The following is a 57,671-nucleotide window of genomic DNA, read 5'->3' as shown; positions in this document are numbered from 1 at the left end:
AGTAATGAGAAATCCTTTTGAATTTTATAGAATGAATCTAATAAAATATGATAAAAACTATAAATTTCCCACTTTAAATTCGCTTAATCCTTATAATAGGTATATATGTTATTTTATTTCTGTTTTTTCATCTCTTCCATTTCTTCTTGCCATGTAGCACCAAAACCACCTGATGGCGTATTCCAACGGTCTTCTTGTCGTTTAATGCGTTCCATGTCTGCATCACTCGGCTTAAATTCTTCTACTTCCTTACGTTGCTGTTCCTTATTATGATGTTGTTCAACTTCTTTATTATTAGGTTTATGATTGGTAGTAGCTTCTTCGGACTTATTATCTGCCTCTACACCTGCTGTACTAGATGCGGGTTTATCGTTGGCTTCAACATTCTTGCCTTCGTTCCTTTGAGACGTGTGGTTGTTTGACTTACTCTCACTAGATCGCACGCCTACGTTTTTTTCTTCCTCCCAACGATTATTTTTTACATCCCATCCAACAGGAATGACTGAATACATTTCCTTATCTTGACCAACATATTCCGCACCAAATAAATTACCATCCTTAAATTGAACTTGTATCACCGCTTCTGGCGCCTCATAAGTATATTCAATTAATTCAGTATCAAATTTCTTAGTTTTAATTGCACTTGTCGCATTACGGTGTAACACCTTAGCTACTTCTTCATATGGCATACCATGTTCAAGTGCTTCAAAGTAATCGACAGGCATCGTAGAACTACTTTCATCTGATGGAAGCTGATACTGCACAAAATCAACTTTATCTTCTCTATTTTTCGTATCAAGCGCTTTGTTTTCGTTATCCTTTGGCACGTTATCATCCAACTTTTCCGTGTCCTTTAATTCATCATGCTTTGTTTCATCTACCTTCTTATCGGCTTGCGCGTCCTTCTTCACTTCCTGCTCACTCTTAGGCGTGTCTTTCTTGGTAGAGGCGTTCTCCTGACCACACCCCACTAATAAACTTGACAACAATAATCCTGCTACTAGATACTTTTTCATGTTCATTCTCCCTGTTTGCGCTATATTTATACAATAACAATAGCGTATTTACCTTATATTACCTTATTTCCTTTCGTAATACTATAACAATATATTAAAATATACAACGATTTAATTCTCTATTATGCTATCTATTACGAGACATCTTACGAATTTAATTCTCTCAATCACGCTACGGCTTTCTAACACTTCTTTTGCACACTTTCTTCTTCCCCCAAGATGCACCTCTAATGGAAACAAATGAACAAAATTTCGATAACCTGGTATGTATAGGTACTTATATAAATCAATAATTGATACGTTCACTGTATCGATCAGTCTGGCATTCCAATTAACCTCAATATTCACCCTAACATGCGTTTCTCATTGTAAATAAAAAAACAGCGAATCCTCCATGTAAGAGAATCCGCCATCATAAGTAACTAATTATTTCATATCTATTCTTTCTTTTACTTTCGCTGTGAGCTCGTCTCTCTTCACTTCCTCCCAACCAAACTTTCCTAAGTAATATACACGCAGGGGTGCTTCTTTACGAAAATTCAAGTTGTACCGCTTGTATCATTTCACTGTTTACAAAATACAGTTAGGAACAAAATGCTTCCACTTGAACAACCATTTTGTTCCATGTCGGTTACAATCCTTTGTAGAGTATCAGTATCGGTATGTTCAAGTTTAATATTTTTTTTACCAGAACCCACAATTATATTTGGTTCAACCGTTCCCATCACTACCATATCTTTATCAGTGATTATCTTCACCGTTTGATTTTAAATTATAATTTTTTCATAATATATGCAGAAGAAATATAACCTACTAGTTTTTGATCTGCAGTTTTAACTGGATACCATACAAACTGATTGCTACTATCTACAGATTCATCATATGCAGCGTTTCCTTGAATAATCAAGTTGGTATTTTTACTTAACGGTTTCCCACTTGAAGCGGAAGTAGGTTTAGATCTTAAATTTACGCCATCTCTTGTTACAAGTACTTGATCACCTGTTTTTAGGTGATAGATAGAAGAATGTAGATTTGTTAGTGTGTACTCCTTCTTTTTAAATATAATATTTGTGCTCGTGTTAGGATCATATTCGAAATCAGCTGTACTGAAAGGAAACTGACTCAATTTTGTATCATTTAAAAAACTGTATTGTTCTAGAATAGAAAATACTTTTTCCTGATAAGCGTTTAAATTTTTTTGACCAGTAGCTTTATACAAAGGACTGTTTGCAGGTTTTGTTCCATTATAAGCCATAACGGAAAAGTACCAGTTTTCGATTACTTCTGGTCCAGCAGCTTTTACCTTAGGAAGATCTGTTCGCTGATACATACTATGAAGAACTTTAACACCTGCTTCAATATTATAATTAATATCATATTTTAACTTTTGTTGATCGAACTGAGGTTGATTGGTAATTTGCATAATCCCAATTCCACCGTCTTGCGCTATGATTGGCTGGCCGTTTCCATCAAATTGTTTCCATCCACTTTCTTGTGTAGCTACTGCTTTTATAACTTCAGGAGGAACATTTTCTTTTAATGCTGCGTTCGTTAGTAGGCAATTTATGTGCTGACGAGAGGGATTTTGGTTTGGCTTAATTTCACCATATGGCTCACACGTAGATGCAGCAGAGACATCTTCATAGGACCAACAAAATATCATGAAGCAAGCCAATATCCCTACTCTTAGTAATTGTACTTTCATTCTAGTATTCTCCAATCTATTTAATAATATATACTTATACACATTTTACCATAATATATTTCTAATATTCTATATTTTAAGAATGCATAAGGGTAATCACGATAGTGGTAATGGGACACCATGGTCTTGCATGTCAGCCATAGCAGAAATGGACTTCGCCTTTGGTAACAAGAATCCTACTAATGTTAGTCAACTTGCCTCTTTAGAGATAGGAGCTTCAATTTAAATAATGCGTTCTAAAACACTACTCTTCTTCTAAAATAGCGTAATAATATTCATCCCACCATTCATTCCCATGTGGTATACACTTCCTGAAATAGCCTTCCCTTCTCATTCCAATCTTCTCCATCACTCGATATGATGGTATATTCTGTGGCTGACATGTAGCTATAATTCTATGTAACTTCAATTCCTTAAACCCATATTCCAATGTAGCTTGTGCTGCTTCAGAAGCATATCCTTTATTGAAATATTTAGGATTGAACACCCAACCAATCTCATATGTATGCTCACCAAAATATTTATGAAAAACAATATGACCAATTAGGATATTTTCATCTATTAATACCACAGGAAAGTTCTTAGCGCTTTTACCAATGTTTTCATTCACAAAGTTCCTTGTATCTTCTTCAGTAAAAACCCCTTCAGGTATGTATTTCATAACATTGATATCTGATGTATACTCATGAACAACTTGCCAATCTTTGAACTCAAATTTTCGTATTAATAATCTTTCTGTTTTTATAAACATTTACTTTTCCCCCTCAAAAAATTGCAACTATATTTAAAATCCACTTTTAACCCTTAAAACAAAAAGAACTTGTAGGAATCTCCACAAGTTCTTTTTGTTTTAAGGTGAATATACGGGCCAAACAAACTATCTTACAGCTTGACTGTAGAAGCTTTAGGGGTAATACTTTGATAAATATATTATATAACAAATATTAACATCTATGGGATTTATTTTTGAAAATTATGTGAATTAAGAAAGGAAGTAGTTTTTTCTTAGATATTATTGTTAATAACTGAGTATCACTATATTTCATTCTGCAACTTATTTAGAAGAGCTATGTACATTTCGAAGAAGTTCTTCAATAAGTTTTGTTTTTTCATTTACCTTTGTGGCATATGTGAAATCACCATAACAATATGGATACCTAAAATTATTTTTATTTCCACCACAAGTATACATCGCTGGATTTTGATCAACTTTTATCTTAGAAAACTTTTTGGCTGAATCCTCCGAGTGTTGTTTAACTTCTTGACTAGCAACAAAATCAATATACCCTGGCCCCATATTATAGCTTTGAATAATTGTATCCATGCTAACATCCTTGTCCTTTCCATATTTGTACATTTTAGCAAAGTGTTTTACCCCTTGTTCAATGCTCAAGCTTGTCTCTTGAATTTCATTTGGCTTTAATCCAAGCGATTCGGATGACTGCATAGGATCGTTTCCCTCACCTCTACTCTCTTGGTACATAATTCCTAATAAAACTGCTGTTTTCTCTCCTAAATTATATTTTTCTAATTCTTTTTTCAAGGTAGATTCATATTGCAATACACGTTTTTCGGTGGCTAGCGCTTTATTTTGTTGAATATTGGTTTTATGATTAAAATATAGCATTGCAAGTATAATTCCTAAGCCCAAAATACTAATAAGGAACACTTTTATAATTTGTTTTTTACTTGTATCCTTCATATATTCCTCCTCGTATAAAAAATTCAATTTTTCAAAGGTAATTGGTTATTTACAAACTATGTAATGGACATCTATCTCCCGCCCTTTTTAGACTCAAACATCAATACTTTAAGGTTTTAAGTTTAATATAAAAGTTTAAAGATAGGGTAAAGATAAGATAAAGATAAGATAAAGGGCATTTTTTATACGTACTTTAAAAGATATTGGTACAACGCGATATGTGGGACAAATCGTTGATATAAATGGATTTAGTAATAACGGAAAGGTTAACGTACAAATTATTAATTATGGAGATCTCATTCCGGAAGATTTACCTTATTTTTTCAATATGCTTTATATAAAAAACTACAACATAACATATAATAAAAAAACGGCGAACCCTCCACGTAGGAGAATCCACCATCACAAATAAATGATTATTTCACACCTAGTTTTTCTTTTGCTTTCTTAGGAAGCTCGTCTTCCTGCACTTCCTCCCAAGCTGTTACACCTTTTTTCTCTGAGTGATATACACGTAGGAATGCTTCTTTACGAAGATTCTTTTGTGCCATAAATTCTAACTCTTTTTCTTTACCTTCCTTATCAAAACCCGATAATGTATATTCATACTCCTTTCCCATCACTTTCCCATCCATAGATTTTGAAACTCCCTCTTTTCCATCTATTGTAATTTGAACGTAATATTCATCTTTACCCATACGATTGATATCACACCCAACTAGCAGACTTGCAAATACAACTAAAAGGCTAAAAAGTGCCATATATTTTTTCATATTGTTCACCTCATTGATTTTCTATACTACTGTAATCTTAATCTGTTTTCGTTTGAAGAGAAATTCAAAAACATTACGTCAACATTACATTTTCGAAAGATAATAAAATTACCTATACCAATATTTATAAATGTGATATTTACTTAACCATTAAAATTATTTAAACGATTACTTTCTTCATTTTTTTACTATTTCATAACTTGTTTCAAATTGACTCTTCGCATTTATTGCCCTCTAACGATCATCACACATGACTTAATACATTATTGAAAGGAAAAAAGCTCTGCACTATGCAGGCTTTCTTTATGATTTCACTACTAAATTATGCATAAAACTCTCTATAGAATTTGCCTGGAATATACGGAAATAAGGAGATTGAACGTCGTAATATTTGTCGGTAATGATAAGAATTGAAGGAAAGAATTTAGAAGTCTTCGGTTGCCAAGATTCATTATGCCATTCTTGGCTATGGAAGTATAACTCATATCTATTTATCTTATCTTGCATTATTTTTTTACTGTACACTGACTTTTGAAGTTCAATAAAGAATGGCGACCTACGCCATATAGTAAAAGCATCCGGCTCCATATATTCCTTCCCATACTTTGGTTCCACTTTAAATAACTTAGGATTTTCATAATGAACAAGTTGTTTGTATACGTCCACAATACCAAGGAAATGAGGGATTTTTTGACTGGTTTTTCTGATAGAACTGGGTTGCGGAAAATAAATATATGGGTGCTGCAATACGTTAGCATCAACATGACCGTCTCTTCTTAATCGTTTCATAACCGTATTACAGCAGGTTATCGCATTCTTTAAACCTTGAAAATGCAAGTCAATAATATCGTCTCGGGACATGCATCTAAATTGCTTCAAATCATTCAGAATTCCTTTATCTCTACTCTTCATCATCTAACACCCCAAATAACGGAATTTCTTCTTGCGATGAATTCTTGAGTATCTTCTCCTCTTTAGACATGCGATACGGTTCAACAATTTGTTTCGCCTTACTTAATTCCAAATAAGGAGCTTGCACTTTCTTTAATCCATTTCGTTTAAAAATCATTTGTCCAGATTGCTCTAAATACTCTGAACCAGGAGTACCCATAATATTACTATTAATCACACTATCACATTTAAAGCCCATTCTTACAGTCATATTAAGTTTTAACTTACCATCTAACACCTTGGCATCTGGCCTCTGCATACTAAGCAAAAGAAAAACCCCAAGTGATCGCCCAACTGCTGAAATCTTTTCAATTGTAGCCATACACTCTTTTTCATCTTTAAGCATAGCCACCTCATCGATAGCAAGTAGGATATATGGCTTTTGATGATCTGGATTTAATTTGTTGTACGCATCAATATGATCAACTTCATATTCTTCCATAAGTTTTCTTCGTTCCCTGATTTCCCTCCATAACTTTTGAAGCATTATTTTCATTTCGATTTCTTCCATACAAACTTCTTTTACATGCTTCACTCTACGTAAAAAATGAAATTCAGAGTTTTTTAAATCACCAAGATACAAATGCAACGTATTAGGAGACATATATTGAATGAGTGTGGATAGTACAACACGTACCATACTACTTTTCCCACTTCCCGTTTCTCCTGCGATTAATAAGTGCGGTGAATTGGAACCAATCATGTCGTACGCAACCATTTTTCCGTATTGGTCCCTGCCTACCACAACAGGTAAACCGTAACCTTTTAATTGTGGCTGCCATTCTCTATAACAATAAGTATACGGCTTTAGCCCAGCATTCGAATGAAATACATGTAGGACAAACTTTTTCACATCCCCTTCAATCGTAATATTCCGTCCTAATATTTGCTGAAAACAAAACCACTTCTTTTCAATCTTCTGTGGATCTAATCCGTTTGGTATGGTAAATACATATCTCACGCTTTCCGCTGAAAAAGATATATTATATATCTTTGGATAAATAGGCACTTTCCCCCCGCGTGTTTGATGTTCCGTATATAGACCTGCTTTTCCAAATACCTCTATAAGTTGATTCCTTAACCTTTTTGTATGAAGCCAATTCTTTATCATTCTCATATACTTCCCCCTAAAACATGATTAGGATGCGAATAAATACATATCCAATCAAACAACCCCCGCCTATTCGCATGCCGTAATAAATACCTTCACTTATAAATTTAGCTGCCGATATATGGTCATGTCGCACCAAATATTTTTCTAATATGACTGCCCCTATTAAAATCGTTCCCATTACTCCTAATGCAATGTAAGTATGTAGTACCTGATCCGACATATGAAGGAATGCGAAAGGACTAACTGAATTGTATTTACGTATTTTCTTTTCTTTCTCTTCGTAAGATCGATTCATACACTCACGAAAAGAAATTGTTTCCTTCCTACCACGCATTTAATTGCCCTCCTCTATAAACAAAATGAACAAACTAGATAAAATATAGGGTTTATGTGCCTATTACCTTGATAACATTATCTTGACTGTTAACTTGGTAGATACCTTGCTAGTACATAGGCTGGTTGATTTGGTATCTAATTTGGTAATAAGTTTGCTAAATACCAGAGTGGCTACCTTGATACATCATATTGCGTGGGGCTTGTACATTATTAACACTTTTGTTTAAAAAAATCATGCTTTGGTAAAGATGTGATTAATAGAGGATTTAAGAATAGGAGTGTTCACAATGTTTGGATTGGGGAAACCATCATCAAAGTTTGGTAAATTTTTAAGAAGAAATAATATTACTCAAACCGAATTAAAGGAATGGAGTGGAGTAAATCAAAATACAATTAGTCGTATTTCTCGTTCAAATACATACAAACCTTCATTAGGGAATGGCCAAAAATTAATTAGGGCCTTAAAAAGAAAAGGTTACAGCGTAGACTTTGAGGATTTTTGGATGTAATAATCAGCTCGTTAATCCGAGCTGATTATTTTTTGAAAAATTCATCATTCTTTTTGATTTTTGTGCCGCGTTAGCTTATATAAAAGTGCTAAAATTCCAAAGAACGTGTATAAAAAGTGACAAACAAAAGATATATTGTCAATAGCAATAATATTAATACACAAGTAAAATACACGATAGAAATACGCTTTCTATTCTCTTTCCAATTACGTATACTGGAAATTATAAAACTTACTATCACCATGCAACAAATCCCTACCAAAAACACCAATACATACTCGTGAATAATAGCACCACAAATTAAAAATATAACTGCTAATATTGCTAATAGTGAATGAACTACACGCAAAAATAACCTCTCCTTATCTCATTGGAAACCTATTAATGTACGATTATTTTATTTAGCAAACAGATGGTTTCCAATTTGTGCAACGGTTTGACGTGTTGTAATCCATTTATCAGTCGAGGTTTTTGGATTGTAGAAATAAAGCCAATCAGAATTTGTTCCTTTTGAAGTGAGAGCCTCTTCTACTGCCATTCTTGCTTCCTGTGTAGCAGGCTGATTAATTCTACCGTCTGTAACAGGAGTAAATGCATAACCATTTTTAATGGGTTCATAAATTACACCTGTAATTGTATTTGGAAAACCATTTGCGTTAGCACGATTTAATACTACCTTTGCAACTGCAACCTTTCCTGCATGCGGTTCTCCTCCTGCTTCTGCATTTACTAAACGAGCCATTAAATCCACTTCTTGTAATGAAATACCAGTATTAATCTTTAAGTGCTGACCGACAAAAATATGATTTTCGTCTACGTTATTGTTTTGTTTTATGGACTGTATTGAAACCTTATATTGTTGTGATATAGAACTTAATGTATCCCCAATTTTCACTTGGTAAATTGCTTGATATGTATTAGTTGAAACTGGTGAATTATTTTTCTGAACATATTTGTTTGCAGTTGACGATACCGGAATTGTTAAACGTTCTCCAATATTAATTTGATCATTTTCTTTATTGTTTTCTTGTTTAAGTGATTGTACGGACACCTCATATTGTTTACTTATTGCTTCTAGGGTATCATTCTTTTGAACCGTATAAACCGTTGAAGCCGCAGTCCCCACTGGATTTGATACGACTGTAATCATTGCAGCAGATAATGGTAACCAGGTTTTCGCCTTACATAAATTCATTCAAAAAAGCCTCCTAAAAATTATTAAGTACTCTTAATATATTTAAGTTAAAAACAAATCAAGCTATTTATAGCGTAACAAAACATTGAATTCCAGTCATTGAATTTGTATTTCTATATAATAATTGGGTTGCTTATGATATTGAAATTGAATTATTATAGTTATGTTTCAAAAGAATCGGACAATCTAATTCTTAAACTAAATATGGTGAAAGTAGAGGCTTATTTCAATTGCCTAATAGTTTCTTTACTAAGAACTGTTACTATATGCTATACTGACTCCTAATTAATTGTAGAAGGAATGATAAAAATGAGTGATAGATCCTCAAGACGATGGAAAATGCAACAAAAGTTACGGGCACTGAAAACAAAAAATAGCAATGATACAAACCCTTTGTTTAATGAATGTATTGAATCTCTCGGAGAGGAAACTCTCATTTTCTCTCAAAATAAAAGCCAACAAATTGCAAATACTTTAATAAATTCATTTCCTATAACTGTCTCTGGAAGAATAGATTGGGAACAGATAGACAATCAATTAATAGCTTTAAATAAAGAACAACTAATTTCCCTTATTAAAGAAAACAAACCAGGTTTTGATGAACAAATTTTTATACTATGGGATAACTATGAAATCCCTGTAATAAGCACAAATCTTGATAAAGTATTCCAATCACTAGTTGATATTGATGCAGTCAGTTTTTATTTCTGGTTATTGGATAAAGAATATAAATTTATAATTGAAATAAAAAATGAAGAAATGATTATGGTTGGATTTCGCTAATAATCCAATCCACTTTCCTCATTCTTTTTTTCTATAAATGAGCTTTTTCCACCGAAGCTATGTCGCCTTTAGCAATACGAGTACCTCTTTCAATTTCATGATCTTGCATAATTTTCCTCTTTAGGAACTTCATTGTTAACAACCAACACTCCGACTTCTCCGTGGCAACTACTGTCCACCGTTCCAAGAACATAGTGTTCCGCGTTATACCGATACGGGGATGTACCTGCAATTCATATCCTGGTAGAGCCTTAAAAACTTATATTTTTGGGACACTAGCATGTTTCTTTTTTCATTTATAAGTTTAATATTTCTTATACGGCATTTGGATTTTGCGATGTAATTTCAATCGAGAATGGGAATTCCCTCTCACTACTTGTCTATTGTCTTGTTATTCGCTTTTTCCTAGTGGGTTATAGCAAACGACAAGACTATTATTTTTTCTCCTAATCCCGTACTTATATTCTTTGATTTTGTTATTTTTCCTTAACAACAAACAAGACGCCAACCAGATCACGGAAGCGCCTACAATACTTGCTATAAACTTAACTAAACTTATTTACCTTCACGTCATTTACTTCTTTGTTTCCATACCCCATTCTCTTTACGATAAGTATTCTTTCCATTCATGAATCCCGCTGTATTACCAGGAATGCTATATTTTTTATTCTTAGCTTTCTTCTTCATCCTCTTTTCTTCTTGAACAGCTTGCAGATCCACCTTCCATTGTTTTAACAAATCCTCTTTACGTCGCATCGAATTTGTACCCCTTATATTGAAAAAAAATTTAATAATCATATTATATACATTTAAATATATTATTCAATAAAAAGAGAGCACCCCCGCTACCGGTGCTCTCAATGTGAATCGGGGTTATCCTGAGCATTGAATAGGACACGAAGAACTCGTCCTATTACATAATATGCTTGTCCTTATAATAATGTGAATTAAAAAAGCACCCTCGCACAGGTTCCAAATAATACATATACTTTGAATTAACTAACATGTTCGAAAAGACCTTTCCATATCATTGTATGATTATCAATTATCTTTATACTTAAATGACTCCTTAAGTATGTTTAATGTATAATTTCTATATAACTAAAAAAAAGCACCTGCATCATATAACTTTCTATCTTTCTTAACTATTCGCTTTATGTTTGGTGGTTGGGAGAAAACCAAGAATCTTCTCATTTATACTCCGTAGGTCCAGTCAGTACTTCTGTTGTCCCCTCACCTTCGCTCACCAATTATGGTTACGCAACATGATACCTACTAACACACAAATCTATATATACAGTTGTAAAAATAAATGGTTAAGTGTTAAAATTGCATAGGTACTCTTTAAGGAGTCCTCATATAAATTAACAAGAGTTTAAAAATTCTCGAATCTTAGCCCCTTGGAGCGCCCTCCAAGGGGCTGAACTAATTAAAATATAAATTATATGCACCTTTATTATTTTCATTGACTCCATATATTGCATATACGTAATATTTTTGTGAAACATCACGGGTTTCAAATACAACATTTTTTAAAGAACTCTTATCTTTCCATTTTCATATTTTAAGTCTTTAACAAAGACACGGTCTATGTCATGCGAGTTCCTTTTTCTTCCCATTTTGATCATCCTTTTCGTTCCTATTAATAATTTTTTCTACTTATATTAAGCTAATTATTTTCTATGAAAATATTGGAATATCCCTATTTTTATCATACAGGATAAAGAACGATTACACTAATTATTACCATATGTTTCTAGAGTTTTTGAAATGGCGTTATTACTTTTAACAAGTTTATTATTCGCGTACAACAAGTGTACATGTAAAGTGATAATACAGTTATTTAATTTAGATATAAAAAATATAAGAGCCTTGCTACATTGTATTGTAGTAAAGCTCTTTAAAGTTGTTTACTTCTTATTGAACTAACGGTGCAGGATGGTTTAATAAGGAATGCTATAATTTATTAAAAGGAAATTGTTATTAAAGTACATGTTTTATAAAAAGAGCGAAAAGATTTTCAAGGAGGCTATTATGAAGTACTTTGAAGAAGCTAAAAACATTTGGAAAAACCAAGTTCCAAAGAATGGTCAATCAGACACTATCGAAGGTGAACTAATAAGAGCAGTAGAAAAGCTTCGATATGAAGCACAAAACAATGGGAATGGTAATTGGGATGAGGGCCTAGAGCGTTTTTGCGAATACATTTGGGATATTTTAAATGACAGTAAAACCTTCGAAAGCCATTATTTAGAAGAAATTAAATTTGATATTAAAACATTACTCGATTATGAAAATCCTTATCTTGAAGACGATTTATATGACAGAATTACTGACCGAGTTGTTGAATGGAGTATTGCTCATAATGGTCCAATTAGAAGAGAAAAAGATCCAAAACAGTATAGGTAAGTTATTGAACTAACGGGTGCTTTAGTTGAACAAGAGTTAAACAACTTTATTATTGATTTTTGAGTGCAAACACATTTAAATGGATAGAAATTAAAACAACTTTATTATCTCTTAACAGTACCATGATATTTATTTTTCCATTATTGAAACTGTAAAATGAGAATAAAGTTATTTGATTTTAAAAGTTCAAACAAGCATAACCACGTTCTGAATTTAGAACGTGGTTATGCTTGTTTAATCTTGATGTAAGGTACTTCACTACACTAAAAAATATAACAATAAAGTCGTTTAAAAGTCTAAGTTATATTCAACAATAGTGCCCTTTAATGGAATAACTAGAATATGGACTCAGACCTAAATGTTAATAAACCCTCCTAATCGCCATTGGTTCCACTGATTATTTTTTTCTGCTCTACCTGGTACAACGCAATAATCCGATATTTCTGTATTCATACCTTCAAAAAGTATAGGTAATTGTTTATGTTGAGTATGTACATAATTAGCAACCCAGCTTCTAGCCTCCTGTATCCCCTTTAAGTTGCTATGTAGGATTTCTTTCTTTCCGTTCATCATGATTTCAACCGTATAAACTTTCAATTTTTTACTACCGGTTATGATGAAATGGCATTCGTCTTCTTTATTGATATTACTTATAATCTGACTAGGCATACCCGATGACCGTCGTTTCGATTTAAAGTTATCTGTAACGTAGAGAAATTCATTTAGTAAGTAGTAGCTTATAGAGTCTTTGGGTGTGTGAATTTTTTTTAGTGCAGATATAACATCAGTCCATGTTAATCTAATTATTTTGACATTCTCTCCTAATAGTTTTTGGTGCGCTGCTATTTGGGCTTCATCAAGTACACCTCTAATCTTAAATTCAAATAAGAGATTAAAATTATTACCACATATCCATGCATCTGGAATAGAACCCGAGTTATCTTCATATTTATTTCGGGTATCGATAGCTTTTTTGTACGGAGCAATACCTATGATATACTCGTATTCTTTTTCCTCTTGAGGACAGTATTTCACACGAGTATTTATCTTTAATTGTTTAAAGGTAAATTTTTGTGCAGGTTCTGGTATAAGACTTTTTAAGAAATCATCGACTAAACTACAATCATTCCTTGCTAAGATATTCATTAAGATATTTGTATAATGATCCTCTTCTTGTCCTTGATATTGAAAAATCCTCATCACTCATCTCCTTAATCGTCAACACAATAAATAAAGACATCATTAAAATATCATACATATAAATCCCCCGATACGAACACATCATAACATAAATACTCATTTTTTTATTCCGGAAAATGGCCCGATTGTTGAATACAATGATTGGTATTTTTTAAACAACTTTATTATTTTTTAAATGACTTTATTGCCACTTAACAGAAACAGAGTAAGATAGTAACTAGTTCATCTTAAAACGAGTTTTTTAATTCAAATTACAGCCCTTCCCGAACGAGAAAGCCCCTCGCGTTTAGGCAGGGGATGAAAGTGAGGTTGGATAAGGAGTGCTACTAAAAGCCGCAAGGTTTGTGGCACTCTAAGTATCCAAAATGTTGGTATCTTTTATTTTTTTATCTTTCGTGTTGCAGTTTTATAATCCAACTGATACAATGCAAACATGATGAATGATTATAGAAGAACCAAAACAACCGTGTCATTAATTAACTATCATTTTGTGTTTTGCCCACGATACAGAAGAAAGATTTTTCTTAATACAAAAGTAGAAGAACGTTTCAAAGAGTTGGTTCAAGAAATAGGCGGAGAATTGGATGTTTCTATTGTTGCAATGGAATGCGACAAAGACCACGTTCACTTGTTCTTAAATACACCACCAACACTTAGTCCTGCTGATACAATGGCAAAAATTAAAGGAGTGACATCAAAACGTTTGAGAGAAGAGTTTCCTCATCTTCAACACTTGCCGAGCCTATGGACGCGTTCTTATTTTGTTTCTACTGCTGGAAATGTATCAAGTGAGACAATAAAACATTATGTTGAAAATCAAAAAACGAGGGGGTGAAACTTGTGCCACAAACCATCACAGTTAAAGTTAAATTGCTTCCAACAAAACAACAAATCATGCTATTGGAACAAAGTAGCCACGAGTATATAAAAGTCATTAATGCCCTTGTATCTGAAATGGTTGAATCAAAGAAAAGCACGAAGAAGAGTACAAAGGATATTGAAGCCAATATCCCAAGTGCGGTGAAAAATCAAGCAATTAAAGATGCGAAAAGTGTGTTTTCTACAAAGGTGAAAAAGAGTAAATACAAAATCGTTCCGATTCTAAAAAGACCTGTTTGTGTATGGAATAACCAAAACTATTCATTTGACTTCACACACATTTCAATTCCGTTTATGGTAAACGGAAAGTCAACTCGTTTAAAGGTTCGCGCTTTATTAATCGACAAATATAATCGCAATTTCGAATTGTTGAAGCACAAGTTAGGTACACTTCGTATCACGAAGAAATCTGCTAAATGGATTGCTCAAATATCTGTCACGATTCCTACAAACGAAAAAACGGGAACAAAGATTTTAGGAGTAGACTTAGGTCTCAAAGTTCCTGCGGTAGCCATCACAGATGATGATAAAGTTCGTTTCTTCGGGAACGGTAGGCAAAACAAATTTATGAAACGTAAGTTTCGCAGTGTTCGCAAGAAATTAGGAGAAGCTAAGAAACTGAATGCCCTTCGTCAACTTGATGATAAAGAACAAAGATGGATGCAAGACCAAGACCACAAAGTAAGTCGTGTAATCGTTGATTTTGCAACGGATAATAATATTTCTGTCATTCGATTAGAGCAACTAACGAACATTAGACAGACGGCACGAACAAGCCGTAAAAACGAAAAAAATCTACACACTTGGTCATTCCATCGTTTAGCACAATTCATCGAGTACAAAGCGACATTAGTTGGCATAAAGGTCGAATATGTGGACCCTTCTTATACAAGTCAAACATGTCCGAAATGTTCTGAAAAGAACAAGGCGCAAGACAGAAAATACAAGTGCCAATGTGGATTTGAGAAACATCGTGATATCGTTGGGGCGATGAATATTCGCTACGCAACTGTGGTTGGCGGTAATAGTCAATCAGCCTAAGAACCTATATGGTCTGTCTTAGGAGGGGTGATGGCACACCCTCATCTTGAAGGCTGTTCAAAACAGAAATGGACTGCGAATGCTTAGTCATTCAAGAATCCCATCCGTTACACCGTAAGGTGTAGGACTTGCGGCTTTAGCCGTGGGAGTGTCAAAAAAAGCTATCATCATTAAACATGATGATAGCTCTTATATTAATCAAAACTTATATCTTCTTTATTTTTTTCTAAATCCCCACCAACTAACACTAGTTGTAGTTGTTCATAAATTTCCTGTGTATCCGGTGTAGTTTCTGCTTGTTTACGTTCACGCTTAACTGCAGAATCACTTTTAACTAGTGATTCCTCTTTAGTTTCTGCGACCATTTCTATGTGCTCCAGTACCGCTACACGCTCTAATCCTTCTATTTCATCTAAATCCTCTACATCATCTGCATCGTCAATTATTTCTGGTTCTTCTGTTTGTATAATTTCTTTCTGTTCTTTTTTCAATTCAATTACTGGTTGCTCTTGTACTATGTTCTCTCTTTCAATATTAACTTCAGCAGCTTCAATTACCTCTAAAGGTTTGTTTTTAGTATTTGTTATTTTATTTGCTTTTGCTATAGCAATTTTCACTTTCATCGCTCTTAAAGAAGACGATATATGATTTAGTATTCTGCTTAACCCATAGAAACGAATTGCCTCAACTATAACACCCATTACAATTCCAAAAATCCATGAATTAGAAAAGTATCCAACTAAACCAAATATTATAACTCCTGGTAAATATAAACTAGCATAGGCTATTAAATTAGGTAAAGCTTTTTCTACTGTTAATTTAAAGCTATATCTAACTATTAAATATATGGCGCTCAACCCCACTATTAAACCAGCCAGACTTAACAATAAATTTTTAAAAGTTTCACCTATCATTACAATTTCCTCCCTTAATGTTTTAATTTTAATTTTTTTATTAAATTCCTCTTTACTTTTCAATTTTTTCAAAAATCAAATAAATCCATCGCTAATTGTCCTTCTGCAATTTTCCATTTCAAATATATACAACTACTTTCATCCTTTCTTTTTAGAAATATCTATATAAATGGCATAACCCTAATTGTTTTCAAACACAAAAAACCCTTTCGGGTATATGAATTTTTGCAAGCAACACTGCTTTACAAAGTCATTTCCCCGAAAGGGTTGTAGTATTTATGGATTATAAAAAGAAAAAAGAAAGTCTTACATACATTATATAAATTACTAGCATCATATTCAATTTATTTTTCACAGAAGATTCAGACCTTTGTTTGTATTTATGTTTTATTTTTTGTTATAATATGGATATATTTAAAAGGGTTAAGCTATAGCTCCTTATTACTATTGATATGTATGTAGCAAAAAAAGTCAAGATTCCAATTATTGGCTTTTTCGCTATAATTAGATTGATATATATGCAGACTAATTGTTTGCTATAGTCCCTTATCACTTCTTGATATTATATGATATGTCACCATTGAAGACCTCTAAAATACCATTTTTTAGAGGTCTCCATTTATGGATAAAAGCACTATTTTATATACTTAAAATATAACATGTGTAACTTTTGAGTATGTTTGATAATTCATCTTTAACTATTATTTCTATTTTAGGGGTGGATTCTATGGAAGGAAAAACATTGATAAAGTATATTTTTTACTTTTTTTCTTATTTACTTGTTTACATACCCTCACTCCCAGTTATAGTTGTTCTTGGTATGGCTGGCGCTTCTCCTGATGTAGAACATACTATACTAGAATGGATAATTACGATTTTTGAGTTAACTGTTACAATTTTAGGTGCTTGGTTTTTTAATTTTCTTTTCAAAAACATAATAGGAATTAAGAAAAATACAAAATTCACTTGGACTATCTGTATTCTTCATTTAATTCTTATTCCCTTGACCTGGAGACTTCTTCTTTATTATTAGATTATAAATCTTTTTGAATAAAACTATATTTCAAATCCCGATTATTCAATCGTGTACTTGCATACTAAAAAAATAAATACCTTTGTCTGTCTTAAACAAATATTCTTCATAACAGCATGCATAATAACCTCCTGGATCTAATTTAATCCAATAAACCTCATCTGGTTCTTGCTTGAATACATTTAATAACTGCCCTATTATAAATTCCTTGGGAGTCAATCCATTTAAATCATATCCGTACGGTATTTTTCCAAACCAAGTAGACTCTCCATTGGGATATTGGCAAATTAGGAATTTCTTTTTCCATTCTTTCAAGCAGATGAGTTCTAATATATCATTACTAGTAGCGTATGTCGCTTTTTTAGCAAGTTCAAAAATATTGTCCTTTTTATTTTCTGACATAATACTAAGCTCATAATAATTACTTACATATTCGTCTGTATTTATATCGGCAAAATCGCTTAAGATTTTATTAATTGTATGCATTTTTTACTCCTTTTAACTTTAAATTATAAGAGAACGGCAATTATGTAAAAAGTACACCTCCAATTGTCTTTCGTGTCTAACAATTGGGGTGCACATCAGATGGACGGTTTTTTGTATTTTTGGGAGAACATAGTTTTTTCCGAAATGCTGACGATACTCCTTATAGTCTTGCGAAATATTATTTTAAATAATGCGTCTTCTGCTTCATTATGATTATATAAATGTATATAAATTGTAAGTCATATGTCCAATTTTTTCTGTACTTATTTCGTTTTAGCTTCCATACTTTATGTATGTAGTGCATTCTTATCAATTTTCCCCATTACTTTAACTCGTAGGGGCATTAACTTTAGAACTCTACTAATGGATAAGCAAGTTAATAATTGTACTTGAAAATGGAGTGATACGATGAATAAGACGTATGATGTCATTATTACCGGTGCTAGATGTGCCGGCTCTACCCTGGCAATTTATCTTGCTAAGGCAGGTTTCCATGTGTTGTTAGTGGACCGAGCGAATTTTCCAAGGGACACATTATCAACCCATACCTTTTTCAATAATACTGCCGCTCTTCTTCGAGAAATCGGTGTCCTGGACAAGTTATTGGAAACAAAAGTAACGCCGGTACGGGATATTAAATTTCAATTTGAGGATACCGTGATAGAAGGTCTCATCCCTGAGGTTTACGGAGAGGAAAGTTGTTATTGTATTAAAAGAACTTATCTCGATCATATTCTACTTGAACAAGCCAAATCCCAAATGAATGTAACTGTTTTAGAAGGGTTTCGTGTGACGGATGTCATCCGTGATGACGAAACAGTGATAGGCGTGAAAGGTTTAGACGGCGACAACGAGAAACAAGAATTTTTAGCTCGCCTGGTAGTCGGGGCAGACGGCCGATCCTCTATTATTCGCAAGCTGGTAAAAAGTGAACTCAAAATAAGTATTCCGGCAACAGTCGGCATCTATTTTGGGTATTTCTCTGGATTTCGCCACGATAATGTCCCTAAATTTGAAGTATACAAGATAAAAGATAACACAGCCATTCTCTTTCCGACGAATGATGATTTATATGTAATTGTCGGCATTTTCCCATTAGAAAATAAGGAATTGATAGAACGGTTGAAATTAAATCCGGAAAGCTGTCTACGCAATTTCTTTACAGATAACTTTCCGAATACAACAATTGGGGTGCGCTTGAAAAATACAGAACTAGTAGAACCGGTCAAAGGCATTCTCGGATATGATAATTACTGGTATAAAGGAATGGGAAAAGGATGGGCGTTGGTTGGAGATGCAGTTTGTTTTAAAGATCCTGGCATGGCGCAGGGTATCCATGATGCTATATATGGAGCACGTATATTATCCAATATTCTATCAAAATATAAGGCACAATCCGATCAATCAAATCAAATGTCTGAAGAATATCAAAAGGCACTAGAAGATGAGTTTATGGTTCGGTTTCACATGGGATGCCAAATTTCGAAGAATGAACGCATATCTGAACAACAGGATGCTGTCAATAAGCTAATCAGTTCCCATCCAGAGGCTATAGAGAAGTTTTTAGGGATTTACAATTATGCAAACGAGCCCGCTGCTTTAGAAAAAGAACTCGCACGAATTATGCAATCGATCTAACAATGTGTTCAGTGACAATAAAGTTGTTTAATTTTAAGTCTAAGAAATGTAATAACCACCTACTAAATTAACTTGTAGGTGGTTTTAAAGTTATTTAAAATTAAATTTAATTGTTGTAGCCTGTAATTTATAAAAATAATAAAGTTGGTTAATTCTTCTTCAACTAATGCCTCTTATTGAAAAAAGTAGCTTGCTCCATTTACTAAATTTTCATCCTATTTTACATATCTTAATCTGCCTCAACATCTTTTCCACCTAAATTTTGAACAAATCTTAATAGATAACCATCAGGGTCCATAATTAAAAATTCTTTTTGCCCCTTTAATTTAGTATCAGCTCTATCTAATTCAATAAATTCCTTTCTTTTAGCACCTTCTACATCATCTGCACCAAGCATTTCAAAATCATAAGGTAGATTTAAATAAATAAGCTGAAAAGCATTTCGCTGTACTACCATTGTCTCAATAGCTGCATTACTGCAGTAATCCAGTAATTCCATAGCAACTTTGCTTCGAGCCTTATCTACCTCAACTCCGTATGTTTTTATTTGATTTTCATCATTATCTAAATGCTTCGCTATTTGCTTTAATATTCGCCCTTCGCCACAAGTTGGATCAAAAATATTTATTGAACCTTTTGGTTTATTAAATAGTTCAACTAGATATTTTCCTTGTTGCTCCGGCGTCGCGAAAAAGCCACTTCTTAACTTGTTACCGATATTACTCATAAATACATCTCCCTTTAATATTTTTACTTTTTAATACCACAAAAAAGCGGTCCTCGGATAAAGATTTAAGCACTTTAAGCTTAAATCTCAGTCCGAAAGACCGCTGATATTTGTGGATATAAAAAAAACTAAAAAGTATACTTTTATTTTAACTATAAATCTAAAATTATTCAATTTGATTTAGTATAAATCAAATTTTAATTCAAGTGTAATCTAGCATATTACGAACCACTGCAGGCAAAAACAACTGTTACAAATGAAGCAGCAAGTTGGGCTATTATATCCGTCTACTGCACCTATAATAGAAATTCTATCAGTAAAAATTATGATGTTTCTTTACCCTAATAGTACTATCATATTAGTAGGAGGGGAATTATGCTTACTGTAGAGAATATGTTAGCAAGTTACGGCTTAGATTTAACTAAAAACATTAAAATCGTTCGACATAAAGATGAGGGGAGAATTGATGTTGTTGATTTATATGAAAAAGGACAATTAGAGTTATACCAGAAACATCAAAAAGACGATGTGTTTGGAGAATGTGAATATGTGGTTAGCTTCCTAGACTTTGAAGAAGGTAAAAAAGCTGTATTTATAGGTGTTTACAAAGTGTTAAGCAAATGCACCCCCAAAAAATTCATTACTGATAAACTTTATGATTGGATGAAACCTGAGTATAAAAAGGGTAATGAATATTATTATGAAATGGAAAAAGCCAAAGGCTTTGAGGAACTCGAGGATAGAATAATCATTAATTGGTCTGAGCGAACATTTCATATGTGGTTTGCACCAAAAAAAAAGGTAAATACATCCAGAAAGAGAAAACAATTTGATATCATAGAAATAATTCAAAAAGGAGCAATTCGTAAGTTTCCAGGCTTTTTGGATTTTACACTTACATACAACGATTTAAAAAAATTATACGATAACCCTGATGTTAACTCCACTTGGTGTAAAATGCTTTCCTCAGTAGCAGGAATCTATTCAATTTTAGATAGAGAAACAGGGAAATTATATGTAGGTAAAGCAAATGCATATGGTGGAATAGGAAAAGGCGGTATATGGGGAAGATGGGAATCTTACGCTAAAACTGGACATGGTGGTAATAAGCAATTAATTGAGCTATTAGAAAATAATCCAGAACGTAAACAAGATTTTCTTTTTTCGATATTACGTACTTTACCCAAAACAATTACTATTGATGAAATACTAGATATTGAAAATATTTATAAGGAAAAGTTGGGTACACGTGAATACGGGTATAATGCGAATTAGTAACTTTTAATATAAAATGAATAATAGAATATTATTTGTATTTAAAATTCACATAAAAACCACCTATTTTTTAATAGGTGGTTTTTATAATTTAAGATACTATAAAATTATTTTTCACCTATTAAATTCAGCAATTATTGGCATATGATCACTAAAATCAATCCACTCCTCATAAGAACCTATTTCAATAGATTCTAATTCGTTAAGGAATATTTTAGAAGCAAATAGACAATCAATATGAAATGGTCTGGCTTTTTCTTTTCTAAAATAATGGGTCGCTTTCAACTCTTCACCTTGTTCTTTCTTAGAAAGATGATGATATGCACTCTTAATTCCAAATCCTTCAAGAAATTCAACAACCTCAGAATGTGTCTTAACTCTTTTTATATGATCAAATACCTTATTACTATTCCAGTCACCTACAATAATACATGGATCCTTTAGCAAAGAAGCATATTTCTCTAAAGCTAAATATATTTGACCTATGTAACTACTATAACGGTTTTCACCCTTTTGTGACCAAACTGCAAACATAATAAATTCCTGTTCACCAGTGACTTTTAATGGAATGATATAGCGGAATGATTTATCATAATCAGGATGAATTTCAATTTGATACCTTTCATCAAAAGTAATTATTCCAATACCCTTGTTTGGATTATCCCCTTCCCATAAAAAATCATCAATACCTTTTTCATCTATAATCTGTCCCCATTTTTCCGGCTTTTCACACTCTGAAATTACTAATATGTTTGCCTTAAGCGGTAATATTTTTTCGATTTTCTTCCTAAATGCCATGCCTGCATTCCATGCAACTATTTTCATTTACCCAGCTCCTATATGTAATTACATAATATTATACAACCCATCAATAACTCTAATGTTTGTTTACATCTGAGGTAATTGATTCATACATACTCTAGTAAAAAGGGCATTACAATTAATAGCCTTTCCCTTTCACGTATTACGACATGATCTAACTATTCCGGTCTGTTTTTTGGTAAATTAAAAGCTTTAAAAACTTCTAAATGTACTCCAGTAATTTCCCTCTCTACAAAATCGATAAATTTGTTAATCTCCATATCAGGTGTCTTTGAATTTAGATTGAAATCATAGGATACAATACCTTTAGCATCATCAATGTCATAGTATGTTAAATTAAATTTTGGATGATTTTCTACTCCTTTGACTAATTCATCAAAAAAGTCTTTAATTAAAAAACCATACACCTTTGGTCCTTCTCTCTCTTCAATGACTTCTACTTTAAGTTTCATATCTTCAATTTTAGTAATATTTATTTGAACCTTCTGCATAAGAGCAGTTTTTAGCTCACCATAATTTATAAGTGCATACGTAGTATTTAATTCAAGTTGTCTTAAATCCATGTTCATCGCTGCATCTCTGGATAAAAATACTCTCATAATTACATCCCCCTTCTAAAATATTTCACCAAATCAACACCGGTTATATTAGCCAGTTAGACATTGCTTCCAAATAGGTTCTTATCATTTTAGCCAAGAAGGCTCTTTCCTCAAAGAATGTGAAGTGGTTAAATGGGAAATGAATTTCGGTTTGGCATAGCCAAAACATTTGATAGACTAGCTATATGAAGTTCTTTGATAACTTGATATATGCGGTTGCAAGAAGTAAACAGGGTGCGAAAACCAATCCATGCGGTTCATATCAACCATACCAAGGGAGCGTCAAAGCGTTGGGCATCTAGGGTGGCCCCACAAGTAAAGCTTAGGGAGATGAAAGATTACTTTCTTTGTGGAACTGAGAGGCTCCCACATCATACTTTGCTAAGTGGCGAGTAGTTCACGGCTCCAATAGGTCCTTTATTTTTTCGCTAACGTCGCGATAGCTTACTCCATAATCTCAACGGGAAAAATTATTAAACAAACATTGAATTGCTGAAGAATTCTGTCCTCAACATTACATCAGATTTGTATCAAAAATGTAAATCCTCATTTTCCAGGTATTGTCCTTTATTAAGTTTTTGTCTTATAAATAATTCTGCAATAATTAAATTTGGTACCCATGCTAACCAAGCAATAATAGTGTAACTAACTTCAAACTGCTCTAATCCAAATAGTAATACAAACAAAGGTAGCCAAATTCTTAATGTAACTGCCGCAAAGGTTAAGGAATAATTTCTAATTATCCAATTTCGATGGTCTTGAATTTTCTTATTCTTAACTTTATTTAATGCTTGATATGCTGATGTTAGCCAAAATACGGATAACAAACCAAAACCAAGCTTTGCTACCAATCCCCCCATAGCGTAAAAGGATAAGTACAGTCCTGAAACGCCGCCTAATAATATACCAATCATATAGATTCTCCCAACTATTCGATGACGGTTGATATTCTTTCCTCTAAATTTTGTGGATAATGTAAACGGACCGATTACTAACGCTACTATACTATTCGTAATATGTATAAATAACATAATGTACCAAAAAATACTTAATTTTGATACAAACATAAGCTTCATTTTGACAAGCCCTGTTTGAAATCCATCCATAATAAAATATTGGACAACAACATAACTAGCTACTAAAATAGCCAAAAAAGTAAATATAAACCAAATTCTCCTGTTCAAATTTTACTTCCTCCTTGCTACATTTAGGGACAGTAGATTATACATTACTGTTCATTCTAGGAAAGAGTAGAAAAGCCTTCTTTAATTATCTATTCAACACATTGTTTTTCCATTAAAACAACTCTAATTGAAATCTATAAAAAATAAAATTAGATATATCTCAAAAAAAGTTGAGTTGTGCATATCGATTCATCGTTAGAACAACAAAAAGCTGCTTCAGCATATTTACCTGAAGCAGCTCTTGTTATCTCAAAAATGGTAATGGTGCTTGCTGAATTCCGTTTTGAGTTGAAATATAAAAAGATTTTGCGAATCCCCCACTGTGAATGCATTCGTCTATTAAAAGCATTATTGGAATCTTTCGTAAGTCTAACATTAGCTCCTTTCTAACATGTTCTGCTAAAGCAAGATTAGATATTGATAATATAAAAATTCCTGGTAAACTCTTCGTGTTTTCGAAATTCAATAAATTATTTGGTCCATTTTGAATTTGCTCTTCCCAAATTTTCAATCGCGATTTTAAATGTTTTGCATACCGCTGACCTTGTTGTACCCTTTCAAATATGAAGTTTTGATTTCCAATTGGAGTTTTAATTTCTCCAACAGCAATTGGATTATAACCAGTACCAGTACCTTGTAACTTAGGATACCAGCACCAGTTTTTTAATAATTGTTGGCCTATTGCAAACTCATATTTTATTTGATTCATAGTGACAAATCTTTGTACCCCCGCTACTCCAAGTTTTAACCACTGTTCTGGCTTCAAAGAATAGTTTGTGTTGCGATTATGGTAAGCCCACATCATTAAATGACCAGCAGTATTTAATGTGATTGGAGCAGAGGTTTTGGGCTGATCCGGAAATAGCCCCGATTTTATCTCCCATCTACTAACAAATCCATACAGTACTAGTTTTTTCAGCGATTCTGAAACCTGTGACCTACTAATTTTAGATTCCACAAAATTTTTAATTTGAGCTTCAGTAATCGCTAATGAATCCCAAATAAGCTTTAGTATTAAATTGTCTTTTTCATTTATAAAACCTGAATTAATTCTGTCATATATACTACGTAAATCTGTGAGTGGTTTAAATTTATCTGGAAGAATTGGTCCCCCCTGTAAAGAGGGATCATCCCAAAGTGATAACGATTCGTCCCTATTAAGCCAATATTGAACCGCCTTTCCATTCTCTTGTACGGAAACCTGCGGCGCGCTCATTAGTTATATAAAAACGCCGTTGGATCGTTAACTTTTTTGCGTCCAAATGGAAACTTAAAGATAACCCCCGACCCTCTCTCTTTTTCTACATCCATACTTACAATTCTCATACTTACTACGTCATCCAATACTGGCTGTTCGATTGTTTTAGGGACAATTCCTTTAATTGTGCAGCCTTGGTCCAATTCAACAAAAACTCCAAAACGCGGGTCAACATTTACAACCCTTCCTACAATTGTATCCCCTTCAGCTAATTCAGCTAATAACTGATAAGGATTTTCCACTGCCACTTTCCTAGAAACATGAATTAGTCGTTGCTCCGGATTAAATTGTAGAACCTTAACCGGGATGCGTTCACCAATAGGCGCATAGCGATCCACAGCGTTTTTATACACTCTTCCATAATTTAGTTCATGTAATTTCATGAAACATTCTGCACCATTAATGCGTAAAAATATAGTTGGAACCTGAGCATTCATATTGTATCCAGTTACTTCTGCTTCGTAGGTTGGCTCTTGCAGTCTTTCATCTTGCTCCAATTCTATTAATTCTCGAATTAACGCATCTGCAGATCTCCTGCTTGCTTCTTTTACTGAAACCTGAACTTTATTTACATCCAGTTCATCAGATATTTGAGTAATTACTACGTTAAAAATATTACCTGTGAAGTGTGTAATACTCCTAAAAGAGTAATCAGAGAAGTCTTCTTTTTTACAAACCCCTATAATCTTACCGTTTTCAAGGGCAAACTCAGCATATTCAGTATCTGGGTCGTCTTTATCGTGTCTTTTAACCGTTCTCAATACTGCTTGAATTGGCTCTTTATATCTATGTAGTCCCTGTAGCTTTTCATAAGTTTTTGAATCCATTAAAATATCTCCTCTCCCTCGTTCAATATTTATAAAGTTCAAAAATAATACTCCTACTTGAATTATTGTTACTTTTAGCTAAGAAACTAAGCTTTTTAGAAATATTTTCTGTAATTTATAATTGTGCTATTTTTCATATTTATAATCTCTATTATTTTTTCATTATTTTCAAAAGGTGAAACTCAGCAAGAAGCAATAGAAGTTGTAAACGACATTGTTACTGGTCCTAATAGGAAGACACTATTAATCGTTGCTGTGGTATTTGTAATTGGAGGAATATTTAGTGTTGGTAGTATTGTAAATAATGGCTATAAACCACCTTCAAATCCAAGTATGCGAAACAATCGTACACCTTTGAATTGTGCTCATTATGGTGGCGAATGGGACACTGGTGGTCTTTTTGAAGAAGCAAAATGTATTTATACTAAATAGTTGATAAAGGCCTTATCTTTTCTATAGGAAGATGAGGCTTTTTTATGCATAAAGAAAAGACACCCTAAGGTGCCTTCCTCCGACTTGAACCACTTTAATTTTAATAATATAGTTCTAAGTTTAAAAACTATAGGGATTTGTAAGTAGTTTTTACGAAATTATGAGTGTTTTTTATTTTGTATTTCAATAAGTTCATCTGGTATCACTTTTGTATAATATTCTTTTTCGGTTAGTTCGAATATAAATAATGCCTTTTTCCAGTTATAAACAACATCTTCTACATTGTGTTGTTTAATCTTTAATAAACACTGACCTTTTAAATAGAATAGTTCACCTAATAGGTATAAAGTATTTAGATTAATTGCTAATTTGATGCCCTTATCAATGTATTTTATTGCCTCTTCATGTTGATATGTGGAGGTCAAAGTTTTTGCTAAATTGAAAATGATTTTTAATTTAATTTCTTTATCTCTAGGAAAATCTAACTTATTAAAATTAGTTAAACATCTTTTTGATATAGTAATACTTTTTTCATATTCTTTATTTTCCCCATAAAATATAACCATTGTCTGCATAATATCTATTTCTCTTTCTGATAAAAAATCAACATTGGTTAAAGTTAGTTTTAATGCATTATTTAAAAGATTTAAAGCAGTTTTTATGGATCTGTTCACCTCAAATACAGCAATTGCTTCATGCCATAGGAGAAATTGTTTATCTTCTTTTGACTGGAAATTTTTTTCATCTTTCTCTTTTTTCACAATTTCATAAAGTTCTTTATATTGTTTTTGCTTTAAGCAATCTTTTATTACGAATTTTACATTCTCTATATATTTTAATTTTTTGTTTTGAGTTAATGCAAATATATTATTTGGATCAACACCAAGTCTTTCTGATAATTGATATAGCAATATGCTAGATGGATAAATTACACCTTTTTCGATTTTGCTAATTTGACTTTGTGAACATATTCCATGACATAATTCGGATTGAGATATATTTTTTTTAATTCTAAGTTCTTTAATGGTAATACCCAAATCATTAAATTCCATTTTCGACACCTACTATTTAGCACTTTATTAGTATAATAATATTCCCTAACCTTAATGTGAAGTAAAATTTATATAGTTTCAAGTATTGTTTGTTGAAAGGTCTTACCGTGTTATAAGATAGCAAGGCTTTTTAGTATATACAAAAAGAAAAAACACCCTAAGGTGCCTTCCTCTACTCAATCTACATAAGACTTTTCTTACAGCACAAATATATCTGGGTTCCACCCAATTTATATTTTACTACATCTCTTTATAAAGTTTAATTAATTTAATGTAAATTTTATAAAGAAAAGACACCCATATAAGAGTGCCTTTTCCGATAGTTTTTTAGCAGAAGCAAGAAGCTCCAACAATAATTAATAAAATAAATAATACAACTAATAAAGCAAATCCTCCTGCAAAGCCACAGCCGCCACCGCAGCTACCACCAAAGCCCATAATAATTCCGCCTTTAAATAGTAGGAGAAAAATAAGGAGTCACTCATGTATTTTAATGGATTCAAATTACTTTATGTTTTTATGGATTAAATGAGCATGGCCCTTTGAAAATAAAAAAAGACGCTATAAAGCGCCTCCCATTTGGGTAAATAAGAAGTAAGGTTTCCATTTTAACTGAAAAAATAGAACAGGTGCTTAGATTTTATCACGATTTTTTTCTAAATGAACATGCATTATTACATACCATAATAAATCCCTCTATTTTCCATTTGATAAAATGAATTACCAATATTAACAAGATTCAAATAAATATTTCTACAAATTCAAAATATTTACAAAAATAACAAAAGTGATACATTTAAGGTGCAAGTTAAAAAATTATTTGAGGGGGATTTATTATGTTCAAAAAGTTAGTAGTAGGAGCATTAGCAGCAGGTATTGTATTGACAGGAGGAATTGGTGCAGCATCAGCAAACGTATATATTCCATATGACGAATGTTATAGCTCGCATGTATCTTATAATAATGGTGTATATACTAAATATCTTGTTCAACCTGGTGACAAGTTTAATAATGTATACAAGGAAGATGGGATTACTTTTTATTTTAAAGGTTGGAAAAAATTATCTTGTGGAAAATATGTCGCTTTATATGAGGGAAGAAAATAATAGAATATATCATGAAAAGCCTCTACTAATGAGGCTTTTCTATTTGTTTAGAAGTATTATACTAAAAAAGACACCCTAAGGTGCCTCCCTTCAACTCGAACCACTTTAATTTTAATAATATGTATTGGAATTCCTTTCAAGTATCATTTTTCTCAATGAACAATTGGTATATTTTAGGGTGTTTTTTACTATTTTTATGTTAAGATATTTTGGTTGATATTCATCTTATTTTAGGAGGTTGTAAGATCTGTTACATGCTTTTCATATGGATTTTAGTTTCTATACCGAAAGTATAAAAGTTTTAGGGCTATTAGGGAATTCTACTCGATTATCAATTGTTTGTAAATTGATTACATATGGATCGTTGTCTATTTCTGATTTAAGTAAGCAAACAAAAATTACAGAAGATTTGATTGTACAACATTTACGTAAATTAGCCTCTGGAAATATTGTAATTAGTGAACGTATAGGGAAAAGACTTCATTTTAAAATAAAAGATAATAAAACAATTGAGATTATTAGGGTATTAGGATTACTAAGTTAATTTTAATTACTCTCAATATAAATGATTTTGCTATAACTCAATTGTGCAAAATTAAATTTAGCCTGCCTATGGAAATAGGTAGGTTTTTAATATACAAAAAGGCGCCCATATAAGGGTGCCTTTTCCAATAGTTTTTAGCAGAAACAACTGCATCCGATAATAATTAATAAAATAAACAATACAACTAATAAAGCGAATCCTCCAGCGAAACCGCAGCCTTCGCCGCAACTACCACCATATCCCATAACAATAGTGCCTCCTTTAGATTAGAGGGTAAAACTAGGGTTCATTCCATGGATTTTAATGGGTTCACTTTACCTTATGTTTTTAAGAATTAATTGAGCAGGTCCTTTTGAAAATAGAGAAAAGACGCCATAAGGCGCCTTCCTTTTAGGTAGATAAGACTTTAGTTTTCCAATCTAAAGAAATTTTGTATTAGTTCTTTGAGAGTATATCATGATATTTGCTTGATTTATTATGCATTTTTACATAACCCTTCAAATCCCTCTATTTTCCATTTGATAAAATGCAATCCCAATATTGTTAATAATTAAATAAACATTTCTACAAATTGAAAATATTTACAAAATATACAAAAGTGATACATTTAAGGTGCAAGTTATAAAACATATTTAAGGGGGATTTATTATGTTTAAGAAATTAGTAGTAGTAACATTAGCAACGGGTATCGCATTAACTGGAGGCATTGGAGCAGCATCAGCAAGTACAGAAGGTGTAGATAATACTAAAAATTCAGCACCAATTATCCAACGTACCCAAATACTTAAAGATGATTTCAGTCTGATAAATGGTGAAAGAGAAGTATCGTTCGAGCATGTAAAAAAAGCAGATATGAGAGTTCATATGACAAACAATACTAAAGGTACACTTAACTGGTCTTTAAAAGACTCAAAAGGTAATGTTGTTGGTTCTGGATCGTTAGCAGCAGGAAAGGGTTTTACAAATACGTACAATACTCTTCCAAAAGGTAAATATAAGCTTAAAGTTACTCACAGAAATGGTGGTTCTGGATCGTTCTATGCAGCTGCTCGTACTTTAGACTAGTATACATAGAACCATTTTAAGCGTATTGAAGACGAACGATCAGAGAGTTTGGGGATTAAGGAGTTTTGTCATAATATCATCGTTTGCAAATACAAAGTCACAAAATGCCTACCTAGGGAAATAGGTAGGCATTTTTAATGCAGAAAAAAGACACCCAAAGGTGCCTTTTACGCTGTAATAAATTTAAATACATAGTACATAAAGAATAACAAAGATAGACTTGCTAATCTGCCAGCAATTGATTCTTTCATAAATTTCATAAGTATCACTTTGACAATCAATGCTAAGAATAACGGTATAAACAGTACCATAGCAAGTTTGATAGCTAAGTCGTTTATAGTTGGATTAAACGCTTCAAAGTTAATAATGATATTCACTTATCCCTCTTTTTTATCTATTTATATTTATAATTAGATTTATATTGTTTTGACTAATAAAGAGACGTTAATTTGAGAACCATTTATTTTTGGATTATAAGAGTACTCTCACATTTACGACAAGCAATCTTCTCTTCTTCAAAAATGAATAGATTTTCAGCATCACATTCTGGGCATACAACTGCAAATGGTGTTTTTATATTTTTATAGCATAGGAAAGAAAAGAATGCCATGATTAGAGCAGGTATAATAAGCATCATAATTAAGAATAGGCCCGCAAACAAGCCTGTAATTATGGAAAGTGGTTTCATTAGTTTTCTACCTACGGAGTTTACTTGATTATCCTTTTTACGAAAAGCAGTAACAAGGTAAGTTTGGGTTTCTTTTATTGGCTCAAATGCATTTACCGTATTGTAATCTTGTTCATCCATAGTGGGATAGGAAGTGTTTGGTCCTTGATACCCTCGTTGTATATAATAGTTGTTTGACTCAGCTATTCGTGGTGTATACGAGATTCCAGTTCCAGGTACATAAGTTGTTGTTCTTGATTCAAGTGAAATAGAGTTCCCTCCCATACCTGTGTATGTAAAGTTAATTTTCACACCCGGGGAAAACTGGATAATTCTACGAAATTTATAACCCATAATATTGTATCCTCTCTATCTAATTAATAGAATTCTTTACTAATTATAACAAATTTTTAGTATATCATATTAATATATTTAGTTATAATGTATTAACATAATATAAATATTTAAATTAAATAATTCAAGGCGTTTTATGAGTCCTTTTTTATAAAAAAAGACACCCAAAGGTGCCTTCCGACTTGAACCACTTTAATTTTAATACTATGTATTGGACTCCCATCCAAATATTATTTTACCATATTTATTATCTATTTTATTAAATTATTACTGGGCCTCTTGCTCACCTTTAGCTTTCATTTGTTTTTCATATACATATTTTGCTGTTGAAAAATCAGTAGCAAAATCACGTAGTGCCTTATTTATAATATTTAATTCTTCCTGCGATTTAATTTCAATGTTATTTAAATAGTCAAATGCTTTGGATTGTTTATTTGCAACATAATTTTGAGTAGAATAATCATCTGGGAAGTCTTTCTTAGCTTTTTCTTTAACCTTATTCATAGCTTCTGTTTTGTCGATGTTCTTTACTGGATTCGCTAATGTTCCAGTAGTTTGTTCCGGTTTAGGTACTTCTTTTTTTTCCGGTTGAGACTCCGGCTTTACGTCTTCTTTTTTAGGCTGTTCTTGTTCTTGTGGTTTAGGTGTTTCTTGACTCGGCTGTGTAGTTTTTTGAAGTGAACTAGTTTGCTCTTTTTCATAGGAGTCTACTTTAGATTTCAACTCTTTGATTTGTGTTTTTAATTCTTGCTGTTCATTAAAGTGTTGATCGATAAGTTTATCCATATCTTTTTGTGAATACTTAGGTTTCATATCTTCTGATTTGGAATCTTTAAAAATAGCTACGGAAGCAATGATAGCTACTAGTACAGCGATAATTCCAATGATTAGTTTTTTATTCATTTATGTTCCTCCTAAAATACAATGATATTATTATATAACAATTAAACGTTTATAGGTAGAAAAAAAGACACCCTAAGGTGCCTTCTTCCGAATTGGACTATCCTGTATTAATGCCGTTACTATTAATAAATTAAATTATAAAAATAATTTGTTATACTTCTATGTACCCTAGTTGGTATAATGTATAAGGAAATTATTGGTTAATTAATAACGAACATATATTAGGGAGGTATACAAGTCATGGAACTAATAATTTTTTCATTTGTATTAGTGGTAATATTCTTTATTCTTTCAATAACTTTAAGTGGTAAAGGTCAGCGAATAGCAAAAGAAGTTTTAAAAGAGCTTATTAATGGTCCTGAGGGAAAAATGTTGGTAGGTTTTTTTGGAACTTTAGCAGTTATAGGAGTAATTTTTATCATTTGGTTTTTATTGAACTAAACATTCCAGTTACTCAGGCTGATACAAGGTGCAAGAAAATTACTAGATAATTAAAGGTACATATATATTAGGAGGTACATAAACCATGATAGAGTTAGTTACGGCGTTTTTCTTACTAATTCTCCATTCCATTGTTTATCTCTTTTCAAGTGGAGAAACTAAGCAAATAGCAAAAAAACATATAAAAGAAATTCTTAATAGTCCTGATGGAATAATAATATTAGTCTTTGCTGCGGCACTTTTAATCGGGGGGATATATTTATTAACATTATGATTTCAGATATCTTAGTTTAAAACGTATAAGGAAATTAATAGCACGCATTAGGGAGGTACATAAGTAATGATAGATATAATATTCTCATTCTTCTTAGTGGTTACTTATTTCATTATTTATCTTTTTTCAAGTGGAGAAAAGAAACAACAAGCAAAAGAAAATCTAAAAGAAGTTATTACAGGTGCGGATGGTAAACTCCTATTAGTTACTGTTATGGGAATTCTAATCATGGTAATCTGGTTATATTTTTATGTTTTAGGTTTATGAATATAAACTAAAATCATATCCAAGTATACGAGATAATGGTTCACCTGGGAAGTATGCGTATTATGGTGGAGAATAGGACACTGGTGGTCTTTTTGGAGAAGCTAAATGTGTTATGAAACTGATGAACCGGATAATAGGTAGTATATAAAGGTCTTATCTTTTTTATAGGAAGATAAGGCTTTTTTATGCATAAAGAAAAGACACCCAAAGGTGCCTTTCTCCGACTTGAACCACTTTAATTTTAATAATATGTATTGGACGCCAATCCAAATATTATTTTACCATGTTAAGTTGTTTTGTACATTGAGAAATACAGTTGAAAATATATATTTTTAGTATAATAGATCCAATTCATTGATAAGTTCTATGCACTCTTTATATAAATTTATACTGTTCATTTTCAGAGTGTTGGTGCCATTAGTTATTGTATCTTCAATTTTTCGACCTTCAACTATATCAGCAGTAAAAGTTGAAAATAATCTTCGATACGTAGTTAAAAGTGATGTATATTGACGGTTTAAATATAATAATTTTCCCTCTTGTTTTTTGGATATTTTAATCACATTTTCATGATAGGCAAAAATTTGATCGATAATACTTTTAGACAAATCTAGATGCATATTTATTTCTCTAATCGACATATCTATTTTTTGATTTTCAGTTGTAGCAGTCGCTAAATTGTATAGCTCTTTGTGTTTTTCTTCTAATTTATCAATCTTTTCTTGAGCAATAGTTGCTATATTGTTTGATTTTCCAATCAATACATCTAGTTGTTCTATTCTTGAATCTGATTCAGTTAAGTTACTTTCGGTTTGTTGCCTTGAATTTTCAACTTCTGCTAGCTTAGTAGTAACTAATTGTAATGTGTTTTCTGCTTCTTCGATTTTCTTGGTAGCCTTCTTTTCTAAATATCTAATATAAAGAAAGGCAGCGGATGCTAAAGCTATTATGGCTCCGCCTACAAAAATAACCCAATTACTAATACTTGAGATTTCTCCTTGTAAAAATGTAATTTGGCTGTCTTTAGCAGAAATGATCTTATCTTGTACATCCTTTACAGTTTCCAGAGATTCAACTTTCGTTTGTAATTTGCTCAATTGTTCTTTAATTTGTTCGTTAGATATTGTAAATAAAATCAGTTTCATTGTTCTTCTCCTCGTTTGTATCATTTCACAAATAAAAGCACTCATTAGAGTGCTAATGCTTATTTCAATTTATTACGAATAGCTTTTAATACTCCATCGACGTTGTAATCAGGAATATTGCTAATCGTCATCTTTTTTGTACCCAACATTTTCTTTATTTTTAAGTAAATAACACCAGTATTCACGTTGGATAAGCCAAATAAATTTGGAGCAATATCGAAGTCTACGTTTTTAATATCCTTGTATTTAATTACTTCAGCTTCAGCGCCTCCGAAAAATCCGCCTTTCATCATTACGAGGTAGAGATTATGTTCCCCTACAACCATAAATCCCATTTTTGTTAATTTAGGATTAGCAACTTCAAAGCAGTGGATATTTTCTTTTGCCTTCATAACTTTCTTTAAAGCATCGAAAGCAAACTGATAGTACTTACGCTCAGTTTTAGGTAATTCTTTAGATATTTCAATCATTTCGGTTAGTGTGACTGGGTATTCAATAATGCCAAAGCGTTCATCAATTTTAGTGTATTTTGGAGTAGCCATATAATATCCCCTTTAAAAATGTAAGATTTAACCCAAGCATAACAAATCCAGTTACAACTATTTTGTCATATTTTGTCGAAAAAGTAAAAAAAGAGAGTACCAGTCTCTCCTTTTTATCTATTAGTAAAAAATAGTCACCTATATGGTTGATGTTGATATTGGTGATACTGTTGATATGTTTGAAAATGTTGTGTCGGTATACTATAAGGATGAGCATATGGATCTGGTGGTGGATCTGGTAGTGGCCAAGGCTTTGGTTTAGGAATATACCACCACCACCATGGCGGTCTTTCAGGTGTCCAAGGGTGAGGCACAGGGCCTGACACAGGACTCCAAGGGTCAGGCATAGGGCCTAACACAGGACTCTGTCTATAAAAGTATCCATTCAAGTTCGTTCCTCCTAACATAAATTTGATATTCATTTGATGTATTATATCTATTTGGGAACATAATGGATAATTGTCCCTTTAGAATTGGGGGAACATCTAAAGACAAAAAAAGAGAACCGAATGGTTCTCTTGGTAGGATTGATAAATTCAAGTAAAATTTTACCTCTTTTCTTTGGGAAAAATTTCTTCTACAATGAAATAAAATCACAGTATATCCTTGTTGTTTTGCAACATTTTCACGTACAATGAAACTTGTTTTGAAAAACGTCCTTGCTGACGTCCGTCTGGCTTCTCATAAGCTCGTTGGATGTCATTGCAAAATTTAAAACTTATTGCTAATCATAAAAAAGACACCCAAAGGTGTCTTCCTCCGACTTTAACCACTTTAATTTTAATAATATGCATTTGGACTTTCATCCAAATAATATTTTATAATATTAAGTGATATTGGTGATTGAGAAATATGAATCGAATCTATTGTTTTACTTTTAAGCTCTTTTCGTATTCTTTAGCTTCATCAACATTTTTAAATGTTTTTAAATCGAATATCTTTTCTCCATCAATACATACAACTAATACTCCATCTTGAGCTTGAAGAACACTACCTACATTACCTTTTCCGAGTGAAATACTGAAGGGATTCTCTACATTTAATGATTTCTTTTTAGCAAGATAATCTTTAAATGGCATACCAATGGATAGTTCGTCTTTTAAGCCTTTAATAGTGTTACCAGAAGTAGTTGTTGGTTGTTCCTTTTTTGTAGCCTCTTCTTGCTGTTTGCTTTGCTTTTCAGCCGTCTCTTGTTCAGCTTTCTCCTTTTTCACAGTCCCTTTTTCTTCAGCTTTCTTCGCTTTCTCAGCTTCCTTTTGTGCTTCTTGCTCAGCTTTAGATTCTTTGGAAGTACTTGCTGTCTCGTTAGATGAACATGCTGCTAATCCCATAAATAAAGCGAAACAAGTAAGTGTTGTTAATAGTTTTTTGTTCATAGTATGTATCCCCCAGCGTTTAAAATGTAAGATTTACCTGAACTATCATAACAAATATAATCACAACTATTTTGTCATATTATGTCGAAATGAAAAAAAGACACCCTAAGGTGCCTTCCTCCGACTTGAACCACTTTAATAATATGTATTGGACTCCCATCTGATTTCCACTTCACCATAAAAAAGGTAATCATTTTGATTTAAAATTACATTTTATGAACTTCACCAGTATTAGAATTCACATTGAACCAACCATAAGTTGCTGTATGTCCGCCTTCTTCGTCTGACACAATTTGATATACATGTATGACATACTCTTCACCTTCAACGCCTTCGTATTGGCAGTAAACTTTAGGATTGTTGGTAATGTTTAAAGTTTTTCTAACTTTGTTTTCTGCATCTGTAGGAGAGAGCTTTTGTTTGCTGCTTTGAGCGGTTTGCTTTTGCTGTTCTTTTGCTTGTTGCTCTTTTATTTGTTGCTCTTTTGCTTGTTGTTGCTTCTTTTGCTCCGCTGCTTTTTTCTGCTCTTCTTGTCGTTTTTCTTCTTCCACTGCTGCATTTTTCTCTTTTTCCAGCTTCTCTAACTGTTCCGTTACCTTTTGATTTTGTTCCGTGAACATCTTATCTAAAGTTGTTTCTTGTTGTACTTTTGTCAATATTACCTTTGATTCATCAAATTTCTTTTCGCTTAGAAGGTCTTGAGCTGTTTGTAATTCTCTATTGTAATTCTCACGTTTATCTTTATATTGAGTGAGTGTTTCTTTCTCCTTCTTCGCCTCATTTTTCACCATCTCTAAACCGTCTTTCATGGTTGAAACTTGGTCGAATAACTTAATTGCATTGTCGATGTCGAGTTTTTCTTTTGCGATCAGCGCTTTTTCCATGTTGGATGCTTGCTTTTGCAAAGTTTGAACTTCCTCGTCCTTTTTTTCTTTTAATGCAATTTCAAATGAAGCATTTGCATTTGTATATTCCTTATTTGCCAGTGCTAATTTTCCCTGTTCTACCGCTTTATCAAATGTTTCGTTACTGCAACCGAATAATAAGGTTGCGATTAATAAAATAGAAAAACTCATCAAGAATTTTTTCAAATTTCTCCCGCCTTTTTATATGTATTTTCCTTATATAAGGATAAATAAATTAAATGTCGCTGATTCGCTGCATCTTCTTTTTCTTCGCAGTCAGTCATCATAATCATAGCTAGCAATAGACTATATGCAGCGAAATACTGTTTTTAAACTTCGTAAAAATCTTATGTTTCAACATGGTGTATCCTCCCTGATTGTATGATTATAATGAAATCATTTAATATTATAATATTTTTATATAAAATGAGCCATATCATTTTATTAAAAAATGCGATGTATGTAAAAAAAGACACCCTAAGGTGCCTTTCTTCAACTTATCACCCCTTAACATCAGGTGTTATCTACATAATTGAAGAGATAAAACACCCCTACATTAGTAATTACTTCACGTCCCTATTTTAAGTTTACAAAATCCCAAAAATTCCCCTCTTATAAAAAATAAAAAGGGGGGGATTTTTTTATTAATCTACATGTTAAGTGTGTACAAATCCTAAGGCATACGATCTTTTAAATCTGCTAAAGGTATAAGCTTGTCGACAAGCCATAATTTCTTATTTCCATCATAGATAAGATTTATTTGCATTAATGACATATTATCAGATGAAACACCATTAACTGTAATTTTACTTTTCACTTTTGCTAATACATTTGCTTTTGTAGTATCCAAAAATGCATAATACAGCTCGCCACCTGTGTATTCAGATTGAAATGAAACTTTCTTCTTTTCTTTCTCATCTCCAGTTCCTGGAGCAGATTGCGTTGGTCCACCTGGTGGTGTTAATTCTTTCTTTGCATTTGGTGTTATATATGCATCGATATTAGCAAGGTAAGATTCGCCTTTACCTGTATCATAAGTACGGAAAGCTTTAAGAAATCGTTCTGCAGCTTCCTTTACTTGTTGTTGATTATTACTCTTTAGAGCTAACAATTCCTTTTTCGTATCGTTGTATTGTGCCTCCACCTTTTCCACTTTTTTCGTTAATTTTATATTATCAGTTTTAAGTTTTTCGTTATCAGATTGATATTTTATTAAAAACCCTACACTAGCTATTAATAAAATTGCTATTATAATGGTGATTTTCTTCATGATTCACCTCCTTTTCGCAGTTTCATAAGTTGCTAGATGTTACATGCATTATTATCTAACTACACGACCATATCCCGCAAAATGCTGTTGAAAATATGGTTTACTTAAATCAGCATAGCCAATTGGATCGCCAGCATGATACATTGTATTATTTCCTACATAAATGCCAACATGCGTAATGTAGTTACTTGTAGCATAAGTGCTATGGAAAAATACTAAATCTCCTGGCTTAGGATCTGTTACACGTTGGGTTTTATCCCATTGGGTTTGTGCAGTACCAAATAAATTAATACCAACCCTTGAATACGTATACTCAATAATTCCACTACAGTCAAATGATGTATTTGGCGTTCGCCCTCCAAAAACATATGGCCATCCTTGATACTTTAGTGCTTCTGCCATAATTGCTTGGAATACATCATCACCTAAAACACTACCACCAGCAATTCCACCAGAACCACCAGGAGTTTGTCCAGGTTGATAGTATCTCATAATATGTGGGACATAATCGGGATCACCATAGCACCAATTATTAGCTACAGCCTCTGCACTTCGCCACGAACCACATTTATACCCATTTTTAGCTGATTGCTCTGCAGAAAATGCTCTTGCATTCTCGTGTGTATATCCACCTTTCGAAACTGCATAGTTAGCGTATCCAGTTCCGTAGTTATAACATTGTAATGTGGTATTTTGATCACCATTTGATTTTTTATGACAATCAGCAAAATGCATTAAACCATATTTTATACTTTCCTCTGGATCAGTAAAATACCCTGGAGGATGCCCTTGTGATTCCGAGCTTTGCATTACATCTAATTGTGTTCCAGAACTTTCTTGTTGGATAAGAGCAAGAATTAAAGGCGTCATTGCTTCAATACCATGCTGTGCCGCATGTTTCCTTACCAACGGCTCCCATCTCATTACTTCAGGACTAACACTTGCAGTCCCTGGGGCAAAAGGACCACCAATTCCTCCAGGACTGACTTCATCTTCACTCATACTAGCAGTTAATAAAAATATCACTATACCTAAACCTGCAACAACAGCCAGAATAACACTGGCTATTATTAATAATGGCTTTGCAACAGCAAATGTAGCTGCCTTTTGAGCTACTTTAACTGCTACTTTCTTCCCTACTTGTGCAACTGCTTTACCCGCTACTTTTGATCCTTTACCAGCCGCCTTCCCTAAAGAATGGCCTGCCTTTTTCAAGGCAGGCTTAGCATTCTCTAGTTCAGCTTCAGGATGATGTTCATTTTCAAAGTTGCGATTTGGTTCCGCACTCAATGTATAAACCCTCCCTCACGAGCTGAATTATTTTGGTTTTATGTTTTCTTTTGCTTTTACATTTTTTAAGGCTTCTTGTTGCGTTTGTGCTTTTGCGTTAACTTTCTTAATATCTGCTCCTTCTTTTACATGTTGTTGATTATTCACTTTAGGAACACTTTTAGTTTGTTGTTGATTAACTTGTTTTACCTCTACTTGTTTTTGTGGTGTACTCACATGGGAAGTAGTGACCGGCTTACTCTCAACCGGATTCGATTGTAATGGTGTTGTTCCTGACTGTGGTGTTGTAATTGGCTTGCTCTCAATCGGATCTGTAATGGTGTTGTTCCTGACTGTGGTGTTGTAATTGGTTTGCTTTCCATCGGACTCGATTGTAATGGTGTTGTTCCTGACTGTGGTGTTGTAATTGGTTTGCTTTCCATCGGACTCGATTGTAATGGTGTTGTTCCTGACTGTGGTGTTGTAATTGGCTTACTTTCCATCGGATTCGACTGTAATGGTGTTGTTCCTGACTGCGGTGTTGTAATTGGCTTACTTTCCATCGGATTCGACTGTAATGGTGTTGTTCCTGACTGCGGTGTTGTGATTGGTTTGCTTTCCATCGGATTCGATTGTAATGGTGTCGTTCCTGACTTTGGTGTTGTAACTGGCTTTGTTTGACCTGTTGGTGTTTTAATTGCCGCTAATGGTTTTACTTCCGCTTTTACATCTTCTTGCTTATTATCAAGACCACCATTATTTTGAGGCGCAGCTGGTCTGATTTGAGCTTTTACATCTTCTTCTTTATTACCTAGTTCCTCATTTAATGGTGCTACTGGTTTAACATTCGCCTTTACATCTTCTTCTTTATCTTTTAATTCTGCTTGTTGTACTTCAATATTATTATCTTGAGGTTTCTCACGTACTGCTAATTGTGGATTTTCTTTAGTTGCGGCTACTTCTTCCTGAACCATTTCTTGCTCCTGATGTCCTTTTCTATCACGAACACCTAAATTTTCTTCTTTTTTCATTTGACTAATATTTTTTTCTTTTTCTGCTTGCATTTGTTCTTTTTCCTTGCGTTTACCATCTGCTACCTTCTCTTTTCTATCAGCATAGTTTTCTTTCAACTGTTTAAACTTACTATAGCCTGATTTACCCACTTTTCCGGCCATTGCCGCACTTGCAACACCCGCGGCTCCAGCTACTGCTACACCTCTTCCAACTGTCTTAGATCCACGTCTAACATCACGATATTTCTGCCTAATATTACTCATAGCATCTGATGCGCGTGCAGCTCCTGCACTTGCTGGTACCGTAGTAATAGCATCAAAAATCGTTTTACGATATAACCAAACACCTAAGAACGAAAGTACTTGTAATGCAGCAACTACTAAATAACCATACTTATCCGTTGCGCTAAATAAGATTGAAGAAACCCAAAACATTAAAGTTATAAGAAAGCCAATTGCAACTTTCATAAGCAACGTTCGGAACAATTCAGATAAAAATCTCTTTGCTGTCCCAGTCCATGCAGGTACTAGTGCCATCAATAACATTACAGGTGACATTAATGCTACGATAATAAACATTAATTGGTAGAACAACATCGCCATACTACATAATCCTAAGACAACCCATAAAGGTCCATTGATTAAGAAAAGTAGTAATACTAAAGCGCCACGCTCAAAAGTAGCATCTAACACTAGAATTTTATTATTTTCATCTTTTACCTCATGTTCTAGGAGTTTTTGCCTTTCATCCGCATTAGTTGTTGTTAACATTTTCTTAATTCTCTCATCACCGATTTTTTTCATATCTGTTGTACCAAACTGCAGTAATGTATAAGGTTGTTTTATTAATAGAGTGTGTGTTAAATCAGTAATGGAATCTACACCGCTTGAATATCCTTCACTTGCTCCACTAATACTTTGAGTGGAATCAAGAACAGTTTTATTTACTTGTTCGGAGAAAGTGTTTAGTCCTTTGATAATATAACTTGAGTTTGCGAAAAAACCTAAAGTAAAAACTAAGATCCCTAATGCTTTTAACAATCCTCCTAGCATCTCTGACTGACGTCGTTGTACAAAACCTACCCAGATAACCCAGCAGGCTAATAAAGCTAACATAAGTCCAATTAATTCACTATATATTCCATTACCCCAAGAACCATTGAACCCTGCTGCTTTAGATATTACATCGCCTAATTTATCTCCTACATCAGCTACAATATTGAGACTCATAGATTGGCCGACCATACTTGTAACAAAAGTACTAATTCCAAGATTAATGGTCCATCCAATACTTATAAGACTAAATAATACAGCAACCATTTGTTCTTTAACTTTATCCCCCCATTTCCAAAACTTAAGGGATTCACCAAATCCACCTTCTGGTGTATAAATATCAATCCCATAGCTACTTGGAGGGTATTCTTCATATTTTAATTTTTCCTTATTCTTTGGAATAATATCGTCTATAAGAGAAGGTCTGGGTTCTTCCTCTGCATATACTGGAGCAGCTTTAAAAATTAAATTAAATGCTAAAAGCAAAGTACAAATTAATAACAATAGGGTAATAAACTTTTTCATTACATGTTACTCCCCCTTTTATGGGAAACCTATTAATCTTTCGAACTAAACTCATTTGTCGGTTTAGTATTTGCTACTTCATCGATTTCATTTCGATAAGGGGCAGCATAACTACGTACTTTAAAACCTTTATCTGTTCGAACCACCCTTATCCACTTTATTTCTTTATCAATATTTTTAGGGGGTTTTTTTGATATAAAGTTATACATAATCGTATCCTTATCGACTATATACTCTTTTACTTTATAATCTTTGTAAGACAAATTATTTTTAGGACCTTGATTTTTATCTAATATAGTATCTTTTTCTCCATCTACTACAAGCTTAAGTATTGTTTTATGATCCCGTTGTAAATCTGCTTTTACAAAATCTAGCATTATTCCTCTAGGAGTGTGCCCCTGTTTATCTTTTTCTTCCCCTACATTTGTTTCGCTATTTCCACATGCAGCACTCAGAATTAGAGCGCCAGCACATAGACTAGATAGCATTAATTTTTTTAGTTTAGTTTTTACCATGTTAACTCACTCCTACGTTTATTTTTTCTCCCCCTTCTTCGACAAAGGTTGCATTAACTTCCTGCTTTTCATCATCATTTGACTTTCTATAATTCTTTCTTGCATTTGGTCTTGTATCGAATGCATCGTATAAATCCTTAAACACTACATCCATTGTGACAACACCTGTTCTTCCTTGGATATCTTGGAATAAACATTGTCCTGTTTCTAAATTAGTAATAATCGCATGATTTTCTTCATTATCAGGTAAACCAAAGAAATCTAAGATTGAAGAAATCTCTTTACTGTCGGTATTACGGAATGAGAACTTCATACCGATATTATTCTTAAATGTCTCATCTCCAAGGTCACTTGCGCTTTGAGTTGCAAAGTATACTGCAGAGTTTAAGGCACGACCTTCACGAACTAGCTTACGAGCTAACTCTCGCCCTTGAGAAGTCCCCATGATTGCCCATGCTTCATCTAATAGAACAATTTTGAATTTAGTAGGATCCTTTTGAAAAAATTTTCTTGCAAAAGAAGATAGAGACATCAACATACTAACCGATAAGTTTTCTTGTAGGGTATAATCTTTCGGATCTTTTTGAATGTCTGGCATGTCAAGATGCTGAATTTGTATGATATTTACTGCCGTGTCAAGTTCAATATCTCTATTTGTTCCATCCCCAAAGATTAAGTGTGCAAAGGATAAATTCTCAAAAGCTTGAATATGAGCGGCTAATTGTTGATCCACTTTATCCTCACTATCTTCAAGGTATTGAGATACAGCTGTTAAGCACGGTTCTTCCATTCCTGCTACGAATTCTACAGCTGAAGCTAAGCGCGGGAATTTTTCCGAGTTATCTGGTTTAATACCTGTAATGAAAGTAAGAATTGTCATTGCTAACTCAATTGCATCTTTCCGACTATGTTTATAAATGATAAATGGGTCTAGTTTCCCTTCATCTCGTCTATCAGTCCCTAGTGTAATTACATTTACCTTACCTTCTAAGCCGTGTAAATCTTCTGTCCAGTTCCCCCTCTCACCTTTTGGATCGACAATCAGTGTTTGGGCTCCTCCTAGTACCGCTAGGTAAACAATTAAGTTTGTTCCAAATGATTTACCAGAACCAGTACTTCCTGTTACTGCAACTGAAAGTGCACTCGTTTTTTGATTTGCAACAGTATTTGTCGCTGCGAGAGAAGGTGTCATATAAACTGCTTTGTTTAAAATACCAGTTGTACCTATATAAAATCCGATATTATCACCTAAATCTTGTGTTGCACCAAACATACCGGCTGCCAGAACCCCAGGCTCCATAAAGTGTATATAATCATTTACATATCTTCTAGCACCAGGGATAAATTCATTAAACAGCAGGAACTGATCTCCATATGGTCTTACTAGTTCAATCATCATCTCTCTATAAATAGAAATAAGTGAATTGGTATTTCGACGCATTGTATCTAAATCTTCAGCACATATACAGAAAGATACTGATGTCTTAACTAGTGGCATACGTGTTTTTTGTATAAGGGCTTGTAATTCAGTAGCTTCTTGAACACCTTCATACACGTTTAACCCAACAGTTTGTGCATTTTCCCTTGCATGGGCTTCTTGATCTTCTAAATCTTTTTTCTTTTTATTAAGTTTAGATAGAGCTTTACGATGGTTAATATTTTCTGTACGAACACTTAGTTCGATTGGGAAATCTATATTTTGGATCATATACATCCACTCTTGGTCTGGAAATTCCATTGTGTATGGAATCTTCGATGTAGATAAGAAACTCATATATGCTGGATACTCTAATCCATCAGAACCGATTTGAGACATTTCTATATGTCTTCCTTTAACGTCTATTTCGGATTCTGTTAAGCGTAATAAACTCTCTTGATTCGGAAAGATAGCAGAATCATCATCAACTACTGGTGGCGTCCATCCTGCTGTAACAGGTGCTTCCAATGTACGATAGAAGTTGCGTAATACAATCCATTGTGTTTCATTTGTTTCTAAACTTCTTACGGCTAAATGTTTTCTTATTTTGTTTCTAAAGGCGTTAGCTTCCCTTTTAAACATCTCCAAATCAGTTTTTAGTATTTTGGTATCACCAAGTAACCCAAACTGTTCTGCAGTGTTTTTAAAAGTATGGAATGCAGTGTAAAGCATTTCCTTAAGTCCTTCTTGTATGTGTCTTACTTTTAATTTCACACCTATAAAATAACGATATTCTACAGCGTTTTTACCAAATTTTCTTTCTAACTCATGGACAACGTCATCAGTATGATCTATTGCCAGCTCTTTTAGTTCACCACTCACTGTTTCTTTAAACTCATCGGCTTTTTCTTTGAAATTCTGATAAACAGGAATCATTAATAGATGTTTTTCTTCTTCATAATTCCAAAATAAACCGAGTTGTCGCATAAACAACGTATTTTTATCATCGTCTCCTTTAAATTCGTAAGGAATCCCGTATGCCTCATAATACGCCCAGCAAGAACCATCTTGGTTAAAAATCAAATTATCATGAAAATATTTGACTGGAAATTCAACCTGATTCATTTGTGCCTCCTTAGAGAAGAATATGAGACTAAACTAATTCTTCTGTATAGATTAATTAATTACTTTTTCTCAATTGAATCATCCTTAAATCGAACTACCGTCTTATATTGATAGCTTCCAATATTACCAGTTGTATCTTTATAACGACTCAACTTTTTTCTTTCAAATGTGAATACAAAGAATCGATATATAAATTTGTGTGGGCTTTTTCCATCTAATTCTACATTTCCAAAGAAGTACGCTATACCACCAGGTAATATTAAATATTTGAAAAAGACATTCTCTCCTAAGGGTAAAAACTGATTTAGAAATATAATTACTAAAAGTGTCCCAACAAAGATTCCCAGTTGTCTGTAAGGTACTGGGAAAGGGAGTGTTATGTCCCTTATCCCATATAAACTCTTTGGAATATCCCAAATAGAGTTATAAGTCCTTACTTCCTTACGAGTCGGTTTCTGAGTCACTTATACCAACTCCTTAAAAATTTATTAGTTATCATTTGAAAACTAAGTTATATAATTTTGTTCCAAGGTCCTTAAATACGTCTGGTGAGAATACAAATACTGAAACAATTGCACAAAGTACCAGCCAACCAATTAAAGCTGCCATTTGTCGTTTTACAAGTAGAACAATTACACCGATGATTGCACAAACTAAAAAGATTGGACCTAACTGAGCTACTAACCAATTTTTAATATTTACCCCAAAATTAATGTTCCCTAGAACCGCTGCATCTGTTATAGCAGGTAATTGCTGAGCAACCATATCTACTCCCAAAAGCTCCATAATTATTTACCCTCCACTTTCTCTAATGTGTTTTCAAATTTCTTCATAGAGCTAATTGAAAACTTGTTATCTTTATTTACAAGATTTAAATCATATGTGTATGTGTACTCTAAGCTGCTATCATTGTCTTTTAACTTAGCATCAACTAAGACTCTGTATCCTTTATCCTTATCTTCATAAATTCGTAGGTTTTCTAATTTGCTAAATGTCATAATACCTTTTAGTCCATTTGTTATATTACTTTTTTCAAAGTAGTAAGCAATTTCTTCTGGTGTTCCTTCTGTATAAACTTTAAATACAGATTGTAAAAATTGTTCTACTTTTTTTACTTCTGCATCTGTATTAATTTCTCGTCCTTCTGATTTGAAGGTAGCCACTTTATAAGATGCCTTTTCTCTCTCTCCATGAACGATTGTAGGATTGTTAGGAACGACCATTTTTCCTTTCTCCATTAAAATTGGAATAGAGAAGTACCTTGTAACTTCTTTAGGCTCTTTTGGTGTATCTGGGGCTTGAGTCATTCCTGGAGCAGGATTATTTACAGGTTCTAGTTTCTGAATGATTTTCAATGTTACTTCTGCTTCATTTCCTTTTTGCCGAACCTCTACAGCTTCCGACTTAACTAAAGTACTAGAGGCGTTTTTTAAAGTGTCTCTATTTAATCCACCTTGCGCATCGGATCCTTCAACTAGAAATTTCTCTAATCGTTTTTTTCGTTCTTCAGCTACATTCATATCAACTTTCCAGTTAAAATAATTTGCGGCAAAACTATTCGCATATGCAATTAATTCTGCTTCTGACATTTTAATTTTTACGGGTTCCTCCTTCTTTTCTTGAACAGCTACTGCTCTAGGAGGACCGGCAAGTTGGATAAATGAAAGAGAGCTTCCTACAAACACGAATCCCATCACACACCAAAATGTAACCTTACCTACTTTTCTTCCTGTTATCGCCGGAACTTTCTCCCTTGTTTTACGTTTCTTCTTTTCTTTAAGTGCTTCTGAATTTTCTAGTTGCATATCTAATATTTCAGTTGTTTTATTCTTTGCTTTTTTAAAGAATGTAAATTTCTTTTTTTCGGCGTTTTTCTGGGATTTTTTTTTTACCATGTCTTCACCTCTCTTTTTAAATGTTTAGGAGATTACAAAGTTCATTGTAATCTCCACTAATCAACTATCTACTTTAAGTATGATTTACTTTTTTCGGAAATCTAAGAGAAATAAAAAAAATTATGTTTTATATCAAAATTTTTTTAGGAAGATTAAAACCAAATATAATGTTTATTAAAATACATAAAAAAAACCAATTCCATTAAGAAATGAAATTGGTTTTACACAGGGTCTATTCTCTATAGTAAGTATTACACAATATAAAAACCTAATATAATATATATCTTTAATATATATAAAGAAAAAAGATAAAGCTATTATACAGAGAAAAAATCGTCTTAAAACATTGCTGTGCTAAGGGTTCATTATTACTCTAGCCGTAAAAAATCATAAAAAGTAAATACTGGGAATGAACTTAATGAGCTGGATGATGATTAAAAACTACAAAATATCGTAAAGTAGGTATATAAAAACTACATATAATCATCGTTAACTTGATGCGAGTGACTGAATAAATAATAAATGCAAATTTTGCTGACTTACGAACAAACTTTCCACATTTCTTAAAAACTACACACAATTTATTAACAAATTGGTCAAAGTTAGAAACAGAATCCACTTTTTAAACATAACTAACAGAAGATTTTCTGATTTTAAGTAGATTTAGAGATAGAACATGATAAGAATAGCACTTAAGGCTTTATATTATACACATCAAATCAAAATTATTAAGATATCAACAGAATTATAAAAAATATTTCTGCTTTTTTGTAGATGAAATGACATAATCGGATTGATAATTCAGAATAAATAACTTAGAAATTGTGAATATCTCATTTTGTTTCACATGCACTGTATGTAATTGCATAAAAAATAGAGAGCCGTAATCATTAAAATTGAAAACTTACTCTCTGTTTTGTTTGAAATAATACCCTTCACATGCTATCTCCAACACGAATAGCCCTCCACTTTTGCTTTTTTCAAAAATAGAGAGCTGTATCATTACATTGCAGGAAGCAGCTGATCAACCGTATGTGGTATTTCATTTGTTGAACGGTAATATGCTTCTAAAGATTGTAGAAACGGAATTAAATCAAAGTCTTCAGGGACCTCAATTACACGAATCTTTTCCTTCGGCAATTTATCAATTTTTTCAATGAACAGTTCACGAATATCGCTAGGGATTTGATTTCCTTTATGTCCACTAGCCTTTAAGAGTTCGCGAATTTCAATTTCTAATGCTGTATATGCGTTAATATTTACCCCTTGTTCATAAGCATATTTTCTAAATAGTGATTCCTCTTGATACTGCATGTAATTACGATGATATGCATCTATAGTTACAGGTACAGCATATTTCGCATGAAGCAGGTCATGCGCTTTACGGAATAGCTTTTGAACATTGCGTAAAGAGTATATAGCAAAATGAGTACCAAATTTAAAAATGGTCTCTTCTTGTTCATGTTTAGGTACATTGTGTGTAATTAAAGGATAAATACCAGTTTTAGCAGCTGTGTCTAATACACGATATTGAGAAGATTGCTTTAATAATTTACTTAGTGTATAAACAAGCTTTTTCGGATATCCTTCTTGTCGATCAATCATTTCCCGTAAGCCACGAACTACTTGGCGAATTTGACGATGACAGGAGTGTTTTAAAACGTTAATGAATTGGTTCATATCCTTTGCAAATTCAGCAATATTCATTTCAACTAACAAGTTTTCTATGAATTTAGCTTTACGCTTATATGTATCTCGTGGTGTAAATGGATCACGGTATTCTGCTCCTTCTTCTTTTGCGCATAAGAAATCAGGATGTACAGATAAATGCAATGTTGTGTATTGCTTTTTATTCCTCTTCCCTTTTTCTAACTTGCAAATTTTAAATAAAGGAGATTCAGTAGCAGAAAGTTTTGTTTCTAATTCCTCAAGTACAGCACGAATCTGATGTGGGTATTTCTTATGTAAGTAACGATACATACCACTAAAGTGTGTTGAGTTTCCTTGTTCATCAACTTTGAATAAAGAACGTTTCAGGGTAGTTTCGCGTTTCTGCTGCATTGCTACATCCATGAATAGTTTCTTAGCTGCAATGGATAACTCAAAGAATTCTTTGGTAAATACTATCGGGCTAATAAATGTATATGCATTTGCTTTATTCGTTTCTTTATTCATGAAATCAGTTAAGGTGATTTTATATTTACCACTGTACTCATTTTCGATTGTAATGATGTTATGGAAACTTAACTTCTTCAAAGCCACATAAAATTGTGAGTGGTGAATATGTGCAAATGCTTCTTTATAATTTTTATAATCTTCCCAAAGCATGTGGATCGATACATGCGAAAGTTCACCATATGTATTACATTTTTTATGAAGAAATAGAAATACTTCTAAATCAGCATTTGTAATACCATATAGCTTATGTTTTCTGCCTTCGTTTTTATCAAATTCACTTACTTTATCTACAATCTTTTTCATTTTCAGTGAAAAAGATGGCTTTGCTTTAGCAACAAATCCCTCTTCATCTGCAATTCGTTCTTCATAGGACATTGAATTCACAATGTCTTCTAGATAGGTATCTTTAAAACTGTAATACTTACCTTCCAAAGCTTCTACTAACTTTTGCCATGATTTAATTGTTACTATTACCGGTGTTGTTGTTTCACCATTTAAACTACGTTTGTTCTTTATAACGAAAGGTTTTGCCATCTTTTTCACCTCCTTTTATGTTAAGTTGCAGTTTTCCCCACAATTAGATATAGAATTTCATTTTTGATTATATCAAATCGAATGCTGGTGAAATCTGTCCCTTTAAGAGGAAAAATAAAAAAATGAAACGTGCCCAAATCCCTTGGGGGACAAGGGATTTGACGTTTCATAAAAAAAAGTTTGTTGCCACCATAGGGCTATGAAGTTTTTTGAATATGAAACGTAGTATGTTGTGGGGGAAATCTTACTAAACCATTGATTTTATAGGGTTTTACGCTAATTTCGTTTTAAAGTTGTGGCCATCATATAGCTATAACGTTTCATGTTTTGGATTGACTAAGAAATTTCTATAGATTTCGTATAAACACTGATATATAGGGAGTTATAACTGTTTTTAAATGAAAAGTTGTGGCCATCATACCGCTATAAACGTTTCATTTCGTTTCATGTTTCCTGCCGTCATATAGCTATAACGTTTCATGTTTTTAAAACAAGTTATATTTTATTGAAAGCTGCTGTAACCATTGGTATATATAGGTTTTTTGAAGTTTTAAAGTGAAAGTTGTAGCCATCATATAGCTATAATGATTTTATTGTTTTTTCTTTCATATTTAATGAAATGGCTTTATATCAACGTTTATTAGTAAATTACATAGAATAAAAATTTTTTTAGTCGAATGATTTTCAGGATATTCTCGTTTCATTTTTTTAAAGTTGTAGCCATCATATAGCTATAACGTTTCATAAATTACGAAATTATAACCACAATATAGCTATTCATTATTATAAGTAAGAAGTAATAGCCAAGATAAGGCTATATAGTTTCAAATAAGAGCTTATAGCCATGATAAGGCTACATAGTTTCAAGTAAGAAGTAATAGCCGTGATAAGGCTATATAGTTTCAAATAAGAGTTTATAGCCATGATAAGACTACATAGTTTCAAGTAAGAGCTTATAGCCGTGATAAGGCTATGTAGTTTCAAATAAGAAGTAATAGCCTCGATAAAGCTATATAGTTTCAAATAAGAGTTTATAGCCAAGATAAGGCTATGTAGTTTCAAGTAAGAAGTAATAGCCGCGATAAGGCTACATAGTTTCAAGTAAGAAGTAATAGCCGTGATAAGGCTACATAGTTTCAAGTAAGAAGTAATAGCCGTGATAAGGCTATGTAGTTTCAAGTAAGAAGTAATAGCCGCGATAAGGCTATATAGTTTCAAGTAAGAAGTAATAGCCGCGATAAGGCTATATAGTTTCAAATAAGAAGCAGTTTTATATAATTAAAGGCAAGTAAAGAGGATTTAAATGATCCAAAATAAAAGGAGTAAAAATCAACAATTGTGAGATTATTCAGATAACATTTCACCTTAAAGGTTATGTAGTTTTTCATCTAAATGGGAAAAATAAACGCATTTTGACTCAGTCATTCGTTTAAAGTGAACTTCCATCAGTGGGAGTCTTATAGCCTGTGAATTGTGGGATGAAAAATGGACTAAGAATTTAATCTTAGTCCATTTCTTATTTTATATCCATTTTGTGTGGAATGTACCTTCTTTATCTACTCGTTTATACGTATGCGCTCCAAAATAATCGCGCTGCGCTTGTAACAAGTTTGCAGGTAGTTTGGCAGTACGATAGCTGTCATAATAAGAAATTGCTGCTGAAAATGCAGGTATCGGAATGCCCTGTTGTACTGCCATTGAGATAATTTGGCGTAATCCACCTTGATATGACTCTACAATTTCTTTAAAGTATGGATCAAGTAAAAGATTCGGTAGGTCAGTGTTTGTTTCATAAGCCTCTTTAATGTTCTGTAAAAAGGCAGCACGAATAATACATCCGCCTCTCCAAAGCATAGAAATGCTGCCAAAATCAAGGTTCCAATCATATTCCTCAGAAGCTGCCTTCAATTGTGTGAATCCTTGTGCATAAGAACAAATTTTACTCATATATAAAGCTTGGCGCACTGCTTCAATTAATTCAGCTTTTTCAACTCCAATTGCTGTTTTATCTTTAGGGCCAGATAAAACTTTGCTTGCGTTCACGCGCTCTTCTTTTAAAGCAGAAATGCAACGAGCAAATACAGATTCCGTGATAATAGGAAGAGAGATACCTAAATCAAGTGCGCTTTGACTTGTCCATTTCCCTGTACCCTTTTGTCCTGCAGTATCAAGAATAACATCCACTAATGGCTTACCAGTTTCTTCATCTTTCTTCTTGAAGATATCGGCTGTAATCTCAATTAGATAGCTGTTCAGTTCACCTTTATTCCATTCAGCAAATATTTCATGGAACTCTTCTGCAGTCAAATCAAGTGTTTGTTTCAAGAAGAAATATGCTTCACAAATTAATTGCATATCTCCATACTCAATACCGTTGTGAACCATCTTTACATAGTGGCCTGCCCCATTAGGTCCGATATAAGAACAGCAAGGCTCGTTATTCACTTTTGCAGAGATGTTTTCAAGCATATCCTTTACTTTTTCGTATGCATCCTTCTGTCCGCCTGGCATAATAGATGGTCCCTTCAGTGCACCCTCTTCGCCGCCTGACACACCTGCACCGATGAAATTGATTCCTTCTTCAGCAAGACGTTTGTTTCGGCGAATTGTATCGACAAAGTATGTATTACCACCGTCAATTAAAATATCACCTTTATCGAGGTGAGGGACTAGAGAATCAATCGCCTTATCTGTAATTTCCCCTGCATTAACCATTAATAAAATCTTTCTAGGTGATTCAAGTGAGTTAACAAACTCTTCAACTATATGAGTACCAACTAAGTTTTTACCACGGTTTTCCTCAATGGTTTCATCAACTTTTTCCTTTGAAATATCATATAGGGCAACAGAATACCCTTTGCTCTCAAAGTTAAGTGCGAGGCTTTTTCCCATAACGCCCACACCAACAACTCCAATTTGTAACTTTTCCATATTCTATCGTTCCTTTCCATGTATGTTACTCTGTATTATAGTATATATACCTAAAATAACACTTTAATCAAATAATCAATCTTTTTCATTTCAATAGGCTCCGCCAGTATTCGTGCAAAAGGTTATAGGGACACGGCACATCATTATCAAGTTAAAAAATAAAGAGAAATTGTCATCCTTATTAATCAATCATGAAAAATAACCGGTTAATTATGAAAAATCACATTAAACAGCTTCCGTATCCCTTTTACTGTTTAGAAAGATCTATACAAATAAACTTAATAATAAAGTAAACCCTAATCCGGCTACAGAAACGATAGTCTCAAGTAAAGTCCATGTTGCAAATGTTTCTTTCATGCTTAAACCAAAGTACTCTTTGAACATCCAGAAACCAGCATCGTTCACATGTGAAGCAATTAAACTACCAGCCCCTGTTGCAAGGACAACTAAAGCAAGGTTAACATCAGATTGACCTAACATCGGAATCACTAAACCGACAGTTGTTAATGCAGCAACCGTAGCAGAACCCAATGAAATACGTAAAATGGCAGCGATAATCCATGCGAGCAAGATTGGTGATAATGAAGTTCCTTTGAATAATTCGGCTACATAGTTACCAACGCCTCCATCAATTAATACTTGTTTGAAAGCTCCGCCTCCACCAATAATTAAGAGCATCATCCCAATATTCGAGATCGCTGTTGTACAAGATTCCATCACGTTTTTGATTGGAATATTTCTTGCCAATCCCATTGTATAGATCGCAACTAGTAAGGATACCAACATGGCAGTATCCGCATTCCCAATAAACTCGATCGTTGCTAGTAAACTATTATCTTTGAATCCCATTGTTTTTTGCAGCAAAGTAATAATTGTAGCGACTGCCATTAAAAGAACAGGCAGTAAAGCGGTAAAAACACTGATTCCAAAGCCAGGAGTTTCTTCAAGTTTAAATACTTTCTGCTCACCTAAAGATTTGATATTACCGGTTTTTGTGAACGCATCAGGTACTAGCTTTTTTGCAAGTTTAGTAAATACAGGTCCAGCTAACACAACTGTTGGAACCGCTATCATAAAGCCGTAAAGTAATACTTCACCGATGTTTGCATGCAATTCACCAGCAATAGCAGTTGGTCCCGGGTGTGGCGGTAAAAATCCGTGTGTTACAGATAAAGCTGCTGCCATCGAAATACCGAGATATAAGATAGAAACTTTTAATTCTCTTGAAATCGCAAATACAATCGGAATTAATAATACTAATCCTACTTCAAAAAATAATGCAATCCCGATAATAAATGAGGCAGTCACAACAGCCCATTGAATGTTCTTTTCACCGAATTTTTTCACAAGAGTCATGGCAATGCGTTGTGCGCCCCCAGAATCTGAAAGCAACTTACCTAACATCGCACCAAGTCCAAAAACGAGTGCTAAATGACCAAGTGTTCCGCCTAATCCCGCTTCAATGGTTTTAAAAATTTTTTCTGGTGGCATTCCAAGTGCTAAAGCAACCCCGACCGATACAATGATTAATGAAATGAAGGTATTTAATTTAAAGCGCATAATCAGTAAAAGTAATGCTAAAATCCCAATTGCTACAATGACTAATGGCATCGTAGTTCCCCCCTAATCTTAGCTGTATTTGTATTTATATTTATCCCACTATTTGTAGGCAGTAAGGCCCCCCACCTCGAGATTTAGATAGAAGCGAGGCGTGGGGGATTACTCATGAAAGTTTTACTTTATTAAATTTCTTTGATAATTTGCAATTCGTGTATAATCGTCTTCTAGCGCCCTTGATAGGTTAATAAATATAGGCAGTAATTGTCTGTATTCTTTTGTTGCTTCTTCTTTCGGTGTATGTTTGTAGGTACTGCCAACCATTTCGGAAACGATTTCAAAAGAATCAATTTTTCCTGTGGCATAGAGACCTAATATACATGCACCTAGACAAGAGCTTTCGTAGCTCTTTGGAACAACGACTTCAGATGCGAAAATATCGGACATCATCTGTCGCCAAACGTCAGACCTTGCGAAGCCGCCTGTTGCTTGAATACGGGTTACAGGACCATCCATGCATTCGGTTAACGCTAAGAATACAGTGTATAAATTATATATAACGCCTTCTAAAGCTGCACGAATCATATGTTCCTTCTTATGTGACATCGTTAAACCGAAGAAGGAGCCACGTACATCTGGATTCCATAATGGTGCACGTTCACCTGCGAGGTATGGATGGAATAATAATCCGTCTGCACCAGGTCTCACGCGTTCAGCTATTTTAGTTAATACATCGTATGGATCAATTCCTAGTCTTTTCGCAGTTTCTACTTCTGATGAAGCAAGTTCATCACGAATCCAACGAAGGACCATTCCGCCATTGTTTACCGGTCCACCAATTACCCAATGCTTTTCAGTTAAGGCATAACAAAATATTCTTCCTTTTTTATCTGTTTGTGGCTTGTCAATGATGGTCCGAATAGCACCACTTGTCCCAATTGTGACAGCAATCTCACCTTTTCGAATTGCATTCACACCTAGATTAGAAAGCACCCCATCACTGGCACCAATGACAAACGGTGTTTGTGAATCGATACCAATCTTTTGGGCTAAATCTGGATTGCAGTTACTAAATATTTGGGTGGTTGGTACGAGTTCAGATAATTGAGCTGGTGTTATACCAGCAACTTTTAAAGCTTCCTCATCCCAATCTAGTGTTTTTAAGTTCATCATACCCATGCACGAGGCGATGGAATGATCAACAACATATTGATTAAAGAATTGTTTGAAGATATATTCTTTGATTCCAATATATTTTTTCGTTCTAATAGCAATTTCCGGATGATCATTCACAATCCATGTAATTTTACTTAATGGTGACATTGGGTGAATAGGTGTTCCTGTTCGTCTATAAACTTCATGGCCATTCAGTTCATCTTTGATTTTATGTGCCCATGCCTCACTACGATTATCTGCCCAAGTGATACAAGGTGTCAGCGGATGATCATTTTCATCCATAGCTATGACACTATGCATAGCACTGCTAAATGAAATAAACGATGGTTTTTTATCTGAATGCTGTTTCGTTATATTTGATATTGCTTGTAAAACAGCTTGGAAAATCTCTTCTGGATCTTGTTCCGCTGTGGATATATCCGGTGTGCGAAGTGGATAACCAATATTCTCGGTTTGGATGACTTCGCCTTTTTCAGTAAATAAAACTGCTTTCGTACTTGTTGTACCGATATCTATACCTAACATATAGCTACTCATGTCCTTGCTCTACTCCTTTAGATAACATTTGTTGTGACATCCAGAAATCTTCAACTTTCCCTTGAACATCATCGAAGTTTAGATGTAAGGCCTCAATCATGAGGGCTCGATTTTTTGATTCGATTGCTTTTATATAAAGCTCATGATTTTTAATAACCCGTTCAAAGTCTTCGTACTTTTCCTTGAAACGAGTACGCATTGATAAAAGGATTAAGCTTTCCATAACAGGCTTTAAATTATTCCAAATCATCAGGATGTAGGAATGCTCAATGGTTCGAATAATCGTTTCATGGAATAAAAGATCTTGATAAGAAAACTCATCAGAATCATGATATTTAATGGCGATTTTCATCATTTCCATTATTTTATTTAGTTCTCTTACTAAATCATTTGTGTCCAACTTTACAAGTCGCTCAAAGATAAACTTTTCTATAAGTAAACGAACATCATATATTTCTTCGATTTCTTTCTCGGTTAAACCAATGACAACTGCGCCCATTCTTTCTAAGCGAATAATATTTTCAGAAGCTAGTACTTTTAATGCTTCACGAACGGGTGACCGACTTACAGAAAAATCGGCAGCTAATTTATTTTCCGACAGGATGGTACCGCTTTCAATTTCCCCTGCAATAATGCGCATTCTCAGTTCGCTCGCAACACGATCACCTGTAGAAGCTTTTGAAAGCCATTTTTCAGGATAAAGAAATTCCATTGATTTCGCCATAAATTCACCTCATGTTAATCAAGTATACTTGTATACAAGTATTATAACTCGGATTTTTAATTATGCAAGCGCTTTTATTGTTTGCTTTGTTTCTTTTAAAGGAAAGCCCCATAATTAATAAGCTAACAAATCGAGTCGCTTCAAAAACTATTATTGTTGATGAAGAAGATTTAGAGAATGGAAAACTGAAGAATACGATATCCAAGGACTTACATCTACATATTTATCACTCAGGTTTACAACTTTTTGAATCAAAAATATAGATGTTAAAAATGTAACAGTAACTGAATTTGAGCATTAAAAACTTTCAAAAATTGAAATTGTATTGTAAAGTAATGATTTTACAAATAGAAGCAGTTTTATATAATTAAAGACAAGTAAAGAGAATTTAAATGATCCACAATAGAACGAGTAAAAATCAACAATCGTGTGGATTATTCTGATAATGTTTCAACTTAAAGGTTATATAGCCATCATATAGCTATGACGTTTCACATTTTTAA

Annotated in this window: 57 protein-coding genes and 3 pseudogenes; 15 read left to right on the top strand and 45 right to left on the bottom strand. The window is 33.2% G+C overall.

What is annotated here, in order from left to right; all coding sequences use genetic code 11:
- Nucleotides 1-113 precede the first annotated feature (113 nt).
- From N2V79_RS27845 to N2V79_RS27810, 9 genes and pseudogenes are all read right to left on the bottom strand, one after another.
- Nucleotides 114-1,016 (bottom strand): hypothetical protein, encoded by a 903-nt coding sequence (locus N2V79_RS27845; protein WP_340720438.1) that lies wholly within the window; start codon nt 1,014-1,016, stop codon nt 114-116.
- Between the two features lie 426 nt (nt 1,017-1,442).
- A pseudogene (locus N2V79_RS29295) lies at nt 1,443-1,556 on the bottom strand (YxeA family protein); the annotation flags it as partial.
- A gap of 232 nt (nt 1,557-1,788) precedes the next feature.
- Nucleotides 1,789-2,721 carry a transglycosylase SLT domain-containing protein gene (locus tag N2V79_RS27840; protein ID WP_340720437.1) on the bottom strand — a complete coding sequence of 311 codons (933 nt, stop codon included), beginning with the start codon at nt 2,719-2,721 and terminating at the stop codon, nt 1,789-1,791.
- Nucleotides 2,722-2,965: 244 nt separating this feature from the next.
- Nucleotides 2,966-3,472: a GNAT family N-acetyltransferase gene (locus N2V79_RS27835; RefSeq protein WP_071731702.1), complete on the bottom strand. Its 507-nt coding sequence runs from the start codon at nt 3,470-3,472 to the stop codon at nt 2,966-2,968.
- A 303-nt stretch (nt 3,473-3,775) separates the two neighbouring features.
- The gene (locus N2V79_RS27830; RefSeq protein ID WP_340720436.1) at nt 3,776-4,423 is read right to left on the bottom strand and encodes a lysozyme family protein; all 648 of its coding nucleotides are present in this window, start codon (nt 4,421-4,423) and stop codon (nt 3,776-3,778) included.
- Nucleotides 4,424-4,839: 416 nt separating this feature from the next.
- A complete protein-coding gene (locus N2V79_RS27825; RefSeq protein ID WP_340720435.1) occupies nt 4,840-5,196 on the bottom strand; it encodes a YxeA family protein in 357 nt (118 codons plus the stop codon).
- Between the two features lie 303 nt (nt 5,197-5,499).
- A complete protein-coding gene (locus tag N2V79_RS27820; RefSeq protein WP_071731766.1) occupies nt 5,500-6,075 on the bottom strand; it encodes a replication-relaxation family protein in 576 nt (191 codons plus the stop codon).
- 22 nt (nt 6,076-6,097) lie between these two features.
- The gene (locus tag N2V79_RS27815; protein ID WP_340720434.1) at nt 6,098-7,264 is read right to left on the bottom strand and encodes an FtsK/SpoIIIE domain-containing protein; all 1,167 of its coding nucleotides are present in this window, start codon (nt 7,262-7,264) and stop codon (nt 6,098-6,100) included.
- A gap of 10 nt (nt 7,265-7,274) precedes the next feature.
- Entirely contained in the window at nt 7,275-7,595 is a 321-nt protein-coding gene (locus N2V79_RS27810) for a hypothetical protein (RefSeq protein WP_340720433.1), read from the bottom strand.
- Between the two features lie 289 nt (nt 7,596-7,884).
- Between N2V79_RS27810 and N2V79_RS27805 the strand changes: the two genes are divergently transcribed.
- Complete coding sequence (locus N2V79_RS27805; protein ID WP_340720432.1) at nt 7,885-8,106, top strand: helix-turn-helix transcriptional regulator; 222 nt, start codon at nt 7,885-7,887, stop codon at nt 8,104-8,106.
- Nucleotides 8,107-8,503: 397 nt separating this feature from the next.
- Here the strand turns inward: N2V79_RS27805 and N2V79_RS27800 are convergent, their stop codons facing one another.
- Nucleotides 8,504-9,301 carry a cell wall hydrolase gene (locus tag N2V79_RS27800; protein WP_340720431.1) on the bottom strand — a complete coding sequence of 266 codons (798 nt, stop codon included), beginning with the start codon at nt 9,299-9,301 and terminating at the stop codon, nt 8,504-8,506.
- Nucleotides 9,302-9,610: 309 nt separating this feature from the next.
- On the opposite strand from N2V79_RS27800, the gene N2V79_RS27795 reads away from it, so the two are divergent.
- Entirely contained in the window at nt 9,611-10,084 is a 474-nt protein-coding gene (locus N2V79_RS27795) for a CDI toxin immunity protein (protein ID WP_222655467.1), read from the top strand.
- Nucleotides 10,085-10,654: 570 nt separating this feature from the next.
- On the opposite strand, the gene N2V79_RS27790 is transcribed toward N2V79_RS27795, so the two are convergent.
- Nucleotides 10,655-10,840, bottom strand: a complete 186-nt coding sequence (locus tag N2V79_RS27790) for a hypothetical protein (protein ID WP_001253021.1) — start codon at nt 10,838-10,840, stop codon at nt 10,655-10,657.
- Nucleotides 10,841-12,118: 1,278 nt separating this feature from the next.
- Here N2V79_RS27790 and N2V79_RS27785 point away from each other — a divergent pair.
- Entirely contained in the window at nt 12,119-12,493 is a 375-nt protein-coding gene (locus N2V79_RS27785; protein ID WP_109737183.1) for a hypothetical protein, read from the top strand.
- 354 nt (nt 12,494-12,847) lie between these two features.
- On the opposite strand, the gene N2V79_RS27780 is transcribed toward N2V79_RS27785, so the two are convergent.
- Nucleotides 12,848-13,693: a hypothetical protein gene (locus tag N2V79_RS27780; protein WP_340720430.1), complete on the bottom strand. Its 846-nt coding sequence runs from the start codon at nt 13,691-13,693 to the stop codon at nt 12,848-12,850.
- A gap of 433 nt (nt 13,694-14,126) precedes the next feature.
- On the opposite strand from N2V79_RS27780, the gene tnpA reads away from it, so the two are divergent.
- Together tnpA and N2V79_RS27770 are read left to right on the top strand one after the other, a co-directional pair.
- The gene (tnpA, locus tag N2V79_RS27775; RefSeq protein ID WP_340720429.1) at nt 14,127-14,528 is read left to right on the top strand and encodes an IS200/IS605 family transposase; all 402 of its coding nucleotides are present in this window, start codon (nt 14,127-14,129) and stop codon (nt 14,526-14,528) included.
- A 5-nt stretch (nt 14,529-14,533) separates the two neighbouring features.
- On the top strand, nt 14,534-15,613 hold the full coding sequence (locus N2V79_RS27770) for an RNA-guided endonuclease InsQ/TnpB family protein (protein ID WP_050844933.1): 1,080 nt from the start codon (nt 14,534-14,536) through the stop codon (nt 15,611-15,613).
- 194 nt (nt 15,614-15,807) lie between these two features.
- On the opposite strand, the gene N2V79_RS27765 is transcribed toward N2V79_RS27770, so the two are convergent.
- Nucleotides 15,808-16,527, bottom strand: a complete 720-nt coding sequence (locus N2V79_RS27765) for a hypothetical protein (RefSeq protein ID WP_109737185.1) — start codon at nt 16,525-16,527, stop codon at nt 15,808-15,810.
- 727 nt (nt 16,528-17,254) lie between these two features.
- Here N2V79_RS27765 and N2V79_RS27760 point away from each other — a divergent pair.
- Nucleotides 17,255-17,560 (top strand): hypothetical protein, encoded by a 306-nt coding sequence (locus tag N2V79_RS27760; RefSeq protein ID WP_176549305.1) that lies wholly within the window; start codon nt 17,255-17,257, stop codon nt 17,558-17,560.
- A gap of 45 nt (nt 17,561-17,605) precedes the next feature.
- Here N2V79_RS27760 and N2V79_RS27755 read toward each other — a convergent pair whose 3' ends face one another.
- Nucleotides 17,606-18,046, bottom strand: coding sequence for a hypothetical protein (locus N2V79_RS27755; RefSeq protein WP_109737186.1), 441 nt, complete (start codon nt 18,044-18,046; stop codon nt 17,606-17,608).
- A 408-nt stretch (nt 18,047-18,454) separates the two neighbouring features.
- Between N2V79_RS27755 and N2V79_RS27750 the strand changes: the two genes are divergently transcribed.
- Nucleotides 18,455-19,684, top strand: a complete 1,230-nt coding sequence (locus N2V79_RS27750) for an NAD(P)/FAD-dependent oxidoreductase (RefSeq protein ID WP_340720428.1) — start codon at nt 18,455-18,457, stop codon at nt 19,682-19,684.
- Between the two features lie 229 nt (nt 19,685-19,913).
- Here the strand turns inward: N2V79_RS27750 and N2V79_RS27745 are convergent, their stop codons facing one another.
- The gene (locus N2V79_RS27745) at nt 19,914-20,411 is read right to left on the bottom strand and encodes a DUF6094 domain-containing protein (protein ID WP_109737694.1); all 498 of its coding nucleotides are present in this window, start codon (nt 20,409-20,411) and stop codon (nt 19,914-19,916) included.
- Nucleotides 20,412-20,786: 375 nt separating this feature from the next.
- Between N2V79_RS27745 and N2V79_RS27740 the strand changes: the two genes are divergently transcribed.
- A complete protein-coding gene (locus tag N2V79_RS27740) occupies nt 20,787-21,686 on the top strand; it encodes a GIY-YIG nuclease family protein (RefSeq protein WP_340720427.1) in 900 nt (299 codons plus the stop codon).
- Nucleotides 21,687-21,800: 114 nt separating this feature from the next.
- Here the strand turns inward: N2V79_RS27740 and N2V79_RS27735 are convergent, their stop codons facing one another.
- From N2V79_RS27735 to N2V79_RS27715, 5 genes are all read right to left on the bottom strand, one after another.
- A complete protein-coding gene (locus N2V79_RS27735; RefSeq protein WP_109737695.1) occupies nt 21,801-22,511 on the bottom strand; it encodes a hypothetical protein in 711 nt (236 codons plus the stop codon).
- 155 nt (nt 22,512-22,666) lie between these two features.
- Entirely contained in the window at nt 22,667-23,107 is a 441-nt protein-coding gene (locus N2V79_RS27730; protein WP_109737696.1) for a hypothetical protein, read from the bottom strand.
- Between the two features lie 530 nt (nt 23,108-23,637).
- Nucleotides 23,638-24,291, bottom strand: coding sequence for a DUF2306 domain-containing protein (locus N2V79_RS27725; protein ID WP_109737697.1), 654 nt, complete (start codon nt 24,289-24,291; stop codon nt 23,638-23,640).
- Between the two features lie 244 nt (nt 24,292-24,535).
- Nucleotides 24,536-25,507 (bottom strand): hypothetical protein, encoded by a 972-nt coding sequence (locus tag N2V79_RS27720; RefSeq protein ID WP_340720426.1) that lies wholly within the window; start codon nt 25,505-25,507, stop codon nt 24,536-24,538.
- The gene (locus N2V79_RS27715) at nt 25,507-26,376 is read right to left on the bottom strand and encodes an RNA-binding protein (RefSeq protein WP_340720425.1); all 870 of its coding nucleotides are present in this window, start codon (nt 26,374-26,376) and stop codon (nt 25,507-25,509) included. Before N2V79_RS27715 ends, N2V79_RS27720 begins: the two co-directional genes overlap by 1 nt.
- A 123-nt stretch (nt 26,377-26,499) precedes the next feature.
- On the opposite strand from N2V79_RS27715, the gene N2V79_RS27710 reads away from it, so the two are divergent.
- Complete coding sequence (locus N2V79_RS27710) at nt 26,500-26,808, top strand: hypothetical protein (protein ID WP_340720424.1); 309 nt, start codon at nt 26,500-26,502, stop codon at nt 26,806-26,808.
- A 158-nt stretch (nt 26,809-26,966) separates the two neighbouring features.
- On the opposite strand, the gene N2V79_RS27705 is transcribed toward N2V79_RS27710, so the two are convergent.
- Together N2V79_RS27705 and N2V79_RS27700 are read right to left on the bottom strand one after the other, a co-directional pair.
- Nucleotides 26,967-27,860 carry a helix-turn-helix domain-containing protein gene (locus N2V79_RS27705; protein WP_340720423.1) on the bottom strand — a complete coding sequence of 298 codons (894 nt, stop codon included), beginning with the start codon at nt 27,858-27,860 and terminating at the stop codon, nt 26,967-26,969.
- A 327-nt stretch (nt 27,861-28,187) separates the two neighbouring features.
- Nucleotides 28,188-28,298, bottom strand: a complete 111-nt coding sequence (locus tag N2V79_RS27700) for a YjcZ family sporulation protein (RefSeq protein WP_000505681.1) — start codon at nt 28,296-28,298, stop codon at nt 28,188-28,190.
- A gap of 398 nt (nt 28,299-28,696) precedes the next feature.
- On the opposite strand from N2V79_RS27700, the gene N2V79_RS27695 reads away from it, so the two are divergent.
- The gene (locus tag N2V79_RS27695) at nt 28,697-28,966 is read left to right on the top strand and encodes an LCI fold-containing protein (RefSeq protein ID WP_000473809.1); all 270 of its coding nucleotides are present in this window, start codon (nt 28,697-28,699) and stop codon (nt 28,964-28,966) included.
- Nucleotides 28,967-29,231: 265 nt separating this feature from the next.
- Complete coding sequence (locus N2V79_RS27690; RefSeq protein WP_139848241.1) at nt 29,232-29,510, top strand: ArsR/SmtB family transcription factor; 279 nt, start codon at nt 29,232-29,234, stop codon at nt 29,508-29,510.
- 134 nt (nt 29,511-29,644) lie between these two features.
- Here N2V79_RS27690 and N2V79_RS27685 read toward each other — a convergent pair whose 3' ends face one another.
- Nucleotides 29,645-29,755 (bottom strand): YjcZ family sporulation protein, encoded by a 111-nt coding sequence (locus tag N2V79_RS27685; protein ID WP_000540371.1) that lies wholly within the window; start codon nt 29,753-29,755, stop codon nt 29,645-29,647.
- Between the two features lie 403 nt (nt 29,756-30,158).
- Between N2V79_RS27685 and N2V79_RS27680 the strand changes: the two genes are divergently transcribed.
- Nucleotides 30,159-30,575: a hypothetical protein gene (locus tag N2V79_RS27680; protein WP_340720422.1), complete on the top strand. Its 417-nt coding sequence runs from the start codon at nt 30,159-30,161 to the stop codon at nt 30,573-30,575.
- A 167-nt stretch (nt 30,576-30,742) separates the two neighbouring features.
- On the opposite strand, the gene N2V79_RS27675 is transcribed toward N2V79_RS27680, so the two are convergent.
- The 3 genes from N2V79_RS27675 to N2V79_RS27665 all read right to left on the bottom strand — a co-directional run bounded on the left by N2V79_RS27675 (nt 30,743) and on the right by N2V79_RS27665 (nt 32,499).
- Nucleotides 30,743-30,952 (bottom strand): hypothetical protein, encoded by a 210-nt coding sequence (locus N2V79_RS27675; protein ID WP_001021325.1) that lies wholly within the window; start codon nt 30,950-30,952, stop codon nt 30,743-30,745.
- Between the two features lie 83 nt (nt 30,953-31,035).
- Complete coding sequence (locus N2V79_RS27670; protein WP_340720421.1) at nt 31,036-31,596, bottom strand: DUF4236 domain-containing protein; 561 nt, start codon at nt 31,594-31,596, stop codon at nt 31,036-31,038.
- 267 nt (nt 31,597-31,863) lie between these two features.
- Nucleotides 31,864-32,499 carry a hypothetical protein gene (locus N2V79_RS27665; protein ID WP_340720420.1) on the bottom strand — a complete coding sequence of 212 codons (636 nt, stop codon included), beginning with the start codon at nt 32,497-32,499 and terminating at the stop codon, nt 31,864-31,866.
- Nucleotides 32,500-32,739: 240 nt separating this feature from the next.
- Between N2V79_RS27665 and N2V79_RS27660 the strand changes: the two genes are divergently transcribed.
- The 3 genes from N2V79_RS27660 (at nt 32,740) to N2V79_RS27650 (ending at nt 33,481) form a co-directional block, all read left to right on the top strand.
- Nucleotides 32,740-32,940 (top strand): hypothetical protein, encoded by a 201-nt coding sequence (locus N2V79_RS27660; protein ID WP_000420155.1) that lies wholly within the window; start codon nt 32,740-32,742, stop codon nt 32,938-32,940.
- Nucleotides 32,941-33,025: 85 nt separating this feature from the next.
- Nucleotides 33,026-33,214 carry a hypothetical protein gene (locus N2V79_RS27655; protein ID WP_000571721.1) on the top strand — a complete coding sequence of 63 codons (189 nt, stop codon included), beginning with the start codon at nt 33,026-33,028 and terminating at the stop codon, nt 33,212-33,214.
- A 66-nt stretch (nt 33,215-33,280) separates the two neighbouring features.
- A complete protein-coding gene (locus N2V79_RS27650) occupies nt 33,281-33,481 on the top strand; it encodes a hypothetical protein (protein ID WP_000565400.1) in 201 nt (66 codons plus the stop codon).
- 332 nt (nt 33,482-33,813) lie between these two features.
- Here the strand turns inward: N2V79_RS27650 and N2V79_RS27645 are convergent, their stop codons facing one another.
- The 19 genes and pseudogenes from N2V79_RS27645 to gntR form a co-directional block, all read right to left on the bottom strand.
- The gene (locus N2V79_RS27645; RefSeq protein ID WP_340720419.1) at nt 33,814-34,626 is read right to left on the bottom strand and encodes a hypothetical protein; all 813 of its coding nucleotides are present in this window, start codon (nt 34,624-34,626) and stop codon (nt 33,814-33,816) included.
- 59 nt (nt 34,627-34,685) lie between these two features.
- On the bottom strand, nt 34,686-35,168 hold the full coding sequence (locus N2V79_RS27640; protein ID WP_340720418.1) for a PH domain-containing protein: 483 nt from the start codon (nt 35,166-35,168) through the stop codon (nt 34,686-34,688).
- A gap of 134 nt (nt 35,169-35,302) precedes the next feature.
- A complete protein-coding gene (locus N2V79_RS27635) occupies nt 35,303-35,557 on the bottom strand; it encodes a hypothetical protein (protein ID WP_340720417.1) in 255 nt (84 codons plus the stop codon).
- 204 nt (nt 35,558-35,761) lie between these two features.
- Nucleotides 35,762-35,872 (bottom strand): annotated as a pseudogene (locus N2V79_RS27630) (XRE family transcriptional regulator); the annotation flags it as partial.
- A 159-nt stretch (nt 35,873-36,031) separates the two neighbouring features.
- On the bottom strand, nt 36,032-36,544 hold the full coding sequence (locus tag N2V79_RS27625) for a hypothetical protein (protein ID WP_340720416.1): 513 nt from the start codon (nt 36,542-36,544) through the stop codon (nt 36,032-36,034).
- A gap of 206 nt (nt 36,545-36,750) precedes the next feature.
- Nucleotides 36,751-37,635 (bottom strand): hypothetical protein, encoded by an 885-nt coding sequence (locus tag N2V79_RS27620; protein ID WP_340720415.1) that lies wholly within the window; start codon nt 37,633-37,635, stop codon nt 36,751-36,753.
- A gap of 487 nt (nt 37,636-38,122) precedes the next feature.
- The gene (locus N2V79_RS27615; protein WP_087967559.1) at nt 38,123-38,719 is read right to left on the bottom strand and encodes a hypothetical protein; all 597 of its coding nucleotides are present in this window, start codon (nt 38,717-38,719) and stop codon (nt 38,123-38,125) included.
- A gap of 51 nt (nt 38,720-38,770) precedes the next feature.
- A complete protein-coding gene (locus tag N2V79_RS27610; protein ID WP_340720414.1) occupies nt 38,771-40,009 on the bottom strand; it encodes a bifunctional lytic transglycosylase/C40 family peptidase in 1,239 nt (412 codons plus the stop codon).
- 27 nt (nt 40,010-40,036) lie between these two features.
- A pseudogene (locus N2V79_RS27600) lies at nt 40,037-42,579 on the bottom strand (CD3337/EF1877 family mobilome membrane protein).
- Nucleotides 42,580-42,611: 32 nt separating this feature from the next.
- Nucleotides 42,612-43,094, bottom strand: coding sequence for a hypothetical protein (locus N2V79_RS27595; protein ID WP_050845187.1), 483 nt, complete (start codon nt 43,092-43,094; stop codon nt 42,612-42,614).
- 1 nt (nt 43,095) lies between these two features.
- Complete coding sequence (locus N2V79_RS27590; protein WP_340720412.1) at nt 43,096-45,636, bottom strand: ATP-binding protein; 2,541 nt, start codon at nt 45,634-45,636, stop codon at nt 43,096-43,098.
- Between the two features lie 59 nt (nt 45,637-45,695).
- On the bottom strand, nt 45,696-46,100 hold the full coding sequence (locus tag N2V79_RS27585; protein WP_340720411.1) for a TcpE family conjugal transfer membrane protein: 405 nt from the start codon (nt 46,098-46,100) through the stop codon (nt 45,696-45,698).
- A 31-nt stretch (nt 46,101-46,131) separates the two neighbouring features.
- The gene (locus tag N2V79_RS27580; protein WP_340720410.1) at nt 46,132-46,422 is read right to left on the bottom strand and encodes a hypothetical protein; all 291 of its coding nucleotides are present in this window, start codon (nt 46,420-46,422) and stop codon (nt 46,132-46,134) included.
- Nucleotides 46,423-46,424: 2 nt separating this feature from the next.
- A complete protein-coding gene (locus tag N2V79_RS27575; RefSeq protein WP_340720409.1) occupies nt 46,425-47,531 on the bottom strand; it encodes a conjugal transfer protein in 1,107 nt (368 codons plus the stop codon).
- A gap of 1,002 nt (nt 47,532-48,533) precedes the next feature.
- Complete coding sequence (locus N2V79_RS27570) at nt 48,534-50,243, bottom strand: hypothetical protein (RefSeq protein WP_340720408.1); 1,710 nt, start codon at nt 50,241-50,243, stop codon at nt 48,534-48,536.
- Nucleotides 50,244-51,764: 1,521 nt separating this feature from the next.
- On the bottom strand, nt 51,765-53,174 hold the full coding sequence (gene gndA, locus N2V79_RS27565; RefSeq protein WP_000413557.1) for an NADP-dependent phosphogluconate dehydrogenase: 1,410 nt from the start codon (nt 53,172-53,174) through the stop codon (nt 51,765-51,767).
- A gap of 264 nt (nt 53,175-53,438) precedes the next feature.
- Nucleotides 53,439-54,785, bottom strand: a complete 1,347-nt coding sequence (gene gntP, locus N2V79_RS27560; protein ID WP_340720407.1) for a gluconate permease GntP — start codon at nt 54,783-54,785, stop codon at nt 53,439-53,441.
- Nucleotides 54,786-54,908: 123 nt separating this feature from the next.
- On the bottom strand, nt 54,909-56,444 hold the full coding sequence (gene gntK / locus N2V79_RS27555) for a gluconokinase (protein WP_097854146.1): 1,536 nt from the start codon (nt 56,442-56,444) through the stop codon (nt 54,909-54,911).
- Entirely contained in the window at nt 56,437-57,168 is a 732-nt protein-coding gene (gntR, locus tag N2V79_RS27550) for a gluconate operon transcriptional repressor GntR (RefSeq protein ID WP_340720406.1), read from the bottom strand. Before gntR ends, gntK begins: the two co-directional genes overlap by 8 nt.
- Nucleotides 57,169-57,671 lie beyond the last annotated feature (503 nt).

The sequence above is a fragment of the Bacillus sp. CH_70 genome (assembly GCF_038007045.1).
GTDB lineage: Bacteria > Bacillota > Bacilli > Bacillales > Bacillaceae_G > Bacillus_A > Bacillus_A cereus.
Note: the sequence above shows the minus strand (reverse complement) of the source record. Positions and strands in the feature narration are given on the sequence as shown.

Bases quoted from the DNA above. Each gene is read 5' to 3' on its own strand.
- N2V79_RS27790 (WP_001253021.1), bottom strand. From the start codon at position 10,840: ATGCGACGTAAAGAGGATTTGTTAAAACAATGGAAGGTGGATCTGCAA.
- N2V79_RS27660 (WP_000420155.1), top strand. From the start codon at position 32,740: ATGGAACTAATAATTTTTTCATTTGTATTAGTGGTAATATTCTTTATT.
- gntR (WP_340720406.1), bottom strand. From the start codon at position 57,168: ATGGCGAAATCAATGGAATTTCTTTATCCTGAAAAATGGCTTTCAAAA.
- N2V79_RS27640 (WP_340720418.1), bottom strand. From the start codon at position 35,168: ATGGCTACTCCAAAATACACTAAAATTGATGAACGCTTTGGCATTATT.
- N2V79_RS27765 (WP_109737185.1), bottom strand. From the start codon at position 16,527: ATGATAGGTGAAACTTTTAAAAATTTATTGTTAAGTCTGGCTGGTTTA.
- N2V79_RS27750 (WP_340720428.1), top strand. From the start codon at position 18,455: ATGAATAAGACGTATGATGTCATTATTACCGGTGCTAGATGTGCCGGC.
- N2V79_RS27800 (WP_340720431.1), bottom strand. From the start codon at position 9,301: ATGAATTTATGTAAGGCGAAAACCTGGTTACCATTATCTGCTGCAATG.
- N2V79_RS27705 (WP_340720423.1), bottom strand. From the start codon at position 27,860: ATGGAATTTAATGATTTGGGTATTACCATTAAAGAACTTAGAATTAAA.
- N2V79_RS27580 (WP_340720410.1), bottom strand. From the start codon at position 46,422: ATGGAGCTTTTGGGAGTAGATATGGTTGCTCAGCAATTACCTGCTATA.
- N2V79_RS27645 (WP_340720419.1), bottom strand. From the start codon at position 34,626: ATGAAACTGATTTTATTTACAATATCTAACGAACAAATTAAAGAACAA.
- N2V79_RS27745 (WP_109737694.1), bottom strand. From the start codon at position 20,411: ATGAGTAATATCGGTAACAAGTTAAGAAGTGGCTTTTTCGCGACGCCG.
- N2V79_RS27780 (WP_340720430.1), bottom strand. From the start codon at position 13,693: ATGAGGATTTTTCAATATCAAGGACAAGAAGAGGATCATTATACAAAT.
- N2V79_RS27595 (WP_050845187.1), bottom strand. From the start codon at position 43,094: ATGGTAAAAACTAAACTAAAAAAATTAATGCTATCTAGTCTATGTGCT.
- N2V79_RS27830 (WP_340720436.1), bottom strand. From the start codon at position 4,423: ATGAAGGATACAAGTAAAAAACAAATTATAAAAGTGTTCCTTATTAGT.
- gndA (WP_000413557.1), bottom strand. From the start codon at position 53,174: ATGGAAAAGTTACAAATTGGAGTTGTTGGTGTGGGCGTTATGGGAAAA.
- N2V79_RS27570 (WP_340720408.1), bottom strand. From the start codon at position 50,243: ATGGCAAAACCTTTCGTTATAAAGAACAAACGTAGTTTAAATGGTGAA.
- N2V79_RS27700 (WP_000505681.1), bottom strand. From the start codon at position 28,298: ATGGGCTTTGGTGGTAGCTGCGGTGGCGGCTGTGGCTTTGCAGGAGGA.
- N2V79_RS27825 (WP_340720435.1), bottom strand. From the start codon at position 5,196: ATGAAAAAATATATGGCACTTTTTAGCCTTTTAGTTGTATTTGCAAGT.
- N2V79_RS27795 (WP_222655467.1), top strand. From the start codon at position 9,611: ATGAGTGATAGATCCTCAAGACGATGGAAAATGCAACAAAAGTTACGG.
- gntK (WP_097854146.1), bottom strand. From the start codon at position 56,444: ATGAGTAGCTATATGTTAGGTATAGATATCGGTACAACAAGTACGAAA.
- N2V79_RS27650 (WP_000565400.1), top strand. From the start codon at position 33,281: ATGATAGATATAATATTCTCATTCTTCTTAGTGGTTACTTATTTCATT.
- N2V79_RS27685 (WP_000540371.1), bottom strand. From the start codon at position 29,755: ATGGGATATGGTGGTAGTTGCGGCGAAGGCTGCGGTTTCGCTGGAGGA.
- N2V79_RS27695 (WP_000473809.1), top strand. From the start codon at position 28,697: ATGTTCAAAAAGTTAGTAGTAGGAGCATTAGCAGCAGGTATTGTATTG.
- N2V79_RS27735 (WP_109737695.1), bottom strand. From the start codon at position 22,511: ATGAAAATAGTTGCATGGAATGCAGGCATGGCATTTAGGAAGAAAATC.
- N2V79_RS27720 (WP_340720426.1), bottom strand. From the start codon at position 25,507: ATGAGCGCGCCGCAGGTTTCCGTACAAGAGAATGGAAAGGCGGTTCAA.
- N2V79_RS27815 (WP_340720434.1), bottom strand. From the start codon at position 7,264: ATGAGAATGATAAAGAATTGGCTTCATACAAAAAGGTTAAGGAATCAA.
- N2V79_RS27615 (WP_087967559.1), bottom strand. From the start codon at position 38,719: ATGAAGAAAATCACCATTATAATAGCAATTTTATTAATAGCTAGTGTA.
- N2V79_RS27665 (WP_340720420.1), bottom strand. From the start codon at position 32,499: ATGAATAAAAAACTAATCATTGGAATTATCGCTGTACTAGTAGCTATC.
- N2V79_RS27845 (WP_340720438.1), bottom strand. From the start codon at position 1,016: ATGAAAAAGTATCTAGTAGCAGGATTATTGTTGTCAAGTTTATTAGTG.
- N2V79_RS27835 (WP_071731702.1), bottom strand. From the start codon at position 3,472: ATGTTTATAAAAACAGAAAGATTATTAATACGAAAATTTGAGTTCAAA.
- gntP (WP_340720407.1), bottom strand. From the start codon at position 54,785: ATGCCATTAGTCATTGTAGCAATTGGGATTTTAGCATTACTTTTACTG.
- N2V79_RS27805 (WP_340720432.1), top strand. From the start codon at position 7,885: ATGTTTGGATTGGGGAAACCATCATCAAAGTTTGGTAAATTTTTAAGA.
- N2V79_RS27810 (WP_340720433.1), bottom strand. From the start codon at position 7,595: ATGCGTGGTAGGAAGGAAACAATTTCTTTTCGTGAGTGTATGAATCGA.
- N2V79_RS27840 (WP_340720437.1), bottom strand. From the start codon at position 2,721: ATGAAAGTACAATTACTAAGAGTAGGGATATTGGCTTGCTTCATGATA.
- N2V79_RS27625 (WP_340720416.1), bottom strand. From the start codon at position 36,544: ATGAACAAAAAACTATTAACAACACTTACTTGTTTCGCTTTATTTATG.
- tnpA (WP_340720429.1), top strand. From the start codon at position 14,127: ATGATGAATGATTATAGAAGAACCAAAACAACCGTGTCATTAATTAAC.
- N2V79_RS27680 (WP_340720422.1), top strand. From the start codon at position 30,159: ATGTTTAAGAAATTAGTAGTAGTAACATTAGCAACGGGTATCGCATTA.
- N2V79_RS27690 (WP_139848241.1), top strand. From the start codon at position 29,232: ATGGATTTTAGTTTCTATACCGAAAGTATAAAAGTTTTAGGGCTATTA.
- N2V79_RS27740 (WP_340720427.1), top strand. From the start codon at position 20,787: ATGCTTACTGTAGAGAATATGTTAGCAAGTTACGGCTTAGATTTAACT.
- N2V79_RS27655 (WP_000571721.1), top strand. From the start codon at position 33,026: ATGATAGAGTTAGTTACGGCGTTTTTCTTACTAATTCTCCATTCCATT.
- N2V79_RS27590 (WP_340720412.1), bottom strand. From the start codon at position 45,636: ATGAATCAGGTTGAATTTCCAGTCAAATATTTTCATGATAATTTGATT.
- N2V79_RS27730 (WP_109737696.1), bottom strand. From the start codon at position 23,107: ATGAGAGTATTTTTATCCAGAGATGCAGCGATGAACATGGATTTAAGA.
- N2V79_RS27785 (WP_109737183.1), top strand. From the start codon at position 12,119: ATGAAGTACTTTGAAGAAGCTAAAAACATTTGGAAAAACCAAGTTCCA.
- N2V79_RS27715 (WP_340720425.1), bottom strand. From the start codon at position 26,376: ATGGATTCAAAAACTTATGAAAAGCTACAGGGACTACATAGATATAAA.
- N2V79_RS27575 (WP_340720409.1), bottom strand. From the start codon at position 47,531: ATGGTAAAAAAAAAATCCCAGAAAAACGCCGAAAAAAAGAAATTTACA.
- N2V79_RS27755 (WP_109737186.1), bottom strand. From the start codon at position 18,046: ATGCATACAATTAATAAAATCTTAAGCGATTTTGCCGATATAAATACA.
- N2V79_RS27670 (WP_340720421.1), bottom strand. From the start codon at position 31,596: ATGGGTTATAAATTTCGTAGAATTATCCAGTTTTCCCCGGGTGTGAAA.
- N2V79_RS27760 (WP_176549305.1), top strand. From the start codon at position 17,255: ATGGAAGGAAAAACATTGATAAAGTATATTTTTTACTTTTTTTCTTAT.